Source organism: Ignavibacteria bacterium (genome assembly GCA_013177855.1).
Lineage (GTDB): Bacteria > Bacteroidota > Ignavibacteria > Ch128b > Ch128b > Ch128b.
In genome coordinates this window covers 1-57,671 of sequence record JABLYA010000006.1, presented here as the reverse complement: position 1 = coordinate 57,671, position 57,671 = coordinate 1, and the positions used below count along the sequence as shown (strand labels likewise).

Below are 57,671 nucleotides of genomic sequence, written 5' to 3'. Positions count from 1 at the left end.
GAAATAAATAATAAAAATTTTGGTGTTGCAATAGAGATAAACGCATACAAGAGAGCCATTGGAACAATGGTTAATATAGGATATATAGATTGTATATGTGTTACAGTATATTACACGATAAATAGTATACCAACAGGGTTAACATATGTTTCGAGTACAGAAGTAAATACAATTTTCGATACAGGTTTATATAATTTTGGTGAAGTTAGTGAATTGATGTATTCAAAAGTTAATGAAGTTCAAAATATATTGAAAATTAAAAATACAGAAGAAGACAGATCCATTTATCCTATGGTTGATGAATTTGGTTATTCATACGATAAAAGATTTATTTTCAAATCTTCTTGGGATTCTGATTATTATATAAGAACAAAAAATGAAATAGAATAATGAAAGAAACACTAATACTTAAAAAGTTTAAAAAAGAACCAGTTTATGGAACTTTCAATTTATTGGAGGAAGAAACTTTCTTTGGTTCTAAAATAATGGAATTAGAGGATCAAATTATTATTAATGACAAAAGTGTTCAATATTTTCAATATTTTTTTAATGCTTTACCTGGTGACATTACAGGTCAGACGTTGGCTAAGAATAATGGATATCAGTATTCACAATTAAATAAATTGGTTGAAACATTTTATTTGTTAGATATGGTTGATTTGAAATTACAAAATCATGCAATATATAAAGCAACACAAACATCGAAAGATGAAAAATATAACACAAAATGGGTTATAGATGTTAATATCAAAAATATATTAAGAGAATATCTTTTTGCGAAAATTAAAGAAAGAAGAACTTTTAAATCAATTACTCATGATAGATTTTTGAATAAAGATATAAATAAATCGATATATGAATATATTGATGTTAATTTGTTAGATAGATATTCATTTCAATATATTGATTTTTATATAAGATATGTTGATATAAAAAATAATACAGTATGGTTAGATACAACTTTTAAACAATTTGACCCACAATTTAGAAGTGATATTGAATTGGATGAATATAAAAACCAAAGTGTAAACGTAGAAATTGCAAACTTTATAGACCCTTTGGCAAATTTAAAGATAAATTATTTTCAAACTAAACCTTCAACAGATTATAAGTTTGATTATTACTTTAATATTTATTACAAGAAAATTTAAACGATTTTTATTTGTTTCTCAATTTCTGAGATTATTCTATCTGATATAGAACCATGTGTCCATTCACCATTTATACCATATTCATCAACCCAAAAAATCATACATTCTTCGTTTTCTATCTTTTCTAATTGACCTTTTGAAAAATAAAAACTATGATAAAAATCATTAGATTTAGATCTTTCATAAGTATGAACTTCTTCTATATCACCATCATATACATTTACTGATCCAATCCAAAACTTTTCACCAGTTTTTAATAAAATTGCATGATTTTTATTTTCTAATTTTTAATTAAATTTTTGCCAATTAAGTAATCTCATATATAGTTTGTTTATGATTTTTAAATATATATTAAATATGAAACAATTTTTATGTTTTAGAATATAAACAAAAAAACTATTTTATTTAAAATGAGTGATGAAAAAGAAAAAGTCAATTATGACGAAATCTTAGAAAAGTTAGAAAAAGATTTCATCGAAAGGCAAAAAAGATGGAATGATATTGTTGAAAAACTTTCTAATAAAATTACTTGTGAATTGAAGAAGAGTATAGAACTTTCTGCTGAAGCAACTTCACAAAGACAATTAATTCTTGATGAAAGAACAAATTGGTATTATAAGATGTATAGAGATTTACCAAAATTAAAACAATTAAGAAAAAAACATTTTGAGTGGTATTCGACTAAATATCCTATCAAAGTTAATGGTACTGAAAAAACAAAATTAATTGAAGCAGATTTGGCATACCAAGAAGCAAAAATGGAATGTATGCAAAATTACATAAATTTTTTGACAGAATCAATTAAAACAGTTGATCATGTTATTTATAGTGTTAAAACAAAGGTTGATTTATATAATGCCACAGGTTTAGATTAAAAATAAAAAATGTATGCAAATAGAAGTTAAATTTAAACATTTTATTGAATTTCAGAAGAAATATGTAAACTCTTTTGAAAAAAGAAATACTAAAGAATATGAATTGGGTTGGGCATTATATTTTACAATTTAAAAGATTGTAAAGAAAATAGTTTCTTAGGCTACAAGTTAGATACGGAAACTCAAAAATTATTTTTAGGCTTTTGAAATTTGAGATTAGTAAAGATTACAGTAAAATTGTTCTTAAAGAATCTACTAGAGAAGAATTTAACAATTTAAAAAAATGGCTTAATCCTTATGTAAAAGGATATCGTTTCATGCCTCGTTTCAAACTTACAAATTGGGACGGTAAGTTTGATTATTTTAATAATGGTATTATAGATTTTGGTTTATGGCAAGAATGTTATAATTGCTGTAAAGAATATGGCTATCCTTTTAATGTTATCAATAAAGAAATTTTTCCAAGAGACAATAATATAACCTTGGAAGATGTAACAAATTTTACAAAAGAATTTTTTAAAGATCACAAACTAAAAGGTAAACCGTTTGTACCTTATGAACATCAAATTGATGCAGTATTTAAAATGTTGAAACACAGATATGGTACAATCGAGGTTGCAACTTCTGGTGGTAAATCACTCATATTTTCTATAATGGTTTTTTACATACTTAAAAAGAAACCTGATGCAAAAATTTTATTAATAGTTCCATCTATATCACTTGTAACACAATTTTACGATGATATGATAGATTATAATTTAGGATTTAATAAAGAAAATAAAAATCCTGTTGATTTGAATATTCAAGAAATCATGTCTGATAAACCAAGAAAAGTTAGAGATGGAAAAGAACCAAACGTATATATAGGAACTTATCAATCATTAATTAACTGGGGAACAGCACAGTTAGAACCAAATTTCTTTAAACAATTTAATGTTGTTATGGTTGATGAATGTCACACTGCGAAAGCAGCAACATTAACAACTATATTAAGAAGAACATTTGGACATGCTCATTATAGATTAGGTATGTCTGGTACATATCCTATGAATGGTACATCTGAATGGATGGCTATTGAATCTGTTACAGGTCCAAAATTGATTACAGTCAAAGCCAAAGAATTAATGAATAAAGGTTTGATTTCAAATGTCAAAATTAAATGTTTGATATTGCAGTATGATGATAAATCATTTGCGGAAAGTGTTTATACTATTAAAAAGTATGGTGATGGAAAAAGAGCATATGAGTTAGAGAAAGAATATGCACAAAATTCAGATAAACGAAAGATTTTCTTATCAAAGTTAGTTGGTAAATTCAAAAACAATTCTCTTGTTCTATTTCATAATATTGATTATGGTACGGAATTATATAATTTTTTCAGGTCAAATGTACTAGATAAAGACTTTTATTATATCGATGGTCAAACTTCTTCTGAAAAAAGAGAATATATTAAGAAACAGATGGAAATAACAGATGGTAAACCAAAAGTGTTAGTGGCATCTTTTGGAACTTTATCAACTGGTGTAAGTATCAAAGCATTAAAAAATATAATATTTGCTGATTCATTTAAATCTGCAAGAATTGTATTACAATCCATTGGTCGTGCTTTAAGATTACACAAAGACAAAGAAGGTGACAAAGCAATTATTTTTGATATTGTTGATCAATTTCACAGTTCTTATAAAACGATATTGTATAAACACTATATCTCACGAAGAGATGAATTATATAAGAAACAAGAATATCCATTTGATGAATTAAAAATAGTAATATGATAGAAGATTGGTTAAATAGTTTAAGCGATAAAGAATTTGATAATTTAAAATGATGTAAAAGTAGTTTAGAAGATTCAACAAATCATTCAAAAGAAAATTTAATAAAATTTTGTTATAATTGTAGTTACTAAAAATCGTAAAAGAGGTTTATTGTTAGAACATAACACAAAAATTTTGGATAAAGCTATCGAATATACAATTGAACCTGAAAGATATAAATAACTTGAAAGAAAAGATAAAAACCATAAAATTTTGAAATGGGATTGAATATAAACTATATATAAATTTATGAAAAAATTTATTATTTATATAAAAGAGTTGTTTGAAACTAAGAATTATAAATGGATTAAAAAATCAGAATATGGTTGGATTGCTAAATTTGACATTCTTGATGATCAATATTTTATACATTTTGATTCTATTGGTTTAAATGCTTATAATATATATTTTTATTATATTGATTTAGAAAAAAATAAAGTATATAAATTATTAAGAAATATAGACAATCGTGGATATAAAGTAATATCAAATATTAAAAATAGTATAGAAGAATTTATTGATAAAAATGAAGTTGATTTTTTAGGTTATTCATCTTTTGATGATGAAAGAGATAGTTTATATATGTTAATGTTACAAAATATTTGTAGAAAAGATGATATTTATATGACTAAAGAAATAAGAGGTAAAAAATATTATTTTTTATATAAAAACGATATTAGTATTGAATCTAATTTATATATTAAGAAATTTATAGAAAATGATAACAAGATAAAGAAATGAAAAAAATGGTTACTATATCATATGATGAATATGAAAAATATTTAACAACTATCGACCAATTAAGAACGCAAATTCAAAATTATCAAACAGAAATAATAAAACTAAAACAAGAAATTGCATTCTTAAAAGATAGTGGTGAAAATATTCTTGTTATCATTAAAGATAAAGATAAACCAGATGTTCATGAATACAAAACTACAGAAAAAAATATATTAACTGATTTAGTAGCAGAGAATTATAGAGTAAGAGAAAGATATGATGAATTGTCAAGAAAAATAGATAATGTTGAAAATCAAAAACAATTGATAATTCTAAAATATAAAGAAATGGAAAGTATTTATAAAGCTCAAATTTCAAAATTGGAGGAATATATTAAATACTTAGAAGAAAGAGGATTTTTAGATAGAATTAAGAATAAGAAAAAAAATATTCAAGAAATAAATATCGTAAGTTTTGATGAACCTATCATGTTAGAATCTGGTCCTCAAAAAACTATTTATTCAGAAAATGAAATAAAACGTCTCGAAGAAGAAGCAAAGAAAGTTAAAAAACCAAGAGGTTGGCATTTTTATGAAGAGTTTGTAGATTCTGAAGGTAATGTATATCACAAAGGAAAACTACAACCACATTTAAAGGGTACAAAATAATTTTTAATTCAAACAACTTAAATTAAGTTCTCAAACATAGAAATCGTATTGTTTGATATTTGTAAATAATGAGAATGTTAAAATTTAGACAAATAATTATAAATATATATGATAAAAAATAATTTATATAATTGACTAATGGTTATATTTATTTGTTTAAATGTGTTTCTGATTATGAAACAACTTATAAAATAGGATATACACGCAATAAGGACTTTAAAAAAAGAATAAAAGGACTTCAAACAGGCAATAAAGACAAAATTACTTGCATTGATTTTTTTAAAACTAAATATGGTAGAATGGTTGAAACAACACTACATAATTTATATTCACATAAAAGAAAGGGTGGTGAGTGGTTTGAACTTGATTTACAAGATGTTGTAAATTTCAAATTATCATGTCAAAAGATAGAAGATAATTTTAAAGCGTTAGAATTATATAATATAATTTTAAATAAATAAATTAAATAAATAGAATTATTTTACATAAAGCATTTTTATACAATTGTAGATAGTAGTATTTTCATAACTTTAGATTTTTTGTTTAATTAAATATAAACAATTATTGTGTCAAACTAATTTAGAGGACTTATTTATTTTTTAATCTGTTATATTAACAACATTTAACGTATCGGTATTATCATAATATTTCAATCTCGGTGTTCCATCTGATCGTCTATATAATTCACAATCATAATCTCCATATACATGTGTTGCTAATGTAAAGTCTGTATTGCTAGGAATAGCACCTGATCTAACATAATTACACTGAAAATCATTTCCTATTATAATACGACCTCGAATATCACCAACATAATCTTCAAAAACATTTCTGTTAAAATTATTACCTATAGAATTTCTATAGATACCTCCTTTATCAGCACCATTATTATTACCTATTTTATTATTATTATTCATATAATCTCCAATATCAGTATTAATAAAATTATCACCTATATAATTATACTCAAAATAATCACCGATTGTGTTATATTGGTAATAGTTTCCGATTGTGTTAGAAATGTAATCGTTTCCGATTGTGTTAGAAATATAATAGTTTCCGATTGTGTTAGAAATATAATAGTTTCCGATTGTGTTAGAAATGTAATCGTTTCCGATTGTGTTAGAAATATAATAGTTTCCGATTGTGTTAGAAACGAAACTGTTTCCTAAAATATTTTTACTAAAAAAATGCCAATTTCATTATTATTAAAATCGTCACTGATTGTGCAATTATTACTTTTTTCTCTTATTTTGCTTGACATACAAGCTTCTCTAAAAACAATATTATTCAACATTGTTATGTATGAATTTGATATATATCTATGTCCAATTTCTATATTTGATACCATAGAATTATTAATAAAAGTATAATAATCTTCATATGAGAGAGGATTTATAATTAAATTAGTTGTAGTAGCATTCCCCATATTAAATTGAGAAATATCACTTGTCCAACTCCAATTTACAAATCTTTCTAAATCTAACCATTTTTGCCAATTCTGAAAGCGAAATTAAATCATCGTATAATATATCTAATATACCACTACCTCCATCTGCCCACACAAGAACACCACCTTCTACTTTTAGATATTTACCTTCTTCTAATTCTGGCAAATTATTTGAAGAAGGAATGAAATTACCATCTGGCGTTTTTAGCCAAAATCTTCCATCATCTTCATTTAAAAATAAAAGACTACTACCTGATGGAACATCTGGTAATAAATTTTTATTTTGACTCATCATTTGTATTGTACTTGGCATATTTATATTATATTATTTTTTTTAACTTTTATTTTCCCATATATATATATTGAAATAAAATTAATATAATTTATATATATAATGTGTATTAAAAAATCAATTTGCTTAAACTTTTATTATTTTCCAATATATATTGAAATGAAATTATAATTTTTTATAAAAAAATAAATTGTTAATAATTATGCAAATAATTGTTTTACCAGAAGACATAATTAAAAGGTGTCTATTCAACAAATATAAAAGATTTGTTTTAAAAGGCAAATCACAAGAATATATAAATAAGTGGATTCAAGAAAACAAACCAGAAGTTATTTCTGAAAATGATGCCTATGTTATAGGTTTATTAAAAGTTGTTGAAACGGATAATTTGATACATCAATTTAATCTTTATATTGAAGATTTTTTAAAAATTAAATCAACAATCAATAATGACAAAGTTATTATCAATAAGTCTTCTTTATTAAAAGAAATCATAGAATTTAAAGATATGTTTCCAGAATCATATAAACCTTCTGATTCATTTCAAAAGAGCATTGATGATTTGAAAAATTATATATCAAATATTTATAGTGAAATTGAAAAATTAGAAACATTGCAAATTCCTATGAGGGATGGTAAAACATACACATTTGTCTTATCTTCAGAAATAAATAAATTAGTTACAAGAAAACCATAAAAAGAAGCCTCTCAAGTTGAGAGGTTTCTTTTTATTTTATCTAAAATTAGGATTGAAATAATGTACTGTTATCAACTGTTTAGTAGCATTGTCTGCTAATATCAAATGCTGTTCATCCCTTAATATATCTTGTTTTAATATATTAATTATACTTGTTTCAGGTATAACATCATTTAATACTCTTATATTTGTTAATTTAATATTTGAACCTAAAAGTTTAAGTGTATCTTCCATTTCAAATTCAGTAGGATTTATAGAATAATTTGTAGATGCAACTAGTTCCATATCAGTACAAATTTGATTTTCTATATTATCAATAGGTTTATATCCTTGACTAATTAAATCGTTGTATTCTTCTGAATTATAAATAGCACTTGTTTTTACAAACGAATTTTCTTGAATTAGTGTTACACTTATATCACTATTTCTTCTGTAAATATATAAATCAATAGTTCTTAATCTTTGGTTTAGATTAATTACACCTGCATACCAAATATTGGTCATTAAATCTTTTGTTAATTTATATGTATCATTATTTAGCTTGAAGAATAATGAACCACCTTTGTAATATATTTTATATCCAATACCTGATTCTGTATAATTATTTAAAAAGTTAAATTCTGTATTAGTTTTAATTTTATAATTTTGAAACATTGTGTTATTTGGTCTTGCATCTGAATTATAACCATTATTGAAATTAAACCAGAATATAAAACTTCTATTATCTGATTTTAATAATTTTTGGTCTATTTTTGTATAATCAACGGCTGTTTTATTTTTTATTGAAACATGACTTAAATCATAATATTGTTTAGAAACAATAAAATTATCAATATAAATATTATTTTTTATAATAGTAACTTTAGGTGATATTGTATGCCTGATTTTTTCAAACGATGTTGGATAAGTTTGTTCTTTATTTGCAATTTGATCTTCTGTTTCTTGAATATCTTTACCAAATAATTCATCTATTGTAGTATTATTTGTAAGTGAATCAATTTGATTTTGTGATACTTCAACAAGATTACGAATATTGGTTTTGTGTTCATATTTTTCTAATATAAGTTTGTAATACATTGAAGCGTTCATAATATCTCTTTTCGCCTGTGCATGTTTTACATAATATAACATATTTGCTTCACAAATGTAAATAATATCATCTTCACTAGGTCTTTTGGTTATACCAAATGCTCTTTTGAATTCATCTTTCATTATGTGAACTTCAAATGTATCAAATAAATTAAGATTGAATTGATTTATTAAAACATGTTCAACAGGGAATTTATTTTCAGGTACAACTATTTTAATTTTCTTTACATCCACTACATTTTTTAATGTGTATTCATGCATGAATTTATCAACACCTCTTCCATCTGGATCTGTTAAATGATAATCAACCGCCCATCCAAGAATTGATGAAATTTGATTTCCTAACATATTTGCAAAATCTGTAATTTTCTGATATTGATAAGGATTCCAATAATTACCAGTTGCTGTTGAACTATCATTTTCAGTATTTATATCATTAGCAATATTTAAATTTGTTTGATATGAACTAATACAAGATGTATAAAAATCTCTATCTATTGTACTTGATCCAGGCATAGGGTACATACTTTGTATTCCACCTATTCCTGTTGTACTTCCTGGTATCGTTCCAGCTCCACCAGCAACACTTCCACCTAACATAGCGGTTAAACAATCTTGTTTTAAACCATATCTATTTGTTTTTAAATAATTTGCAGACACATTTTGAAAATCACCTTCTAATATAATATCATAAATCATTAATCCATTGTCACTTGTATTTGTTATAAGATATTCAACTTGTGCAAATCTAAGAGGATTTAATTTTACGGTTGATATATTTTCTTGTGTTAAAGGTTCCCATTGTGTGTATGTCTTACCACCGTCTTGTGTGAAACGATATTTTATATCATAATTTCCACTTGTAGCATATACATTAAATCCAGTTAATGAAAATATTTTATAAATATCATTAGGTTTTAAAATAACAGAATCTCCATGACTTGATAACACAGCTTCGGATTCATATTTACTCAATTTATAGTTACCCATTATGAGAATATTATCCACATATAATTTGGTTGGTGGATTGGTGTCTTTACCATTTATGGTTCTATAATAATATAATTCTAATTCAAATTCTTCACAAGGTGTTAGTGTTAAACCACTAAGTTGATTTATTGGTAATAAATCAGACCAAGTTTCACCATTTCTATACTTGAAATATTTAGTAAAATATACAATATTTGTTTCACCATCTGGTTCATCACTAAAATAATTTATAGATGATATGTAATTTATAACTCCTGTTTTAAACACATATCCGTTTCCTGTTATTTCTTGTGGACCTCCTGTGAAGCTGATTGTATATGTTTCATCGAATTTTTTGCTTAAATAATAATTAAGTTGAGGCATTATTTTTTCAAAATAGATTTTAATATATATATATTAAAAAAAGTAATTCATTAAATGAGAATCAAAACAAACAATTTCTTCGGAGGAACAAAATCAATAGAAGTAGTTAATACTTGTATTATAGCAAAAGACGGTCCCAATATGGTTTCTAAGTTCAGTTTAGCAGGTTTAAATATTAAATATGATTCTGTATTTACATCAAAACAAACTTTGAAAAGTGGCGGTGTAGATACACCGATAATGTATGGATTTTTGGGAACAAATATAACATTTTTAGCAATAGTACCAACTTATGGCGGCAACAATCCAATGTCTTGCTCAGGTGCAAGCAATTATGTAGAATATTATTTTGAAGATAATCCTCTTGTTAGAAGAACTTTTACTGATATTTTAGTGTTATCTGGTGATGCAAATCACAGAATTCCACAAGTTTTTGTTTATAATCCAACAGCATATTCTGTAACTCTTGATATAATGGTGGCTAATCTTGATGAAAATGAAATTTCTACATCATTAGTTCCTACATATTCAACGATTAAAGGATTGTCTTACAGTTCAATTAGAACAGATCAAGTTTATATGGTATCTTGTTCAACTGGTTGCACAGGTTCAACACAATTTGAAATATATGATATTAACAATAATCTTGAAATGGTTATTCCTTTTAATAAAATAGACATTATTCAAATTAATAATGAATTACTTACTGTTAAAACACATTCTCATGATGATATTCAATTATACTTCCTAAGTGCTTTTAATGCACTTCAAACATTAAGTAGAATGAATTGGGTAATGGAATCTTCCATTAATAGATATTTGAGTGCAACATATCCTGGTTTAGATACTACTCCACCAGTTATAACTTTCAAAGCACACTCAATACCACAACCAATGTCTTACATAAGTGGTGTTATAACAAAAGCAGACCTTCTATGGAGATTTATTGATAATGTTAAAGATTACGATGATGATGGTATATTAAGAGATGGACAAATAAATAATGCAGATTTAGGTGTTCTTATAGTAAAATTAAGTACAGGTGAACAATTTGAAAAGATTACAACAGATGGAACTTATGCTATAACATTTACAGCAAAAGATTTAGCAGGTAATTCAACAAGTTCAACAAAAACTATTGTAGTTGATGGAACTGCACCTACAATTGTATGGAATTCAGGCATAACAAATACTATGGATTTAACTGGTGATACACAAACACCTGGTACAATATTAAAAGATGACATTCGTAGATATTATATCAATTATGTTTGGGATGATGTTGATGGTATTATTCCTAATAGTGCCGTAACAGTTATGATAAATTCTGGAAACACAACATACACTGGAATAACACAAATTGGTTATTATGATGTTGATTTTAGTGTATTTGATACTGCAGGCAATGAAGCAAGTGCTTATACATTACTTCACGTTATCGAAAGTGTTCCACCAGTAATTTATTACAATAACGTATTTACAGGTAATACATTTAGTATGACAACTGGTGTAACAGGTTTGACGGCTAATGAAGTTAGGGATTATGCTATTAATACTGTTATTGACAACTATGATGGTGCAATCGCTGTTAGTAATGTTATTGTATCAGGTACAACATTCCCAATAATCACGACAGGTTCATATGATATAACATTTAGTGTTAGTGATTCTTCAGGCAATGAAACAACTGATACAAAACAATTAACAACCACAAATTAAGAATTTTAATTAATGGCTACATATTGCATAGGTAATTTTATAAACGATCCATCACCAAATGATAGATTGATGTTTATTTATAATTGTTCTGGCAAACTTACCGTTTCGATTGATCCCTATGCATCTACATTTTTCCAAAAATCAAGATATGTTTATGTTGTAACAGATGGAAAAATGAATTATGATAATGTACTCGATTTTACAACAGAAAGTGAAGCAGAACAAGCTGTTGCTAGATTAAATGATGTCAAGAAGATATTTATAGATAGAACAAATAATACTTTATCTGGTTGTGTTAATTTAGTTAGCAAATGCGAATTTTATAATCATACTGGAGATACAAATTTACATACAGTTCAACATATACATGATGCACTCTATTTAGCTAATAATCCTTCATCAGCAAATACATTTGCTACATTAGAAGATATTATCGAATCTAGTGGTGATACCAAACAAGTAAAAGTGTCTATAGTAGATGATCACGCTGGTTTTTTAATTGAAAAACTAAGTGGTTCTACATATGTTAATTTTGAAATATTAAATCCATCATTAAATGAAATTTTAAAAATAAATATAGAAGGTTTAACACCATTAGTAACATTTTACCAACATACTGGTAATACAAATCTACACTTATCACTTATTCAAAAAGATGCTTTAGATAATTCAAATAATCCATCTGCTTCAAACCCTTTTGCAACATTTAATGATATTACGGTTGCTGCTAGTGGTCTAACGATTCCAGTCGCTGATGCAAGATATGTCAAGCAAACAGGTGATACAATGACTGGTTCATTGGTAATTGATGCTAATTTAACAGTTACAGGTTTAACGAAAACAAATAACTTAGAATTAGAAAGTGGTATAACAGTCAATACTATTAGTAATGATACAGGTTTAACTAATTCATCATCTACATCATTAGTAACAGAAAACGCTGTAAAACAATATGTAGATAGTAGAGGTTGGTTTTCGGTTGAAGCTACAAGATATGGAATCATTTATGCACCTGTTGATTTACTAAGAGGTGGTGTAACTACTAGTGATTCTCCTTTTATTGCTCCATATAAATGTAGAGTTACTGAGATTTCAATATCAACTCAAAATTATGCAACTTGGACTGGCTTTACTGAAGTTTTTAATCCTAATAACTTAGTTACACCAGTTTGGAGTTATCCAATTTATGTTAATAATGAAATAACAAAAACAATAGAATTTGATAATTCATTTACAATACAAAAAGGATATATTATTAGAATGAGAATTGGTCAACTGATCAATTCTATTAAATATCCAACAATGACTATTTTCCTTGGAAAAAAATAAATATATACAATAATATTAAAAAAAACAATAATAAATTATGGAAATTAAATTATTTAAACAAGTAGGTGGTAATATTATTATAGAAGATTTAGGTTATCTTCTATTGACTGATGAAAATGCACCAGCAACTGGTGGTACATCAAGTGGTTTAACATTAACAGGAGTTGATGGTCAATTTTCAATAATGGAAGTCATGAGGTCAGCCGAATTACAACAATTAGTAAATGACGGTGATATTATCATAACAGATGAAAATGGAAATCATATTACTGATTTATCAACAATAGAACCATATTCAAAATTTGAAGCTGATATGACTTTTATATCAGTTAATGAAATAACTGGTTACACAACACACACAGAATTTTATAATCACACAGGTGCAACTAATCCACATGGTACAGGGTTTAATGATCTTACATCAACAGCACATACACATAATTGGTCAGAAATAAATAATACACCTACTACTATTTCTGGTTATGGTATTACCGATGCCTATACTAAAACTGAAGTAAATAATAATTTCCTATCAGCTAATACATTTGACACTACTATACCTAATATAACAGCCACAAATATAACCGCCACAACATTTTATGGTAATTTAGATTGGAATTATATAACAGGCGAGCCTGATTTTGCATTACAATCTAATTTTGGCTCACACACATCTGACACATCAATTCATTTCACAAAGGATTCTATTTATTTAGATGATTTAGCTGATATTAATACTGGTGGAACTATTGATGGTTATTTCTTAATGTATTCAGCTGGAACTTGGATTAGCAACTCTGCTGTAACTGATCTATCAAATTATTATACAAAAACAGAAGTTAATAATAATTTCTTATCAGCAAATACATTTGACTTAACAATAAATACTAACGGAATCAATAATACAGGTGGTATTACTGCAACTACATTCTATGGTAATTTAGATTGGAGTTATATTCAAAATGAACCTAATTTTGCATTATATACTGATTTGACAGCACATACTAGTTTAACTGGTGCTTCTAATCCTCACTTAACATCATTTAATGATTTGACATCAACATCACATACTCACTTATGGAGTGATTTAACAACAACCGCTCACACACATACAAAATCACAAATAACAGATTTTGTAGAAGGTGATTATGTTCATACTACAGGAAATGAAAATATTGCTGGAAATAAAACTTTTGATAATAGTGTTATTATTTCAGGTAATTTATTTGTTGCTGGTACTGCTACAACAGTTTATTCAGAAGATTTATCAATTAAAGATAATTTAATAACAATCAATAGTGGTGAAACTGGTTCTGGTGTTACTCGTGGAGAAGCAGGTATAATTGTCGATAGAGGTGCGTTAGTAGATTATGTCTTCTTCTTTGATGAACCTACTGACACTTTTAGAGTTGGTGAAAGTGGTAACACACAAGCTGTTGCAACAAGAGAAGACATTCCAATAAATAGTGGTATTGCTTATTGGAATGCAAGTCTATATAGATTTGATACTTCAAATGATTTGGTTTGGGACGGTTCAGAATTGTTTGTTAATGGTACAATAAGTGCTTCAACAATATATGCTGATATTGTAGGAAATATTGATTGGACAAATATTACAAACACACCAACTACATTAGGTGGTTACGGTATAGTAGATGCTTATACAACTGCCCAAACTTATACTAAAACAGAATCCAATAATAACTTCTTATCAGCAAATACTTTCGATTCAACTATAAATACAAATGGTATAAATAATACAGGTGGTATAACCGCTACAACTTTTTATGGTAATTTAGATTGGACTTATATACAAAATACACCTGATTTCGCTTTAGAAACAGAATTAACCGCACATACAAGTTTAACAGGAACATCAAATCCTCACCAAATAGGTTTTAATGATTTAACAACCACTGCTCATACACATTTGTGGACTGATATTACAAATACCTCACACACTCATGATGAAAGATATTACACAGAAAGCGAATCTGATGGAAGATTTTACTCAATATCAGGTGGTACTATTTATGGTAGTATTAATGCTACAGGTTACAATATAACTGCAAGCACATTATTTGGTAATTTAGATTGGACTTATATACAAAATACACCTGATTTCGCTTTAGAAACAGAATTAACCGCACACACAAGTTTAACTGGTGCTTCAAATCCTCACCAAATAGGTTTTAATGATTTAACAACTACTGCTCATACACATGATGATAGGTATTATACAGAAAGTGAATCTGATGGAAGATTTTATTCAATATCAGGTGGTACTGTTTATGGTAATGTTTCAATTGATGGTACATTAGATTTATTGAGTGGTGTTACTGTTTATGGTATCTCAAATGCTACAGGTTTGACAGAAAATTCAAATGATTATTTAGCAACACAAGCTGCAATTAAATCATATATAGCAAGTCAAACTATGATAACATATGATGCTGCTAGATCAGGTATTGTTAATGCGCCAGTAGATTTATTGAGACACGGTGTTGCTACAAGTACTACACCTTTCATAGTACCAAAAAATATGAAAATATTAGCGATGTCTATATCAACAAGCGCACCAAATACTTGGACAGGTGCTACTTTAGTAGGTGGTTCTAATGTAGCCACTGTTGCTGCTGATGGACAATCTAAAGTATATTCTTTATTTAATATAAATATTAATGCTGGTGATGAAATAAGATTAAGAGTTATTAATAATACTGGACAAGTAAATAATCCAGCAATTACAGTTTACATGACCGAAAGGTAATAAATATATAAAATAAAACATTACATGAATGTAATAAGATTATACACAACAGGTAACATAACAGGTTTGACTATACATGATATGGGTGAATTAGAATTAATTCACCCTGTATCAGGTCTAACTATAAATGAATTTTTTACAGAAAATGAAATTTTAAATTCGCAAGATTTAAAAGATGCGATTTCAAACGAATATATTTATCTATTAGATGAGTATTATAAACCTATAGACGATATTACAAAATTTGTACAAACAACTGAATTATATAAAGATGTTATATATTTAACATATGATGGTGTTTCTGGTACAACTTCTGGTACAATGGGTTGTACTTTGAATAGTCCTGGTAACTGGACAATTACTAAGTTTAACACTGTTTATTATTTAGATGATTCTGGTGGTGATATGATTGTAATAATACCAGATGCTGATGAAAATAATGAAGGCAAAAGTATTTATATTTCTAAACCAAGGTTGGTTTCATCATCTAATAAAATTACAATAAACACAATTTCAGGTCAAAATATTGCACAGAATAGTGGTTTTACTTTATATGTATCTGATGATAGATATGAACTAATTTCTTGTAATTTTGGTGCAAATGGTAATCCAGAAAGAAAATATCGTGTTGTCTTAGGTAATAATAATGAACCTTATCTATTAAGAGTTTCACAATATAGTTCTTCATATAAAACATTGAAACAAGCCATTGATTTTGCAAATATTTTAAATAAACCATGTTCAATATTATTAGAACAAGGTGAGCATTTTATTGATAATTCAATATTATTAAATAATGAAAATATACTATCTATTTTTGGTAGAGAAACACAATCAACATTTTTATTACCATCTGAAAATTTTCCATCTGGTAATACATTAATACAAATAAGTGCTTCAACAACATCATTATCAAACTTTACAATTAAAAATGATAATAATATTTCTGATATAACTAGTATTTCACTAATTGATATACAAAATGAAGTTTACATTAAATTTATTGATATTAAAAATTTTAAAACAGGTATAGATATAAACAATTCAATAGTTTATCTTATTAATTGTAATATATCTTATTGTACTAATGGTTTAGAAGTATATAATTTGTCACAATTAGATGTTGATCTCTTATTTACACAATATAATAATATAGATTTACATGTATTAGACGGATCAACAGCTTATATAGAATCAAGTGAATTTTCAAATTCAAACAATGCTGTAATTTTAGAAAATACTGCATATGTCGAATTATTTGGTGCCACAAATATTTGGAACGTTGATACACAAATTACATTAAATAATCAATCAGAAATAAAATTGACTGGTTGTATTTTAGAAATACCTGGTACAAATTCGATAATATTAAATGATGAGTCAGTTATTAATATAAATAATGGTCAGACATATACAAATTCAAAATATGTTCAATATTCAACTGGTGCATCTTATTATATTAATACATTAGATCCTGAATTGAATTCATTAGTTATTGATGGTTCTAGTGATTTATTCCAACAATCAATTTCTTTTAGTGATAATGGTACAAAATTAATAGACTTCGGATTAAGAAAAGGTAAAATAAATTCATTTGAATTTAGAAATATTTATGATAAATCTTTATTTAATATTGATGAAAATGGTGTTATAAAAATATCTGATATTAAAACAGGTTCAACATTTACAACATCACTTTCTATAAATCCATTATTATTTAAGAAAATATATTCAACAACAGATAATATTAATTTTACAGAATATACAGAAAATTCTAAATATAGTAAACAAAACGAATTTACAATTTTTTCAAGTGAATCAGATATTTTATATTGTGGATCTTATTCACCATTTAATTCAATATATTTTAATTTGTTTGAAAAATGCACAAGTTCAAATCCAAAGTTTGAATATTGGAATGGCAATTCTTGGATAGAAATAACTACAGGTTTAAGTTTAGTAGATAATTCTAATGGTTTTTCAGAAAATGGTTATGTAATGTGGAATTTAGATAATATTAATGATTGGGAAAAAATAGTTATCAATTCTGATGGTTTTTATCTTTATTATATTAGAATTACTGTTTCAAATTTAGTTGGACAAGTTATTGCAAATACAACAATTCCTTTACAATCTAGATTGCAAATTTTTTCTGCACCATTAGATCAATATCCTAGATTAAATATCACAGATGAAGTTCAATTAATAATTGGTGACTCTATAAATTACGAAACATTTTCAGCATATAATAAAAATAGTTTTTCAATTATAGATTCTCAATATACTGGTGTAAAATTATGGAATTATTCTTTATCTGGTGATACTAAAATAAGTTTTGTAGATGGTACAAGTTTAGATATGTCCCAAAATAGATTTTGGGATATTGGAACCACAACAGGTAATACATTTAATATTAGAGAGTATACAAATGTTTGGAAAGATAGATTAGAATTAAGTGACACAGATATAAGAACATATGTTAATGATACCTGGTATTCTTTAATAAATTTATCCTCTAGCACAATTTCATATAATAATAATAATACATTTTTAAATGCTATTGATGTTCAAAATGCAATAACTGAATTAGATACTTTAAGAAAATGGTATACGCCTGGTAATATTACAAAAATAAATATAATTGATAATAAAGATGGTACAGTTACATTATCTAGCGCATATACAATGATACACTCCGATGATAATTTTAGCTCATCATTAAAATTATATTATGTTAGTGGACAAACTTTAACTTTAACACCAAACTATGTAAATTATATTTATATTGATTATTCTGGTGGAACACCTATTTATAAAAATACATTAAATCCTTTATCCATTAATGCTAGTAATATGGTTCCAGCTTATAGAGCTTATTTATTCCCTGATGGACATTCTCATGAAATAGACTATGGTGTTATTGGCTTAAGTCTTCCTATTAAAACAGCTAGAAGAATTTTAGAAACAGATAATATTAAATGGATGAGTGGATTATTATTAAGTGAAAATAATAGGGTTATATCTATTAGTTCTGGTTTAGCTTACTATGGTATAGATAGAAAAAATTTGTCAGAAGTTACTCAAAATAGTGCAAATACTTTTGAATGGTTTCACTCTGGTGGTAATTGGGTACATCAATCCGTAGAATATTATAATAATACAGAATATGATGATGGTATTGATAAACAACTTTTGAGTCCAGATAAATATACTGTTGTCTGGGTATTTAGAGATATGACAGAACATAATATTGAACATTCAATACATTATATTTTAGGAAATAACGAATATAATTTAAGTGATGCAATAAACTCTTCATTACCAACAATACCAAATTTCATAAAAATGATGACTATATTGGTTGGTAAAATTGTTATTGGTTCGGGTGAAACATCAGCATATGCCGTTTATAGTGCTTTTGATCAAACTCTTGGTTCTGGTGGTGGTGTATCAAATCATAATGCTTTAACAGGTATTCAAGGTGGTGCGGTAAATGATTATTACCATTTAACATTATCAGATTATAATACATTAAGAAATGGTTCATCAGATGCTAGTTCATTACACCATCACAATTCATTATATTATACAAAACAAGAAGTTTATAACACAGGTCAAACATACACTATTACACAAATTAATAATATACTAACAGGTTTTACTGAAATAACTAATTTTTATAATCATACAGGTAACACTAATAATCCACATGAAACAACTTTTAATAATTTAACATCAACAGCACATACTCATATTATAGAAGATATTACTAATTTACAAACAGAATTAAATTTAAAAACAAATTTAACTTATTTTAATTCTCATACAGGTGATACAACAATACATTTTACAAAAGAATCAATACTTTTTAATGATTTAAATGATGTTGATACTGGTGGTGCTTTAGACAATTATTTTGTTTATTATACAGGTGGAACATGGAAATCAAGATCAATAACACACAATGAATTGATAGGTAGAAATGATTGGAATCAACATAGTTTGTCATCAATAACTTGGAAAAACGATGCAAATGATTTATATCCACAATATAATAATGTTCAAACAATTTTAAGTAATTATTTATCATCAACATCAATTAATGGTTTTGATTTGACTGATAATGGTGATGGTACAATAAATATAGGATATGGTTCGGCTGTGATGAGAATGCAAGACTTAGAAACAAGTGAATTGATTGGAACATATTTTTCAGGACAAACAAATATTAGTTTAACAAACAATACCACAAATTATATTTATATTTCTTATAGTGGTGGAACATTACATTTAGTTGTTGATACAGACATAGTTGATGAAATAGGTTTAAGTAAGTTACCAATTTATTTTATTAATAGAGTAGATAACAATTTAGATATTGTTGATATGCGTTTTTATGGTAGAAATTATATTACAAAAAATGCTAAAAAAGACTTCTTTTTATATGGTTATGAACATCAACCTGGAGGTTCTGTAATATCTGATAACACTACTGTTCAAGGTCAAGTTAAATTTAATGTTAGTAATGGTACATTCTTTGTTGCATCAAACCAGATAAATCATGATAATTTTGATTCTGATACAGACACTTTTACATATATTTATGGTTCTGGTGGAACATATACAAAAATTACTGGTTCTACTATTTTAGATTATTCACACTGGGATAATTCAGGTGTATTATCATCTGCAACATTAAATTATTATACTGTTCATTACTTATATGTTATATTGGATTATAGAACAGGTTTTACTAATTATGCAATTGTTTATGGTAGAGGCGAATATGATTCGTTAGAAAGTGCAAAATCAGCACCTGTTTTAACAACAGATTTATCACCTGAGGTGGGTTTATATTCAACTGGTAGATTTATTGGTAAATTGATAACTAAAAATGAGAGTGGTGGACCAACATCAATTGCTGATATACAATCTCCATTTACAACTATTTTAACTTCTTCTGTTGCAACAACCCATAATACTTTAAGTGGTTTGCAGGGAGGTATGTCAAATCAATATTATCATTTAACACAAACAGATTATAATACTTTAACAAAAGGTTTTGATGCTAGCACTTTACACAATCATAATACACAGTATTATACAAAAACACAAAGCGATTCTAATTATTTAAGTGCTAATACTTTTAATAATATTATAAATACCAATGGTATTAATAACAATGGTAATATAACAGCTACAACTTATTATGGTGATGGTTCACATTTGACTGGAATATCAACAACAACTACATTAAGTGCATTAACAGACACAACAATAAATAATCCACAAACAGGTCATACATTAATATATTCTGGAAACACTTGGTTAAATTCAATGTATGATTGGAATTATTTAATTAATACTCCGATATCTGTAACTTTTGAAGAAGCCACTGGTGGAACATTAACAACAGATAGATTGTGGAGTCCAGAAAGGGTTAAACAAGCTATAGAATCTCTTTCGGGTGGTGAAGAACAAGATTTACCATCATTGAGTGTATTGATAGATGGTTCTCATTCGTTAAGCACTAATGGTGTTTATGCCGTTATTCCTTTTGTTATTAAGCAATTAGAAAATGAACCTACAATTATTAAATATACATCATCAACTGGTTTTACAATCTATGAAAGTGGTGTTTATATGATTTCATTTAATTCCAATGCTATAACACCCGTATCTCAATCTTTAGGTATACAAATTAGGAAAAATAATGTTTTAATATCTGGTGGAACTAGTGTTATTAGTGTTTACAAAAATGAACAACATGAATTTATTGCAAAAGTTGTTACTTATGTAGAAAGTGGTTCAACAATATCAGTGTATGGTGCAAGTTCGACTTCAACTAGTGGTGTTATTGGTAATGGTGGTTTAAATATTGTTAAAATGTCAGCATTAAAAGGCGCAGTTGGACCTAAAGGTGATAAAGGTGATAAAGGTGCTGATGGAGATATAACTTGGGAAGGAAATTGGTCAATTTCAAGTGGATATACAAAAAATCAGGCTGTATATTATCAGGGTACTTCATATGTTTGTATATTAGATAATACAGGACAAATACCAACAACAGCTTCAACATATTGGGATGTTTTAGCTTTGAAGGGAGAAGCTGGTGGTATCGATTTATCTATTGCAACTGGAATTTTATCGGTTGAAAAAGGTGGAACAAATATAACAGGTTATACACAGGGAGATATTTTATATGCTTCTAATTCAACAACATTAGTAAAATTACCAAAAGGCACCAGTGGACAAACTTTAATGATGAATTCTGGTGCAACTGCACCTGAATGGCAAAGTGCTATTTTGGGAACATATTTTCAGGAAGTTTCAAACGATACTCAAATTAATTTTACAAATAAAACATATTTACAAAGATTAAATATTACAACTCCAAATTTACCAAATGGTAAATATAGGGTTGGTTGGAATGCTGAAGTAACAACTAATAATACAAATAATTCAATATATATTAGAATTCAACACAATGATACAACTACATATAATAAAGCTTCAATTGAACCAAAAGATACAATTAATTGGCATTCTGTTAGTGGTTTCTTTTATGTGACAATTTCTGGTGTAAATACATTTGATATGGATTACAGGGTAAATGGTAATACTGGTAGATTGCGATATGCTAGAATGGAATTTTGGAGAATTTCATAAAAATAATATAATAAAATGAAAAATAAAATAAAAGTATATTTATTTAAGTGATTTTCCAAATAATAAAGTAAATTTGGAAAAATTAAATAAAGAAATAGAAAATTCTGAAATAACTAATACCATAGATAATATACAATCTGATAATTTAAATTGTACTCTTACTTTCATCAATGATTTAATTGAAGAAGATATTGTAATATTAAACAATATTGTTGCAAATCATGATGGTGAACCAATTTTTAACAAAAAATATAAAATATATGAATTAATCTTTGATAAATCTTATGATCCTTATTTACCACCCCATGAAATAGATTTTTCTATATTGGGTTTATTTAGAGTACCATTTGTTGAAAATGGTGAGTTAAAAAAAGTCGTTTATTATAAAACCATGACACTAGTAAATGGTACTAAAGTTTTTAGTGAACCAGTTGTTGAAAAAAATTTAGAATATATAAAAGTAAATGGTTATTATTTTTCAAGAAAAACAGATATTTATTGGTATTTTGAAGATGGTGAAATTGATAATGTTTGGAAAAAGCAAACAATATTATACTATACAAATGATGAATCAATAAAAGCTGGTAATAAAAGAAGAGAATATGCTGTTAAGAATGTACAAATAGATGTAGTTGGTTTAATACAAATGACTCATGTTGCAGATTCAGGTATAACATCAACAGGTTCATCCGAAAATATATTAATAGATAATACAAAAATATTTACAGAAGATTACATAGGTAGAACTATAGAAATAAATAATAATAAATATATCATAGAGAACATAAGTGGAAATACTTTAATTTTAGAACCATCTGCTATTATACAAGAAGGTCACTATTATATAGTAAGATTAACGATAAGACAATCTGATAGATGGGGAACTCAATATTTATCTGTATTGGCCGATAATATAACAAAATATATTAGAGGTGATTTAGAACCATTGAAACAAATTATTTTAATGGAAAGTAATTATAATAGTTCTATCACTTATTTTTATGGACAATCATGTATGAAAGATGATATATGTTGGATATGTAATGTTGATAGTGTTACAGGTGAATGGGATTCTACTAAATGGAAAATGAGTGTTGATCACACATGGATGCGAAATATAATTCCCAATACAGGTGGTTTGACCATACGACAATATATATATTCTAAATTAATAGATTAAACTTGCTTATAATTAGCAATATAACCACTACCATCCTTACTGTTTCTTATCAGAGTTATTCCTTTAGGTAATGAATTTCTATATTCAGAAGTAATTTCAGAACAAATTATAGTTTCAAAAATGTCTCCTTTGTTATCTTTCAAAATTAAAGGTAACAAAGATTTTTCTTTTAATTCAAAATTAAGATAATCCTTGATTAAATTATTTACAAGTTCATTAATTTTTAATTTATTGTCTTTACAATATTTTTTTAATTTTTTATGAATATCTTCATCAATGATAATCGTTTTTACACCACTCATACATCAAGTTTTTTAATTTATATATTAAATTTAATTACATTAAAAATGTAGAAAAAATGTAGAAAAAATGTAATTTCCAAAAAATTAGTTTTTGGTATTAATATATACATAAAAACAGAATAGTCTTTTTGATGGTAACATATAACTATACTTTAAATACTTTTATATCAACACCTACCGCAGAGGACAAGTATATAAAAATATACGATAAATATGGTACATTAAAATACACCGTAGATCCAAAATTAGCATATTTTTATTATAAGTCAAATTTTGTTTATATAAAGGTTGAAAATTCCAATGATATTGTTTTAGATTTTGAAAGTAATATTGTTGCTATATCTGCATTGGAAAAATTAAATTCTGTTCAAAAGACTATTGTTCAACAACAAGCTGCAGAAATAGATTATTATACTAAAGAAGAACTTAATTTAGGTGCTTTAGATAATAGATACTACACTCAAACCGCAATAACAAATATTTTACAAGATTATTCATTAACTTCACATACTCATAATTTAGTTGAACTTATAGATGTATCTTTAAGTGCAATAACAAATAATGAAGTTTTGGTTTACAAAGATGGTTTGTGGGTTAATAGTTCATTCACTTTTGATACAAGTGCTTTCACAAGCAATTATTATACTATTTATGATTTAAGTTCATCAACAAACGATGTTTGGATTAATTGGGTTCATATTTATAACACACCAACAGGTGTAAGTGGATATGGTATTACTGATGTATATTCAAAAGATGATGTATATACAAAAGCAGAACTAAATCCTCAACCTGGAACACCTGGTGGAACTGGTGAATTAGATGATAGATATTACACCAAACTACAAACTTATACGAAAGATGAAATTGATGATAATTTCCTATCAGCAAATACATCATTTTATTCACAATCTGAAGCAAATGCAAATTTCCTATCAGCAAATACATCATTTTATACAAGAGAATATATTGATGCTAATTTTAGCATAACAGGTCATACACATCCTGACTATTCTTTGAGTTCACACACTCACACCGATTATGCTTTGAGTTCACATACACATACTGATTATTCTTTAACTTCTCATACTCACAATCAATATTCTCTCACATCTCACACTCATAGTTTTTATGGTTTGAGTAACACATCACACACTCATGTTTGGGGTGATATTGTAACAGCACATACACACTTATGGTCTGATATAGTAAATACTTCACACACTCATAGTGATATTTATTATACAAAATTAGAATTGGATGGTGGACAATTAGATGATTTGTATTACACTAAGTTACAAACTTATACTAAACAAGAAATTGATGATAATTTCCTAAGTGCAAGTACTTTAGTTTACACAAAATCAGAAGTTGAAAATAATTTCCTTTCTGCAAGTACAATTAATTTATTTAATAATTATAGTTTAAGTTCACATACACATTATTTCGGTGGATTAAGTGGAATTTCTATAACATCACCTCAAAATAATGATTTCTTGATTTATTATAATGGTTTATGGATTAATTCAGCAGTATCTTTTGATTTAAGTAATTATTATACAAAATCAGAATTAGATAACGGTCAATTAGATAATTTGTATATTCCTTTAGCAGGAACAACTGGTATTACTGGTAGTTTAATACCTGCTACAAACGGAACATTTTCTCTTGGTTCACCGACAAGACAATGGAAAGAATTATGGGTATCTGGTTCAACTATTTATATTGATAGTGTTCCTATCTCTATTACAAGTGATGGTAAATTAACAGTTGGTGGTGAAGTTATTGAAACTAGTGGTGAAACTGCTAAAAATTATTCAGTAACAGGACACTCACATGATGATAGATATTTCACAAAAACAGAATTGTTACCTGTAAACAGTCCACTTGGTGTTGGTGCTTTAGATGATAGATATTATACTAAGTTACAGACCTATACAATAAGTCAAATAGATGCCAATTTTATTAGTGCTTCAACAAGTCTTTATACTAAAGATGAAATAGATGCTAATTTCTTATCAGCAAATACTTCATTCTATACACAAGGACAAATAGATAGTTTATTTTCTAATTTAGCTTCTATTTATTCTATAACTTCACACACTCATAATTTAAGTGATTTACAAAATACTGCGCATACTCATAGTTTAGCAAGTTTAAGTAATACTTCACACACTCATGATGAAAGATATTATACACAATCACAAATAAACACATTATTAACAGGATTTGCTTCAAGTACTGCATTGACATCACATATTTTAATGACTGGTGCTACAAATCCTCATCAAATAGGTTTCTATGATTTAAAAACAACTGGTCATAGTCATAATAATTTATATTATACAAAAACAGAATTAAATCCACAACCTGGAACACCTTATGGTACTGGTACATTAGATGATAGATATTATACTAAATTACAAGTATATGATAAAGCTGAAATTGAATTGTTAATAAGTGCTGCAACATTTTCAGGTTCAACAGCAATTTATTATACCAAAACACAAGTTGATAATATATTAACAAACTATAGTTTAACTTCACATACTCATGATTTAAATAATTTAACTGATGTTGATATTACATTACCATTTGATGGAGATGTTTTAATATATTCTGGTGGTACTTGGGTTAATGCCGATTTTGATGTTGATTTAAGTGATTATTATACAAGTTCTCAAACTAACGCATTATTACAGGGTTATTCAACAACTGGTCATACTCATTTAGCTCAACAAGTTATATTTAATGAAGCAGGAACAACTGCTATTGCTGTTGGTGGTATTGCAAGTGGTACAAATTTAGAAAATAAATCAATTTATGAAATATTTGATATGATGTTATATCCAGAATTATTCCCAACATTAACAGCACCAAGTAACGGATTTAGCTTAACACAAGCAGGACTTCATGAAATCGGTGAAAGTTTGACATTGAATTTTACTGCAACATTTAACAGAGGTTCAATAAATCCACAATATACTGCAACAAGTCCTTATAGAAGTGGTAATCCTACAAATTATAACTATAATGGTCCTAACGGTATGACTTATTCTATACCTTCAACATCATTATCAGATTCACAAATATCATATAATTTCTACGTTTCAGCAGGAACACATACTTGGACAAATACTGTTTCTTACTCTATGGGTGTTCAACCTAAATCAAGCAAAGGAAATAATTATAATTCTCCACTTCCTGCAGGGACAACATCAACACAATCTGTTTCGATAATTGGTGTTTATCCTTATTTTGGAACAACATCAAATATAACAACATTAACAAAACAACCATTGACATTAATGAATTCAGCATATGTTGAAATTGATATGGTTGGTGAAGATGGTGTAAATAAACAAAAAGCAAAATTTCCAGTTGCTTGGTCAACAATTACAGGCATTCAATTCTTTAATACAGTAAGTAATACTTGGGAATGGATAGGTGGAACAAAAACAAATAGTTTATTAACATTTACAACATCTGCTAGTTCAGAAATAATACAAGGTATTACAGTACCTTATATTTTATGGACAAATAATACTGCAACAATTGGTGCAAGAAAATTAAGATTTTATACAACATAAAAAATATATAGTAAGTAATGTCAAGAATAAAAGGTATAGCATCATTTTCAGCAAACTTCGAACCTCAAATAGCGGCTCCGTTAGATGCAAGGTCTGTGGTTGGAACTAAAGCCGACCTTACTAACGCATCTATTTGGTTAGCGAATGATGGTACTAATTATACATATCCTGGTATGGTCGTTACAGTTTATAACGATTATACACCATCTAATAATGGTGTTTATTATCTTGCTGCATTACCTTATTCAAATCCTGCGAACTGGGTTCAACTAGTACAAAATGTTACGGATTTGAGTGCATATTGGACTTCAGCTCAAACAGTTGCAGTTTTAACAAGTTATTCACCCACAGGTCATACTCATGTTTGGAGCGATATTACAAATACGGCTCATACTCATAGTCAGTATTCATTAACTTCACATACTCATAATTTTTATGATTTGTCTAACACTGCTCATACACATTTATTGAGTGATATACAAGGTGCCGCTATAAGTGGCTTATCTGATGTAAATCTAATTTCATTGGTTTCTGGTCAAACTATAATATGGGATGGTTCATATTGGATTAATTCATCAACTGTAGGAGAAAGTGTGTTAACAGAAAATGTAACTTCAATGTTATCCGTTGGTGGTATTTCTTCACAAACATTATTACCAAGTGGAACAACTTTCACAGATTTTGTTAAAGAATTATTAACAACAACATTTTATCCTACATTAAACGCACCTACTTTCTCATTAACTACAAATCAATCTGCAAATTTAGAATCTGGTTCAGAACCATTAATAGCATTTACATACAATTTCTCAAGAGGTAGTATTCTTGGAAATTTAGTTGGTGGTATATGGGACCCAAATGCTTGGCAAAATTATAGAATAGGTGATGCTACAAATTGCATAATAAACGGAATCACTACTACTGTTAATACACCAACATTACAAACATATACCATTATTGATGGTCCAAATACATATAGTGGTAGTTGTACTTTCTCAACAGGTGTTCAACCAATAGATAGTAATTCTCAACCTTATAATAGCCCATATCCTGGTGCTACAGAAGTTAGAACAGTAACAATTACTGGTAAAAGAAAAGCTTTTTATGGTAATTCAAATTCAGGTACAACAAGCACTTTAATAAGAGCTTTATCTGGTTCGATTCTTGGTCCAGTGAATGGTTCAACGTTTACAATAAATATTCCATCAGGTGCTTGGAATGTTGTATTTGCTTATCCATCAACATTACAAAATGTTACATCCGTTAAGTATGTTGAAGGTTTGAACGCTGAAATTAAAGATATATTTACACAAACTACTGTCTCAGTACAAGGCGCAAATGGTTATAGTGCTATAAACTATAAAGTTTATATCTATACACCAGTTGAACCTTTTAGTACAACAGCAACATATAATGTAACAATATAAATAAAAGAATATGGCAGAACTATTATTTCCATTACAATTCAAAAGACAATACGCTAATTCATTAGACATAGATTCAGTATTTGCGACTGAATCAGACATGAACGCATATTTGACTAATGCAAGAAGATATGCTGGTCAGGTTGTTACTTGTAATGAACTTGAAGGTAGAGTCTTTATATTGAATAATACAAAAGACACTTGGCTTGATGTTACTGCTAATGTTGATTTAAGTGGTTATTATACAACTGCACAAACATACTCAAAAGTAGAAGTTGATAATTTATTATTTAATCTTTCTGGTGGAACTGGTGTTACATACTTGAAAAATTTATTAGATGTTTCTTCAGGAATTACATTAGCAACACACGGACAAGCATTGGTATTTAATAGTTCACTTAATTTATGGGTTAATAGTTCAGTTACTATTGATTTATCACCATACTATACAAGTGCTCAAACAAATGCTATATTTTATACAAGTGCTCAAACAACAGCATTATTTTCACCTATTAGTCATAATCATACTTTAAGTAGTTTAACAGACGTTGTAACTGGTGCTACAGATGGACAATTCTTACAGTATAATAGTGCTTTAGGTAAATGGATACCTATTACCGCAACTGGTATAACAGGTAATTTTGTTGCCAAAAGTGGTGATGTAATGTCAGGTGAATTATCATTTGACTTTATGGTTGGTTCTTCTGATAGAATTCTATTTGTTGATACAGGTGGTACAATAAAAGAAGGTGAAGAAATTGTTTCATTATACTTTACAGATCCTACATTAATAAGTGAATTAAGTAGTGAAACAAATTGGAGCGGTAGAACATTTATAAATACTGGTTTAACAGCAGTAACTTTATATGAAGGTCAAAGATATATAGATGCAAATTATTCTTATGAATATTTTGGTGGTAATCTATACAGATCATTTTATGCTGATAAAGACCACAATCATAATGATTTATATTATACACAAACACAATTATCACCTTCTGCTGGAACAGCAGTATTAGATTATAGATACATAACTTATGCTGCACTTTCAGGTTTGACATTGGCATCATTGGCTGATGTATTATTGAATATTTCAACATTAACTAATAATAGTTTCTTAAAATATGATACAACATCAGGCTGGACAAATTACAACTTAGATTTAACCGCATTAACTTGGAAACCAGAAGCAGTATTGACTGGAAGAACTGTAATGGGTGTTTCAGGTTTGACAGGTGGTGGAACATTAAATAATGATATTTATATTTCGCATGCTACAAAAACAGTAAGTCAAAATACTACAACACCTTCACTTTCAAATATAGTTGTTGGTTTAACTTTTGATGTTTATGGTCATGTAAATACTTGGACAACTGCTGACTTTAGTGGAACTATACCTCAATTCTTACCAGATTTGGAAGATGTAACAATAACAAACGTAACACAAAACACATATCAATATTTATGGCATAATGGTTCACAATGGATTAATGCTACATTAAACATGTCAAAAGTTAGTGGTTTGACAGATAGTTTAGCAAATTGTGTCAAATATAATCCTACATCAACACCACAAACAATAAATGGTAATGTAGTATTAAACAATAATTTAACAGTTCAAGGTAATTTATCAGTAAATGGAACAGTTTCTACATTAAATACAGAACAATTATACATAAAAGATAATGTTATTACTTTAAATTATGGTGAAACTGGTGCTGGAGTTAGTGGTGGTACTGGAATTGCAGGTTTTGTAATTGATAGAGGTATAAGACCTGATTATTATATTATATATCAAGATAATCCTTCAACATCTGGTGGTACAGTTAAGATTGGTATTGACGGCAATCTTAAGAATGTTGTAACAATGGTTGAAACATCAATTGATAGTGCTGTTACATTCTGGACACCAAATGATGCTACAGGATTTATTGATATGTCTGCAAGCTTTATATTTAATAAAGCAACATCAACAATGTTTGTTACGAATATTGTAACAAGTGGTTTAACAATTAATAATACCATAACAAATATTTCAACAAACACAGGTTTAACTGAAAGTAATGATACCCTTTCAACTACACATGCTATTAAGACTTATATAGATTCTCAAATTGGTGCAGAAAATTACTGGTTTGATTCTGGTGACACATTAATACCTGAATCAGCATATACAAACTTATATATTCCTTCAGGAATTACTGCTCAAACTTTCTATACTAATTATTTAACTTTACTTAGTGGATCAACAATTTATAATATTTCAACAAATTCTGGATTAACCGAAGGCAATGAAAGTATTTCAACTACTAAAGCAGTCAAAGATTATATTGATACTTCAAGTTGGAAAAACTGGTATTATATACCTACTGCAACCACAATCAGAATCGCTGAAAATACACAAAATATAATTTTTGGAAACTATTATGTAGTAGGTGATTTACAATTAGATGGTGATTTAGTAATTTTAAATGGTACTTTAAATCAAACAGGTTCAACATTTGGTAGTGGTAATATAACATTTTTTGATTTTTACTCAAAAAATGAAGTTAATCAATTATTAACAGGATTAACAGGTTTTTATTATTCAATATCAGGTGGTACAATTTATGGTAATATTCTACCATCAAATAGTTCTTTAACGCTTGGTCATATTGCACAAGAATGGTATAATATTTATACTCAAAGTATTACAATAAGTGGTATAACAATTGTAAATATTTCAACAAACACAGGATTAACGGAAGGTAATGATACATTATCAACAACACAAGCCATAAAAACTTATATTGATAATAGAACTTTTGTTCTAGATACATCAGATACTCAAATTTTATTTATGAGTGGTGTTACCATTACTGGTTCAACTAATCTAACTTTTTCTGGTGAAACTTTGAAACTTGGAAAAAACGGTGTTATTTTGGAAAGCCCGAGTGGTTTTAAATTTAGAGTACAAATTGATGATAATGGTGATCTTACAAGTGAATTAATACCATAAAATATAAAAAATTAAAATTAAATTTAATATATAAAAACATAAAAAATAAAGTGAGAAAATATGAGTCAAAAAACATTTATTGGTTTAAGTCCTAATTTTAATGGAATACAATCAGGTCAAACCATTGTATATAGCAGTGGTAAATGGACAGGTGCAACTATATATACTGCTACAGAAATTGATAATAATTTCTTAAGTGCTAATACCTTTGATACAACTATAAATACAAATGGTATTAACAATGTAGGCAATATTACTGCAACTACATTTTATGGTGATTTAGATTGGAGTTACATAACAAATACACCTACAACATCATCTGGTTATGGTATAACAGATGTTTATACAATAGAACAATCAAATAATAATTTTTTATCAGCAAATACATCTTTCTATACACAATCAGAAGCAGACACTAAGTTTGTTTACAAAACTGGTGATACGATGACTGGTGAATTAATAATTAACAAAACAGGTCAACAAGCATTAACAGTTTCTGGTAATGTTAATATGACAGGTAATTTGTATGTATCAGGTACAACAACATATGTAAATACTGAGCAATTGAATGTTAAAGATAACATGATCACAATAAACTCAGGAGAAACTGGTTCTGGTGTTACAATGTTATTTTCAGGTATTGAAGTTGATAGAGGCGCATTAGATAATTACATTTTTGTATTTGATGAAATGCAAGATAATTTTAGAATAGGAGAATCTGCAAACCCAACTGGTGGTACACAAGCCGTTGCTACAAGAGAAGATATTCCTATTTCTTATGGTATTGCTTTCTGGAATGCAAGTCTATATAGACTTGATACAACAACTAATCTTGTATATAGTGGTTCAACGTTATGGTTAAGTGATAATGCTAATATTACAGGTAATGTAACAGGTAACACATTCTATGGTACATTCGTTGGTACAGTATCTACAACAAATCTTAGCTTATCAAATTTAACCGCAACAACTTCTTGGTTAACAACATCTAATATTACAAATGCCACAGCAACTACATTTAACTCAACAAATGGTACAATTACTAATTTAAGTGCAACAACTATTAACTATAATGGTCAAACAATAGATGATGTATTTGTTAATACAAATGGTGACACAATGACTGGTACTTTAACAGTTCCAAAATTGACAGCCACAACTGTTTCAGCAATCACATTTCATGGTAACTTAGATTGGGTTTACATACAGAATAAACCTACAACATTGGCTGGTTATGGTATATATGATGCCTATACAACAGGACAATCAAATGCCAACTTCTTGTCAGCAAATACATCATTCTATACACAAGCAGCAGCAGATGCAAAATTTGTTTTCAAAACGGGTGACACAATGACTGGTACTTTAACAGTTCCAACATTAACTGCAACAACTGTTTCAGCAACTACATTAGAAGGTAATTTAGATTGGTCATATATTCAAAATGAACCTAATTTTGATGGATTATACTATTCAATTTCTGGTGGTACAATCTATGGTAATGTTGTTCCAAACGATGCAGACTATAGTTTAGGAAATGCTTCAAATACTTGGAAAAGAATTTATGTATCTACAATATTCTATCAAGATAAATCATTCTTATCATTTAACCCAACAACATCAGCAACAACAAGTTACGCTGACTTCTTACCAAACATTACAAATACTTGGGATTTAGGTGCTTCTGATAAGCAATGGGTGAATTTATGGGTGTCAGCTAACACATATATTGGTGGTATACCATTTGTAAATAATGGCAACGAAATAATGGTAAAAAAGTTGTTGTTGTCCACTAATTATAGATGTATTTCAAAGTTTTTTTTTTCATTGGTTTTCTTGAATCCTATCGCTGCCATGAGAGTCTCGTAAGAGCCAACCGGCGACATGATTTCAATATCGTTTTTTTTTTTGTTTTATTCATAGAATAATTTTAATTTTTTAAAAGAATTTGGCATTATAATTGTTTTTAAAATAAAAAATATTTTAAATTATGAAAACAATATTATTTATATCAATGCTAATTTTAGCAAGTATCTTCTCATATTCACAAATATATGAAGATGATATTTATTATTACCCAAAAAATGTAAAAAAAGAAATTACTGTAATTGATTCTGTTAAAATTGATACAATTCAAAAAGATTCTTTAACTTATATTAAAAAAAGTATATACACAATAGATTATGAAATAGATTATGATGACTACAATTATTATTATACACAAAGAATTAAAAGATTTCATAGTCCATATTATTATGGTGGTTATTATTCAACATATTATACATATAGATACCTTGGCTCAATTGGTGTAGTTCATTTTTATTGGTCAATGCCTTATTATTACTATTATATACCTTATCATTATTACTATTATATACCTTATCATTATTATATACCTTATTATTTACCATATTGGAATTATGATTGGTATGAATATTATGGTTATAATTATTGGTATTATAGTTATTATTTGAATTATCAAAATTATTGGAGTTATCATAATGATTGGTATACTTATAGAACAAACGATAATTATTATGGTCATAGAAATGATGGAAGCACATCTGGTACAAGAGATAATACAAATAATGGTACACTTATTAACGAAAACAAACCTACTATTAATATATATAAACCTGTAAGTGTTGAAACGGTTAAACCAATTGAACCAGTTAAACCAGTAGTTAAACCAATTGAACCAGTTAAACCAGTAGTTAAACCAATTGAACCAGTTAAACCAGTAGTTAAACCAATTGAACCAGTTAAACCACTTATTAATGAAAGACCAACTTACATTAAACCAGAAAATAAACCTATTGAATATTTAGAACATACTAAACCTGTATATAATGATTCTAAATATTATACAAAACCTAACAATAGTTATACAAAACCAACAAATTCTAATATAAAACATTTAAGACCAATATTAAATTATACAAAACCTGAAAATAAACATTTAAATCATACCAAACGCACATAATTTTAAAACTAATAATAATTCATTCAAAACAAAGCAATTCATCATATTCAAGACCTTTATTTCAAATAATAGTTCAAAAAATAGTAAGAAATAATGTTAAGTGCTAAATATTATTAATAAAAATTACTATTAATGTTATTTTTATTATAAATATTTAATATATAATTTATATGAAAAATTTTGAATCATTTGTAAATAGTCAACCAGTAAAAGGTAAATTATTTATAGAAATAGATGATGGTCAATATGATGAAAATTGGAAAATGACTATTGATATTTCTAAACAATGGCAGGATTATGTGAATAATATAATATCAATAATAGATTTTAATAATCAATATGCTTCATTATTAATGGAACAACAACAAAATATATCAGCAATAATTGGTGATTCATGTTGGAATGAAATAGAACCTATTGTAGCAGATGAATTAAGAAGTGCTACAAATGTAGAAGAATCTGAAACAATTTTTAATAAATTATATGATATTTTTGATCAATATGAAATTAAAATCGATTGTGGAAAAACAGAATCAGAAATGGTTCAAAATCAAACTCAAAAATGAAATATTTAAAATCTATAAATGAAAGATTATATTTTTTGTAATTCAAATAAAAATATAGATTACATAGACATTAATTGAAAATTTATAGATGATTATTATGAAGAAAATATGGTTAATATGAATTATTTACAAACATACGAAGAATTTAAAAGACAAAAATATACAATTGGCGATATTGTTAAATTAAAAAATGGTAATATTGCTAAAATTGTTAAAATTAATTCAAAATATTCATATATTGTTAATTTAATGACTAATACAATATTTTCAAAAAAACCAATAGAAGTCAAAGAAGATGAAATTTTAAATTTGGTTAGGTCCAATAGTGAGCCTGCGGTTGGTACAGATATAACAATAAATCCTTCAACCAATGTTACAAATGATTTAGTAATTAATGGTGGGTATCCTGATGTACCGATTGTCAATACACTTGGAATATAATGAAAGATGGTAATTTTTGCAAATTACATCAATATAAATTATAATATATTAAATATTCTGCTAGATTAATGTTTTTTTTTTTGTATCAATAGGTGAACCAAATGGTAATGAATCCAAATGATTTTTTGTAATAATCAATTTGTTTAGTTAAAGTCAATACTGTTTTGTGATGTTGCCATTTTAATTCATTTAATTCTGTTTTTATTCTTGTATATTTATTTATTATAAATGCGAAAAATAAAAAACCTATAATTAATGCTATTATGTAAATTCTTATTCTTTTCAAAAAAATAAACCCTACTTATATATTAAAGTAGGGTTTTAAATTGTAACAAAATATGAGTCAATTATTTATATAGTAATTTTATTAAATCCTCAGTTAATATTGAAATTAATTTCTTACCATTAATTTCAATATTTGGTATGTTTCTAATGATTGAAAATTTATCATTACCATCGATTTTTAAATCTTGGATATGTTTAGAAATTTCTACATCATATGAATAATATTCTTTTAATGCTTCGACAAATTTTTGACAATTTACACCTTCTTTATTGTTGTACTTAATAACTTGAAGTTCTTCATAAACATTTTCATCTTTTACAACAATTTCTTTTTCTATAATAAAATACCACAATTTATTCTTAGGTATTCTTATATTTTCTAAGAAGTTATATGCTTTTTGTGCTTTTGTATTTTTAGGAAATTTCGCAACCTTGCCGTAAAAATCAACTTTATTTTCTTTTTCTACCATTAAAACCTTTATTTTTTTATTATATATTTATGAAATAAAGTCTAAAATTTTTGAAATATATATTTAAGTGATCCTGAATCATAAATTCTATTTATTTCTCTTTCTAACATAATTTCATGTTCAGATTTATTTTTATCATAACCTTTATCAACTAAAACATTTTTCCTAAACCCAAATCTATGTTTTCTTATACCGTCTATTACATAATAATAGTTTGGATTTGTTTTACTTATAAATTTTAAGCCAATTGTTTCATACAATTTACCATTAGAATGACTTCTATCTGCATATGTAGTTATTTCTGTAAATGTAAAATTTTTAGTAAAATATTTAAATAATTTACTTGCAGCACCTATAACATTAGTATTTAATTTATTACAAAATCTTAAAAGTTCCCACTCATCTTCTTTTGAAACTGAATTCATAAAAACTCGTTTTTTACCAAAAGTCATTAAAGACACTAATTCATCATTATAAAACAAACCTATTTTTACACTAGATCCAATATGTCCTTGTATATGATTTTCGTCCAAAAATTTTCTAACTAATTTATTATCATTTATTTCTTTGATTTTACACTTTCTAGCATAAATTTTATTTGGTGTTTTACCTAATTTATTTAGAATCATTGATTTAACTATATCTTGTTTAAAATTCCAATCATCTTCCCAAATGTGAATTAATTGAATTCCTTTTTCTTGACATAAATCTGTTTTATTTATATGATAATTTTTATCTTTATATAATTCACTATGCCAATATAAACCATTAAATTCAAAAGCTAAATTTAAATTAGATAAATAAATATCTAATTCATATGGAGATATAATATTTCTACAATTTAATATAATTTCACCATTATAATTTTCTTTTATAAAATTTAGTAATAAATTTTCTTTACCAGAAAATTTATTACCTATTGGATTGCATATTGTACATTGTACTGTGTTTTGTATTCGTCTTTGACAGTACATATGAGAACTAATTTCGTATGTTTTATTACATAAATCACATTTAATAGTATATATATTATTTGATATTTTTAGTATGTGTTTATTTTTTTCTTGAATTTTTTTTATTATTGTTTCTAATCTTTTTGTTAAAATCTTTTTTTTAATTTCAGTATTTTGCATCGAATAATCAACACCATATTTATCATTCATTGTTTTTAATGTTTTAATTTTAACATTTTCATTTTGCAATGAACATTTTACACCAAATTTATCAAATGTTGTTTTTAATTGTTTACTTTTAATTGTTTCGTCTTTCATAGGTGATTCAACACCATATTTTTCTAAATTAGTATTTTTTCGTTTTTCTTTAAAAATATCTAATTTATTATAATGTTTTACACCATATTTTTCTAAAAACAATCGAGTTCTTTTTTCTTTTATTTCTTCTGATTGAATTGAATTTTTAACACCATATTTTTCTAAACAGGTTTTTTCTCTCAATGCTATGTTACATTTATTACAACGATATTTATTATCTGGTGATTTTTCTAAATATTTGGTATATGCGAAATAAAAAGTTTCTTTTTCTATTCCACAAACATCACATTTTATTTTAATTTTCTGATGTGATTTTTTACTTAAATGTTCTATAGGAATTGTTAAAATTTCACCAACTTTCACATCATATCCTAATTGTCTATAATGTTTTATATTTGGTCCTTGAATTTTTACATGAACAACTGTGGTTATTATCATATAAAATAAAAAGTTTGTTCATTTTATAATTATATATAAAATAATAGTTGGTAATTTTTCTAATTATTGTGTTTATTGTAATATTTATCAACTGTATAATTCCAAAAATTTCTAACGACTAATGTTGCTTCTATTTGCCAAACCAATAAACCTTGTAAATATGATAAAAATTGAGCTGTATTAGGATTTCCAAACATTTGAGAACTAAGAAGTTTCTTCAATAAATTATTTTCATAATCAAAACCAGTATGTTTTAATTGATCATTTCTATGTTTTATATACCAAAGTTGGTTTATATGTTTATTTCTTTCTATCATATTAATTATATTATTTTTGAGTAACACCATTAAATATTACGTTTATACTATTTAGTGAATCACTATCTGTACCTTCATTATACCATATACCTTTTCTATCTCTCCAACCGCCTCTAATAATAGCGTATTCATTCTTATCGCAAATAATATCACCGTGTACATTATCAATTCCAAGTGAGATATCTTGATTATAAGCACTATTTGATTTTGCAATACCATTAACAACTTTAAAACTCTGTTGTAAAATAGGTTGAACTTTATCTTTTATTTTTGCTCTTTCAAATGTTTGTGATATTTGGCCTATTTGATATTTTGATTGAGGCGCTGGTTTTACATAACCTAAATCTGAAGCTTTTCGATGATAATCTTCATTCTTTTTACAAACAAAATAAATTGAAACTGAATCCACACCGTCAATTTCTTTAAACAATTTTATAAAATCAGATTTAGGTATCCTATCAAATCTTTCATTTGATAAGAAATAATCAGATGTTTTAGCAATAATTTCTTGTCTTATATTATCTTCATTTGCGTAGTCAAATCTTCTTATATAAACGTGCATTACATATCTTGATATAACTGGTTGAATTATTTTAATATCGGTTGTAATAGACATAGTACCAAGTTGTCTTAGATATTGTAATATTTTGTTTTGTTCATCAGAATCTAAATAAAATGCATCAAAAGGAATATTGAAATAATTAATTTCATTATTAAAATATTTTTTAATATCAGGAATTAAATATAAATAAATTTCATTATCATTCATATTATTCTTGTATTGTGCATATAAATTATTAAAATTTGCTAAATCTGCCAATATTTGTGATCTACTCTTATTTTGATTAATGTCTTGATTTATTTTTTTTATACTACTTTCAATCATAGCTTCATTAACACTAAAATTATTATCTTCTAATTTATTAAAAGCATTAACTTTTGAAAACATATTCAATCTCTTTAAATGAAAAATAAATTGATTAGGAGTAGCCAATACGAAGTTTCTTGAAACATAAGGTATAGCTGTTTTTATAAATGCTAATGATTCACCATTTGATGCAAAATTTATATCTGTTTCAACAAATATATCAAATAAATTACTTATATTTAATATATTACCTTGACCATCTGTTATATCACCTTCTATTTTCCAATCATTTGAAATAGGATTCAATATTTCACCATCAACACCATCTGATAATAAGTATTTAACTTCTATTGAAGCGCCGTTGGCTGGAACTATTCCATATTGACCTGTACCAAAATATATGTCTATACCGCCATTGAAACCACTCTTAACAACACAAGCATATTCATTTGGCAACATGTCCCAGATACTATCTTTAATATTTAATGGAGTGCCATTTATGCTTATTTTATAATTAAAATTTTCTACTTGTCTGTTGCTAGGTACATTTACACTAAATGATTGATTTTTCCTTCCAGTCCCAGTAAATCTTTGTGTTTCATAAACACCTTGTATAATTGGAATAAAGAAATAATTCATAGCATTTGTAATAGGAAATATATTCTTTTCAACATTAAGATTGACAACATATTTTAACGAATTGGTTTTATTTTTTATAACTAAACCATTTTGAATAATAACAACAGAATCTTTTATACTTGTTGCAATATCAATACCTGGTTTAAGTTTAAATTTCAATGTACCTGAAGCAGATATTGACCTACAAATATTATAACCAGATATACGAGCTGTTTGTTGTGCAATTTTTTTATTTTGAGTTGTTTCTATATCTAAAATTTTTACCGAATTTTTAAGATAAAGTATATTATGTTGAAACAATTCTTTAACAACATTTATAATTTGTCCATATGGTGATGCAGAATTTAAATTTATAGCAGAACGTCCATAAAGATTTTTCAACCAATTATTAATCTGTGAAGTTAAATCATCATATTTCAATTCAATAAATTCAAAAAATCTGTTTTTTGTTGCCATTATTTAAGTTTATTTTTTATTGTTATTCCTATGTTTTGAATCAAATTTTTTAAATTATTTAATTCAACGTTTATAGTTTCGCTATTTATCTGAAAACTTAACATATATTCAGAATGTTCTTTTTTTATACTAAATGGTATATCAATATTATTAGCACTTATTATAAACGGAAAAAATAATGATTTACAAGGTATTATATATGCTTTTGGTTCATATTTTACATTAGAAACATTTATTTCATTTATATGATTTTTTTTAAACCAATCGTTTATTAAAAATGCAGGTTTTTCAATAAAATCTGATAGTATTTTTAAATCTGGACCAAATTTATTATTGTGAAATATACTTTTAAGTTTCTTTTCAAAGTCATTAATATCTGAAAAATCAACATTAACATATTGACAATTTATATCATAAAGATATAAAAATGAATTATTTATTAGTTTTGTTTTACCATTATTGACTTTAAAAATAAGTTTTGTATATAAAATCGTATTTTCGCCAAACATTTTATTTATAAAAATAACTAATTTTAAATTATCAGAACCATCAATATGTTCATATACTGAATCAGAATTCAAAATATCAGAATCACCTAATATTTTCTTTATTGATTTTTCAATATTTTTAATTGTAATTTCCATTATAATAATTCTTTTGTGATTTTATACCTATCTTCAATAGATGATGTTGTAGAAGATGAAACTCTTAAAATATTAATTTTTAAACCTTTATAATAAGAAATTTTTGGTTTTGATTTTAAAGACCAGTTTGTACTTGGTAAATTTATTGTTATATCTGCACCATTACCCCAATTATCACCTGATGTGTGACCTGTGATGAAATAAATACCACTAAAATCTGTTATAGTATTACCGCTTTGTAGATAAAAATTATTAATGTAAACATAATCACCAACTGTAAATAAATCTTCCATTAAATATATTTTTAAATTTGTTAAACCTGTTAATATAGATTGGCCGTATGTAAAAACATTTTCATTCGTGTAATATGAATTCATATATGTTGATGCGGTTGGATTCAATGAATCATAATCAGATAAATCAATAGGTAATGTTATGCCACTTAATAAAGTTTGTTCTGTTGTTGAACCTAAACCATCATTATACATTATATTAATTTTCAGATGTTCTGGTAATTCAGACATATTTGGCATAATATAAATGTCCATGGCTTGTTTATAAGCCATATCTCTATTTAATACTATTGTTGCTGTATCTTCGACAATGTTATTATCATTATAAATATTCAATAATAATTGATTTGATAAAGGTACAGGTACAACATAACTTAAACCACTATTAGTAATATTGTAATTTAAAACATTACTAATATTTATATCTTGAATATCAGAATATTTTGTGTTAGTAACATTAACTTTAAGCGTAGGATACGTACCAGAGAAGTCCGTTTCTATTGTAGTTGTATCTGAATCTTGGAATTGGAAAGTAGAATATAATTCCAATAAATTGTTAAGATTTTCAATTTGTGATTTGATTGTATCTATATCTGTTTGAGAATAAATTAAACTTCTAAGTTCAAATAATTCTTCATTCATCCATGTGAAAGATGAAATCATATAAGTAAAGTTATCTTGAAGTTTGGCATTCGTATTTAATATATTTTGGTATAAATCAAAACCAAACATATTATAAATTGTTGTAGGATCGTATGTTAAAGGTAATACATCATTATCAATATTAAAATTAATATTTAATGAAAATGTATAACTTACACCATCTTGATTTCCATTACTAACAAGTTTTCTATATGGTGTAATTCTTCTATTATTTACATCACAGTTATCTTCATCGTCATTAGGATTGTTTAAAAATTCAATACCGTAAAGATTATTTACTACGTTGCCTGAACCATCATCAATTTCATAGTACCAAAGAATAGCATTAAAATTAAAATCTTCTGGTGGTCCATCAAAGTTTGCAGCATTAAATTCATCAAAATTGGAAATTTGATAGTCTGGTAGGTTCATTTTAAGATAATGTTCTCTATTAAAATCAATTTTTAAACCATCAATATTATTTGAATTAAAATCACGAAGTTTTTCAAAATAATTTTCAGCGTCTGTACCAATGTTATTTGATAATAGAATACCATAATAATCACCTTTATATCTTAATTTGTCACCAGATTCACATTTGTAAGTTTTATCTTCTGTATCAAAATATCCAAAGTAAGTGCCTGGATAATCTTGTGGTCTTAAACGAATTGGTGAGTTAGTATTTTCTGCACCAACAATTTCTTCTTGTTGTTCAATAGGTAATATAGGCATTTCAAGACCTGGATAATAATTTGTGTTTGTTTCAATACTAAATAAAACAGTAGGAGTTTTACCGACATGGTGAGGTATTTGAGCCGTAACTTCAGTAAAATTTCTTTTACTTGTTTGTATTTTACTAACAGCTTGTATTTCACCGATATATTCTATTAATCTATTATATTTTAAATAAACAATACAATTATATGTTGAACTATCTGTATAATTATTAACATTTAATACTAATGATGTATCAGCTGTTGTATAAATAACATTTGTAATTTCATAAGCAACTGTTTCTGCTGTTAATGAACCTGTTGTTCCTGATAAATAAACATAATCACCTTCTTTAAATTTAGCATTACCAGTTATAGTAAGAATTGGATGATTGCCTGTATATTGTGTTAAAGTACAACCATAATAATTGACATCTCTTTCTTTCCATAAATATTTTTGAAAATAATCATAATTTGTACCATTTTCATTATCAAAATCAGATAAGTTCTTATCCCAATCTATTTTATGTAATGCTGGTTCTAAATCTATAAGATTCAATTTTCTACACCATTTCCAAAATATCATTTCTGAAGGTGTCACTCTTTCATTAATGTTATAAAAGTCTGTATTTGAATTAATTCTACTTTCTCTTAATGTTGAATCATAGTTGGCAACATAGTTTCTTAATGATTCAATAAGTTGATCAGCAAAGGTTGTTGGTAAATCATTATTTGCACCTGGTTGAAAATTAAAAAATCTTGGACCATTTTCATCTTTATCGAAATTCATCACCCCTTTTGTTTGATCTCTATCTACACCAGTAGATATTACAATTTCTTGTGTTGGTATATTTAATAATACAAATTTTGTAAAATTTAATTTATAATTGTCATTTGAGAAAGCCAAGTTCATATCCTCTGCGGCAGAAGGGAACGCATAAAAACTTGTTCCCCTTGACTTCATAGACTTGTATAACGGAGTTGCCATATTATATTTATTTATATTTTATCATTATATATTAAAATATAAGTTTCATAAATGAAAGAAATTTTTTAATAAAAATTTTTTTACATCGTTATTTTGCTGTATCTTTGTATAAATTAAAAATGAAGGTTTAATTTTTAAAAACAGTACTATGACTAATAATTTCAATAAGATTAAGGAATTACTTGACTTTGATAACAAGAATACTTTCTATTTCATTCAGATTTTGAAGAGGCGTAAGGAAAATCCTGAAATGGAAAATGGTGTTAGAGTTATTGATAATTTTTACATCTACTCTATTGAGGATCTTGAAAAGTATGAAAACAGAATTATCGAAATCTGTGAAAAGAACAATGCTCGTGCTTATATTAATGTTAATAAGCTTGATGTTGAACGTGTTGCTATGTTTGTTATGAAGAAGGTTGCTGATCTTATTATTCAGAAGCAATTCAAGGCAGTCAAGAATGTTTATGTAACTGTTTGCGGACAACATAGTTCTGAAGAAAATAAGAGATGGATTGTTGATATTGATACTAACGAACTTCCTTACAAGAATGAAATTATTAGAATTATCAATGAACTTCATTCTAAGATAAAGAAGGAAGATTATAAGATTTTGGCTGAAATTCCAACTAGGAGTGGTTTACATCTTATCAGTAATCCTTTCAATTTGAAGGAATTTAACAACGAACTTAGTAAGCTGGGAATCAAGATAGATGTTCACAAGAACACACCCACTTTACTATACACAATCTAAAGAGAGACCAGATTTTCTGGTCTTTTTTTTTTATTTTAAAAATTTTTGTATATTTGCACTATAAAAAATATCATCACATATAAAGGTATAATTCGTTTTGATCCAGACAATAAGACTAAGAAACATCTTAATCAAGCTGACTGGAAAAGAATGGCTTTGGTTATGATTGATGGTGAGATAAGTGAGTTATATGCTTGGTTTATAGAGAAAAGATATAATCTTAAACTCAATAAACCGTTGCGTGGTGCTCATGTGTCATTCATTAATGATAGTGTAAATGATATTAGGAGAGGTCTTAATTGTTCTGAAAGTGAAGCAGAAGTTATTTGGAATAGTGTAAAGAACAAGTGGGATGGTAAAGAAATAGAAATATCATTAAGTGTTGATGCTCGTTCTAATGCAGAACACTGGTGGTTGGTTGTACCAGAAGAAGAAAGAAAACTTTTACATTCTATCAGACAAGAACTTGGTCTTGGTAGACCTTATTGGGGTTTGCACATGTCCATTGGTTATGCAAATGAAAAGAATATAGAACATTCTAAATACATATTGAATCTTATCAATAAGTATGGTAATGAATATAATTAACATTAAAAAATAGAAAATTATGAGTTTACTTACATTAGGAATTTTGGCAGTTGTTGCAATTATAATTACAATTTTTGGTTTCATTTTTAAAGATGAAGGTTGGAAAATATTATTTTTAATTCTTGGTTTTGTTGGTTTAGTTATTGTTGGTGCATTCGGATTTGGCTATCATGCATCATCTAATTGTGATACTATGGTTGTGGAACAATTAAAACCAGATACAGTTTTAAAATCACGAACAACAGTATATGTTGAAATTGATGGTCAAAGATTATATTTTACAGAAAAAGTTGATTTTGATGAAATAGACAATGATGCTATATTTTATAAAGTTATTTATTACAACTATTATGGTTTTGAAACATATACAATATATTCAAGAAATAAAATATTTAAAAATATTGAATGTGGAAAACTTGTTGAACCAATTAAGGAAAAATAGTTATGAAAAATAGAAGAAGAGTTTATGATATTAAGAATGATTTAGATAATCTGTCCAATTCAATTAATAACAATAAAAAGTATATATTGTTTTCAATTATTGCTGATATTATACTTTCAATACTATATTATATTTTTGTTGTTGGTAAAGGTACAAAATTTGATCACTCAGTATCAATACTTGTACTATCTTTTTTTGTAATTATATGTATGTATATTAAATACTTTTAAACTGTTTAGTAATATAAATAAATTCAAAAAAGTAAAAAGAGAATACATGATTGCCACAGAAACACCAGAACAAAGGGTGAAAAGGGAAAGAAGTGAAAAACTAAGCAGAATTCTATATTTTATCATATTATTTAATAATTTGGCTATTGACTTGGTTTGGTGTCAAATTAAGCAATTATAATAAAAAGCAAAATCCTTATGATAATGATAACACAATATCTAAAGATTACGTAATGGAAACATTTGGTGGTTGATTTTTCCACCAGTAAAATATAATCGATGCAATGGTCTATTTTTAAGAGGTTTGTTTACGGTTATGTCCAACATACATTTGGATAATGTATATAAAAGTATTGTTGATTTTTTATTTGGAAAAGAATGATGACAACTGCTATTATTGGATAAACACCTGATGACTATTATATTGATAAAAGAATATTTTTTTATTTTGAATAAAAATAGTACTTTTATATATGTTTCTCAGTTCAGTAAAAAAACTGAGTGGTGGTGACAAGATTCAAAAAATTATTGTTAAACTTAAAAATGTCACAAATGATGGAAAATAAAGAATTTAGAAAACTCGCTACAATTGCTAAGGTTGAAAACGTTGCACCGATTGAAGGTGCTGACGCTATTGAAGTTGTAACTATCCGTGGTTGGAAAGTTGTAACCAAGAAGAATGAATTCAAAATTGGTGATTTTTGCGTTTACTGTGAAATTGACTCTGTTCTTCCTGAAAAAGAAGAATTTGAATTTCTTAGAAAAGTCAATTTCCGTATCAAAACTCTTAGACTAAGAGGACAGGTCTCGCAGGGTATTGTATTCCCTCTTTCTGTGCTTCCTACTGGAGTCACAATCGAAGAAGGTCTTGATGTTACTGATATTCTTGGAGTGACTAAATACGAACCGCAAAAGGTTACTTTCCTTCTCACTCTATTAAGACTGATGAAGAAAGAATTCAGAATCTCGTAGATAAATACGATGAACTTAAAACTCACAAATACTTTGCTACTGAAAAACTTGATGGTTCTTCCACAACTTACTTCCTTAAAGATAATGTATTTGGTGTTTGTTCTCGTAATCTTGAACTTATTGAAACAGAAGACAATACATTCTGGAAAGTTGCTCGTGATCTTAAAATTGAAGAAAAAATGAGAGAATACGCTAAAAGGAATGGTATTACCAACTTCAACATTCAGGGAGAACTTATTGGAGAAGGTATTCAAGGTAATAAATACGGTCTAAAAGGACACACAGTTAGGTTCTTCCGTGCTTTCAATATTGATGCATTTGAATTCTTTGATTACGAAGTTTTCATTAATATGATTGGAGAAATGGGTCTTTTAACAGTTCCAGTTCTTGGAGTTGTTGAACTTCCAGATACAGTTGATGGTCTACTTGCTTTCGTAGAAGGTAAGTCTGCTCTTAACCCAAAGACTGAAAGAGAAGGTATTGTATTCGTTTCTACTGATTTCGTATCAAAATACAATGGTAGACTTTCCTTCAAAGGAATTTCTAACAAATTCTTACTTAAAAATGGCATGTAAATATACTTCATCTAAATTCATCCTATCTTTGTAAAACAAAAGCAAACTTTTTTGACTCTTAAAGTATAAGAGAAAAATGACATAGGTTAATGTAAATATAATTTTTTGGTTAAACAACGTGAAGTCGTTGCATCTAGCTCATACCGTTAGGTTGAGTGCAAGTGCAACGACTTTTTTATTTATTAAAACTTTTTTTTTAAATATTAAAAAATTATTGAAACAATTTTATATATATGGTATGAAATTGTTAGTAACTATATTGTTTTTAATGTTATTTAATTGTTGTTTTTCTCAAATAATGATTGAAATGACTTCTCCAGAAGATGCAAATCTAATTCTAATTGAAGTTAAAGATTCATCTCAAGCGGATGCTTACATCTATATAACAAACAAAAGAAGTGAAGCAAAAAAATGGGATTGTATGTGGAAATTTAATAAATTTGGATTTTCAAATTTCGCTATTTATATTGCAAAAGATGAAAAAGAATTACATATGTCTGAGGATGAAACAATTGATGGTATAGAAAAAACTTTTGTTTCACAAGGTAAAGTTTATTTTGTTAAAAATAAAGAAAACAGAGGTTATAGAAAAGGATTTGCTATTGAAGGTGTTATGAAAGTTACTACAACAAAAAAACTAAAAATAAGAAAAAATGAATTAGAATAACTATGGCAATAGAGAAGAACTTCAAAGTATTTACAATTAATGAATCTATTTTGGATTTAGTTAAAAATATGTTTAAAGATCCTAAGAAATTAGAAGAAAAAATAAAAAAAATCATTTTAAATGTTAAAGAAGATGTTTTAGTTAATAAGAAATTAAAAAAGAATGATATTAAAAGGATATTAGACAATTTCGAAAAAGTTCTTGATAGAGATGCAATATATGAATTAAACTTAGACTCATTCATCAGAGGTTTGCACAATCTTACTATAAATCCTAAAATAACTGACGCAAGAATAGAGAAATATATTGATTCATACATTAAAACATTACCTAAAAGAATAAAATTATATTTTAAAGATAAATCTAATAAATTTGAAAATGATGAAGAGTTTGATGAATTGAAAAAATTAAAATCTGAAAGATTATTAAAGGTTGGTAAAAAAGACTTTATTAATGAATTAAGACCTTTACAGATTGAATTATTAAGACTTCAAGAATGGTTAAAAACATCAAAAAATAAATTAGTTATTATTTTTGAAGGACGTGATGCTGCAGGTAAAGGTTCAGTAATTAAAACTATTACGGAATTCTTAGATCCTAAATATTGTCATATTGCAACATTTGGTATTCCAACAGAAGAAGAAAAAAAAGATTGGTTTTCAAGATATAAATTAAAATTACCAGCACCAGGACATATGACATTATATGACCGTTCTTGGTATAATAGAGCTGTTAATGATCCTGTCATGGGTTATTGTTCAGAAGAAGAATATAAAAATTTTATGAAAGAGGTAGTTCCATTTGAAAATAGTTTATTAGAAGAAGGTTATTATATTATAAAATTTTGGTTTTCTATTGATCAAGACACTCAAAAATTAAGATTCAAAATGAGACAGAATAATCCTCTGAAATATTGGAAATTTAGTCCAAATGATGAAAAGACTATGACTAAATGGGATTTATTCACAAAATATAAAGAGCAAATGTTTCAGAAAACATCAACTAAAAATTGTCCTTGGGTAGTAGTTGATTCTAATGAAAAGAGAATTGCTAAATTAAATGTAATAAAATATATTTTAAATAAAATCCCTTATGAACCAAAAGAAAAAACATTTTATATTTATCCAGAAGTAATTGTAGAAATATTATAAATTTACACAATTAAAAATGCAATTTTTTATTTTATGAAATATAAAAAATATGCTTTTGTTTAAATTAAATTTTCTTTATATTTTAAATTTTCAATATAATTTATAACATCGTTTTTAATATCATCAAGTGTATCATCGCCCGTATAATATAACTCAGTTTTTGAATGATAACGATTTTTTGTTTCATTTTTATTAGCAATTACAATACTTAGATAATAATCTGATAATGTATATCTACCTTTATTTAATGGATTTTCTGAATGATCAGCAACCCTTATTTGAAGCTTTATTGTTTTATCTTCATCTAGATATATACTTGCATATTTAGATTTTCTTCTTCCATATTCTTTATATAACCACTCTAATACATCATTCATTAATTTTTCGGCTGATTTTTCAGAACCATCTATTGTATAATATTCACATGATTTGTTATCTTCATTATCTTCAATTAATTTATAATATTTTGGATCGTCATAATAATTATTGATAGGATAATTATCTACATCTTCATAATTATTAACATATATATATTTGTTTGTATAACTACATATTTCAACAATTGTATTATAATATTTTGTTAATGGTTTTGCTTTTTTAGCATAATAATATGCATCTTCTTTATTAATACCTTCGTATATTCTTTCAATATATGAATCTGTATGCAAATTGACTATATAAAATGTTAGATAATAAAAATTATTTGTTAATTTCTCTTTTTCTTTATGTTGTTCATTCAATATATTTTCTTTTAGTTTTTTATTTTCGCCACAAATTTCTTTTTTGTTTATGAATTCATCCCAATTTTTAATCATTGTTTTACAATTATTTTTATATGTTAAAATCTGTTTTTAATTTATTAATAAGGTATTTACTTATTAAATCATTAATTTTTATATGATCTAAATCAGCAATATTTATTTTTATAGTTTTAGATAATTGTTCAGTTTTTGAACCATCACCAGGAGCTGTAACAATTTTATAATCATTATAATTAAGAACTAATAGACAAAGATAATATTGTACTGAGCTACTTTTTGTTTGAAAAAATGGTCCTTCAATTTCAAATTGATAAAATTCATTTAAAACAATACCCGCCTCTTCATATAATTCTCGTCTTAATGTTTGATGAGGTGTTTCGCCTTCCTCAATAGTACCAGAAACAAGAGTTAAAAACTTACCAGAAAGTTTTTGAATATTATTTCTATATTTGTATTGCCAAGGTGGTATAGGTTCACTACGCATTAGAACATAACCTTCATCTTGAATATATACAAGACAAACAACACAATCTTTTTCATCAATAAATTCCCAATCATCTTGTTTTATGACTTTTATATAACCGTCATAAATGATGGAATTTTTTTCTTTTTGTAATTGTATTTCTTGTAATTTTTTAATTTTTGTAAATTTTTCCATTGTATTTAATTTTCTTTTTTAAAGAATTTTACTTTTTATTAAATTATTTTGTAAATGTATTAGTTTTTTCAAGACCATCGAATATATATAAATTACATTTTTTAGATTCCTTAAGTATTTTATTTATATCAATTAATTTATCTATTTCTTTACTTAATTCTTTATTATCGATATTTGCTTCAATAAAATCTGATATTTCTTTTGTAACAATCTTTCTATCTTTTTCGTATGTTGAAAGTTTTTTACCAATAATTTTTGATGCTTTCAAAATTAATTCCTTTTGTTTCAAAATATCAGGTTTTCCAATTTCATCTGGTTGATGTTTTATACTGATGGCATCTGGATCAGATGTTTCAATTGTAGTTGGATTAAAATATTTGCTAGTTTCATAATAAATTAGCTCTTTATCTCCACCTAAAAATAATTCGTTTATTTTTTTAATATATTTCATTATATATCCTCCTCCAATAAATTATTTTCTATTGCTTGATCTAACAAATCATTTATTTCTTCAAGTGTTTCAATGGTTAATTCATCATATTTAACATCATAAGATCCTAATTCACTTTCATATTTATATCCACCATAGATAACAACCTCAACATCAGATGATGTAATTCTCTCAATCAAATGAATTTCTTGATCTCCATATTTATATACAGGTGAAGAATCAGCTTCCATATCTCTTATAGTAATGTAACTACCATATCTTTCTACTTTAGATATAATATCTTCAATTAATGTATCTTTATAATCTAAAGTCTTTTTAAAATCCTCCTTTTTGCCATCAGGATTTCTAAGTATAAATTCTTCTTCTCTTGTTAAAGATTTACCCTTATTCATTTTGTCAAGAATATTATCTATTTCTTTTTCTGAAAATTTTTTCTTTTCGTTAAAACTTTGAAAATTTAAAATATTTTTCATAATTATGCCTCCTCTTCAATATCTGGAAAATGTTTATCTAATAAATCATAAATCTCTTCTAAGGCATCCTGCATATCATCAGCAGAACCAACATGATCTATATTTGATAAATATTTTATTTTAGCTATTATATTGTTTCTTCCTTCTAAACCACCATAAGTCTTTTCTTTTTGTGCAGATGGTAATTCATTTAATTCTTCAACTTCTTTAATCCAATGTGAACCAACACCAGTTGCTAATATACTTTCGATTTCTTTTTGCAATTCTTTCACATTTTTAAACTTTTTAGCAGAAGACGGTAAAGACTTTTTTAACTGTAAATTAGATATTGCGAAACCAATACCAGAACCTTGCCAACCACCATAATATGAATATCCTAATGTATTATCAGGTCTTAAATAAACAGATAGTGTTGCTTTATTTGCTTCAGGTCCGTAAGTTCTATCATATAATCTAAATTTAAGTAATGATATAGTACCAATTGCTTCATTTAATTCTTCAAATTTTTTAATTTTCATAATACAACTTTATTTTTAAGTATATATTAAAAAACAAAAATAAAAATAAAATCTATAAGCAAATATGAAATACATCAATACACCCTATAATTATACTGGTTCAAAATTCAAATTACTTGAACAGATATTACCAGAAATGGATTATACCAAGAAGTATTTCGTAGATTTATTCACTGGTTCCTTCGTTGTTGGCGCAAATGTTTTAGAAAAATATGATAAAATTTTAGCCAATGATATTATATTAGAATTAATAGAAATTCATAAATCTCTGTTAGAATCAGATAATATAATAGAAAAGACAAAACAAATATGTCCTGGTAAAGAAGACAAAGAAAAATTTTTAGAATTACGTGAATCTTTCAATAAAGAAAAAACACCAGAAAAATTATGGGCATTAATGTTAAGTTCAACTAACAATATGATGCGTTTTTCACAAAAATTATTATATAATCAAACATTTGGTAAAAGAACATTTAATGATAGTACACAGAAAAAAATAGACGAATTTACAAAATATGTTAGACCGTATAAAGACAAAATAATATTTGTATCAAAACATTTTAATGAAATAAAAATTACAAAACCTTCAATGGTTTACATTGATCCACCTTACACAGAAACGGAAGCAGGTTATAATTCATATTGGAAAAGAAGTGATGATGTTTTACTTTACAACTACATAAAAGAATTGGATAAGAATGGTTCTTCATTTATGTTATCTGGTGTGTTAGGTGAACATAAAAACGGAAAAAGAAGTAAATTAATAGACGATTTAATTAATGATGGTTATAGATATAAGATATTAGATTATAACTATGAGATTGTTGCAAGAAAGAAGAATATAAAAAAATCACAAGAAGTAATAATAATGAATTATGATAGGTAGAAACTTTGGAAGATGATTTAGTGTTAATGAAGTATTATGACCACGGTTGGTGCTGGATTTATGCTGAAACATATGAAGAATATAAAGAAAAACCAAGACAATTCAAACCATATTATGTTTGGGACTTAGAATCATTAGAAAAATATCATAAACTTCGGACGAATCCGAGTGATGATATTACAGAATTTATGTGGGCAAATGGTAATAAAAAATATATTACCAAAAATGATTATTGGAAAATTACAACAAAAGAATATCTAAATACTATAAGACAAAACAAATTAAAAAGAATATTAAAATGACATATACAAATCATACTGGAGGTGCAATAGGTTCTGATACTAAATGGGATGAAATAGGCAGAGAATTTGGTGTTTTAAACCACATTCATTATTGGTATAAAAAACCGAACCCAAAATCACTACCAGAACACGAAATATCTGAAGAAGATTATAATGAAGGTGTTCAAAAAATATTATTAGCAAACAAGACTTTAAAAAGGCATAATATTGAAAAATATATGCACTTATTGGCAAGAAACTGGTGTCAAGTTAAAAATGCAGATGCTGTCTATGCTATTGGTATTATTAAAGGCAATAAAGTGGATGGTGGAACAGGCTGGGCTGTACAAATGTCGATAGATTGTGGTAAACCTGTCTATGTATTTGACCAAGAAAAAGAAAAATGGTATTTCTGGAATGATACAAAATTTGAAGTTTGTGTCACTCCCAAATTGACAGAAAATTTTGCAGGTATAGGAACTAGAGAAATAAACGAAAGTGGTATAAACGCAATAAGGAATGTTTATAAAAAGACATTTAATATATAAAATATGATTAATTATAAAAATTTTTTAATAAGAATAGATGAGGGTTTAATAAAGACTCACGACTTGAAAAAAAGTATTAAAATTATAGAACATGAGATGGTTAATTCACCATCATATAAAATTGATGTAGATTATATTAATAATACATTTTCTATATTTTTTGATAGTATACCTAGTATAAAATTTTTAGATTATTGGTTCGATATAATAAATAATTTGGGATATTATCCAATTATAATTAAAGTATGGAATCAAAAAAATATGTCGAATATATTTAATATGCCAAGCGATTCTAATACAGAAGATATTGAAACAAAATTAAATAATCTGATAAAAAATAAAAAACATATGTAGAATTTTTCTTTGATGCAAAATATGATAAAGTTTTAAAAATACCAAAAGTTTTATACCATACAACACCATTAAGAAAAAAATCAAAAATATTAAAAAATGGATTATCACCAAAATCAAACAATAGAGAAAATAATTACCCTGATAGAATATATTTTGATTTTAGCTTAAATAATTCTATTAATACTGCAAAAAGTTTAAGAAAAAATGATCTGTTAAACGATAAAGAAAAATTAGATTATTGTATATTTCAAATAAATACAAAAGATATAGAAAAATTATATAAAGATCCTCATTCAAAAGGTTGTTATACTTATGATAATATAAAACCAAATAATATAATAGATTTGAAAATTATAATTTAATATGTAGAAATAGGATATGAAACTTTTGGAATAACTTCAGTTGTATCGTGAATTTTTTTTACTTTCTTTAACATTATTACCTTTTTGCAACAACATACATTAAGTTAGACTCATTAATAAATTGTTTATAACCTACTTTTTTTTAAAATTGTTGACACTTTAACATTCAATGAAATTGTTTGAAGTTGTTATTAAGTCATTTAGAGAAGTTGTTTCAATTCAGATATAAGTTTATCTAAATCTTCACTCCTAACATATTGACCATCTTCTTCTATACGCTCATCTTTTTCAATAAATTCACCATTATATAATGTATCTATATCAACTCTTTGTAGTAATAATAAACGATTTATAATATCTGATATATTTATTTTTTTATCTTTAACATCAAAGTTATTTGATTCGTTAAATTCTTGTTGTGTCTTTATGTGTTTCATATTATAAAGTTTTTTCTTTTATTTAATTTATTGCATTTTTATTATATAATCATTTATTTTATTCAAACATAAATTAACTATATTAGTTAAATCTACATTTTGTTTCATTGTATTTTTTGTTATGTCGTCATAATTAAAAAGTACTAAATTAACATCAACCATTATAGTAATTTGTTTATATGATTGGTCAGAAACTAAAAATTTAATATTATTAACTACGTCTAATTCATCTTGACTAAAATCAGATAAATTTTCAACTATTCTATAAGTATCACCATAATATGGTTTTATCTTTTCATAGGTTTCTGTAGATTTCCAACCTATAATAAAGTTATTTTCTATTATACTTACGTTACATACTGTTATCATATTACATAGGATTAAAAATTGTAGCATCAATATTAATGCCTTTGAAGTATAACATTAATATTTGAGATGTTAATTGAGAAGTAGTAATCCAAGTGACTACAGCTCTATAATTAATGTCAGTTGATTCAACATAAAAATATTCGTCTATACCAGGATTATCTTGATAAGCATAGTAAGTTTCATTTAAATTATTTATTTGAGTCACGAAATCAAGAGCTCTATCTGCTAAGCTCGTAGTTACAGTACTGTTAATTTGATTACTTGTTGACCCATTTTGAATTATTATGCCAGCAGTTTCAGTGATATTTATTACAGTTACTTTAAATTTCTCTAATCTAGGACTTGTAGCTTCACCAGTATTAACGTCACTTAAGCAATTGCCTATAGAAGTTACATGAATAACGTCATTAAAAACACCACTAAAAATAGGATTTCCATGATTTCTAACTAACAGATTGTCAAATATTACATCACTCGGTGAACTAGGTAAATTGAAAAACCTCATGAATATATATTTATTTGTGTCAACATCAGCTGATAATCTTATTTTACCTCCATAATAATTTATTAATCCATACCAATTACCAGCTATAATATCAGGAGAAAGCGGATTATTATCTATACATTTAATTTTAAGATTATAATTAACTTCACCACCATATATATCTAAAGAATTTCCATAAGTAATTGAGGTTTTAATATCATGTACACCGTCATATACTTTTATATTGCCTTGTACATACATGATATCAATCTTTGACTTTGAGTATACACCTTTTAATACTAATGCTCCACTATCATAAACACCTTTAAAGAATAAATATGAATAATCATTTACTTCAGAAGGTGGGAAATGATAATCAACCCCTCCATTAAGATGTAAAATAGAACCCTGATTTAAAACAAATTGGTCACATCTAGATATTTTAACATCACCACTATAGCTGTAAAGCGTATTAACGTAACCACTACAGTTAATTTCGCTATGATAAACTGATAAACCGTATGTAAAACCTACTACCCTAGGACATAATAAAGTAATACGGTCGTAGCATGAATTTACTGCTATTCCTGTTTCTGAAACGATTTCTGAAGATATTATAGTACAATTCGTTGAACCATATGTAGCAAAAGCTATAGCAGCAGTTTTACTATAAATCTTATTTATATTGATGAAGGTGAATACTCCTCTTTGGTCATAAATTGAGTAACTAAGTACGGTATAAATACTTTTCCCTATCAATGAAAAAGACGCAGCATAATTAACAAAAATTCCAAGATAATAACTATATATATGATTGAACTCAATAGTCATTTCATTATATATTCGTGTATCACCTCCACTAGGATGATTAATATAATAGAAACTAGCATAATGATTTACAAAAAAGTTACCTTTACCATAAATATTAGCTGGATAAACTGCTGCATAACTAACATCTTCATAATAATAAAACATACCAGATTGATCACTATTCAAAATGATTTCACATCCATCTTCAAAATAATAGTTTATTCCTTCTTTAGTTAGTATGTTTACATTATATTTTCCAGGAAATACATATATTAAACTATACCTGCAGTATTTTATTTTAAAACTAGCAGTATCAGTGGCAGGTTTTGTAAAATAAATTTTATTATTTTGAACATCTATATCTCTTACTCTGCAAAAAGGAGGTAAATAAGGACTTCCTACTAAATCACCTACTTTGACATTATTAATATTTACTGAATCAATTACCCAATCTTGACCTTGTACAAAGTCAACAGTATTGGAGTAAACATGTGTAGTAATTGATTCCTCAGCTTTATTAATTGTAGCAAAAGGTGATGAAAGAGAACCATCACCATTTATATCATCACCATTACCGGTTACCCAGTACGACAGTTTAGCAAACTGTTGGTTTCAGCCACTCACCCACCTCTCCAAACGCGGGCACAAATATAGGAATTTTTTAAATTAAAAAAAAAATTATTTTGAATCAATATTATTTCCTTTTGATAAAGAATCGCGCATATTGGTGTCGGCTTGTATATTTTTTATTCGATAGTAATCCATAATGCCCAGATTACCATTGCGAAAAGCTTCA

At 26.4% G+C, this 57,671-nt stretch carries 48 protein-coding genes and 1 pseudogene (1 of these 49 running past the window's edge); 30 read left to right on the top strand and 19 right to left on the bottom strand.

Features of this window, described 5'->3' with window-relative positions; translation table 11 throughout:
- The 7 genes from HPY57_14020 to HPY57_13990 all read left to right on the top strand — a co-directional run.
- A protein-coding gene (locus HPY57_14020; protein NPV12884.1) for a hypothetical protein crosses the window boundary here: on the top strand, positions 1–390 show its 3' end. 3,837 nt of this gene lie to the left of the window's left edge; only the last 390 of its 4,227 coding nucleotides appear in the window; its start codon lies beyond the left edge, outside the window; its stop codon occupies positions 388–390.
- Entirely contained in the window at positions 390–1,151 is a 762-nt protein-coding gene (locus HPY57_14015; GenBank protein NPV12883.1) for a hypothetical protein, read from the top strand. The genes HPY57_14020 and HPY57_14015 overlap by 1 nt, the downstream gene beginning before the upstream one ends.
- Before the next feature lie 410 nt (positions 1,152–1,561).
- Positions 1,562–2,026 carry a hypothetical protein gene (locus HPY57_14010; protein NPV12882.1) on the top strand — a complete coding sequence of 155 codons (465 nt, stop codon included), beginning with the start codon at positions 1,562–1,564 and terminating at the stop codon, positions 2,024–2,026.
- A 203-nt stretch (positions 2,027–2,229) separates the two neighbouring features.
- Positions 2,230–3,801, top strand: coding sequence for a DEAD/DEAH box helicase family protein (locus HPY57_14005; protein ID NPV12881.1), 1,572 nt, complete (start codon positions 2,230–2,232; stop codon positions 3,799–3,801).
- A gap of 288 nt (positions 3,802–4,089) precedes the next feature.
- Positions 4,090–4,581: a hypothetical protein gene (locus tag HPY57_14000; protein NPV12880.1), complete on the top strand. Its 492-nt coding sequence runs from the start codon at positions 4,090–4,092 to the stop codon at positions 4,579–4,581.
- Positions 4,582–4,586: 5 nt separating this feature from the next.
- Positions 4,587–5,228: a hypothetical protein gene (locus tag HPY57_13995; GenBank protein ID NPV12879.1), complete on the top strand. Its 642-nt coding sequence runs from the start codon at positions 4,587–4,589 to the stop codon at positions 5,226–5,228.
- A 131-nt stretch (positions 5,229–5,359) separates the two neighbouring features.
- Positions 5,360–5,689 (top strand): hypothetical protein, encoded by a 330-nt coding sequence (locus tag HPY57_13990; GenBank protein ID NPV12878.1) that lies wholly within the window; start codon positions 5,360–5,362, stop codon positions 5,687–5,689.
- 138 nt (positions 5,690–5,827) lie between these two features.
- Here the strand turns inward: HPY57_13990 and HPY57_13985 are convergent, their stop codons facing one another.
- Both HPY57_13985 and HPY57_13980 read right to left on the bottom strand, forming a co-directional pair.
- The gene (locus tag HPY57_13985; protein ID NPV12877.1) at positions 5,828–6,145 is read right to left on the bottom strand and encodes a hypothetical protein; all 318 of its coding nucleotides are present in this window, start codon (positions 6,143–6,145) and stop codon (positions 5,828–5,830) included.
- Positions 6,146–6,673: 528 nt separating this feature from the next.
- Positions 6,674–6,991 (bottom strand): hypothetical protein, encoded by a 318-nt coding sequence (locus tag HPY57_13980; GenBank protein ID NPV12876.1) that lies wholly within the window; start codon positions 6,989–6,991, stop codon positions 6,674–6,676.
- A 181-nt stretch (positions 6,992–7,172) separates the two neighbouring features.
- Between HPY57_13980 and HPY57_13975 the strand changes: the two genes are divergently transcribed.
- Positions 7,173–7,667, top strand: a complete 495-nt coding sequence (locus HPY57_13975; GenBank protein NPV12875.1) for a hypothetical protein — start codon at positions 7,173–7,175, stop codon at positions 7,665–7,667.
- A 36-nt stretch (positions 7,668–7,703) separates the two neighbouring features.
- Here the strand turns inward: HPY57_13975 and HPY57_13970 are convergent, their stop codons facing one another.
- A complete protein-coding gene (locus HPY57_13970) occupies positions 7,704–10,109 on the bottom strand; it encodes a hypothetical protein (GenBank protein ID NPV12874.1) in 2,406 nt (801 codons plus the stop codon).
- A gap of 54 nt (positions 10,110–10,163) precedes the next feature.
- On the opposite strand from HPY57_13970, the gene HPY57_13965 reads away from it, so the two are divergent.
- The 5 genes from HPY57_13965 to HPY57_13945 all read left to right on the top strand — a co-directional run bounded on the left by HPY57_13965 (position 10,164) and on the right by HPY57_13945 (position 23,776).
- A complete protein-coding gene (locus HPY57_13965) occupies positions 10,164–11,828 on the top strand; it encodes a hypothetical protein (GenBank protein NPV12873.1) in 1,665 nt (554 codons plus the stop codon).
- Between the two features lie 12 nt (positions 11,829–11,840).
- Complete coding sequence (locus tag HPY57_13960; GenBank protein ID NPV12872.1) at positions 11,841–13,157, top strand: hypothetical protein; 1,317 nt, start codon at positions 11,841–11,843, stop codon at positions 13,155–13,157.
- A 37-nt stretch (positions 13,158–13,194) separates the two neighbouring features.
- Positions 13,195–15,927 (top strand): hypothetical protein, encoded by a 2,733-nt coding sequence (locus tag HPY57_13955; protein ID NPV12871.1) that lies wholly within the window; start codon positions 13,195–13,197, stop codon positions 15,925–15,927.
- Between the two features lie 24 nt (positions 15,928–15,951).
- On the top strand, positions 15,952–22,596 hold the full coding sequence (locus HPY57_13950) for a hypothetical protein (GenBank protein ID NPV12870.1): 6,645 nt from the start codon (positions 15,952–15,954) through the stop codon (positions 22,594–22,596).
- 73 nt (positions 22,597–22,669) lie between these two features.
- Positions 22,670–23,776: a hypothetical protein gene (locus tag HPY57_13945; protein NPV12869.1), complete on the top strand. Its 1,107-nt coding sequence runs from the start codon at positions 22,670–22,672 to the stop codon at positions 23,774–23,776.
- On the opposite strand, the gene HPY57_13940 is transcribed toward HPY57_13945, so the two are convergent.
- Positions 23,773–24,078, bottom strand: coding sequence for a hypothetical protein (locus HPY57_13940; protein NPV12868.1), 306 nt, complete (start codon positions 24,076–24,078; stop codon positions 23,773–23,775). The two genes, HPY57_13945 and HPY57_13940, sit on opposite strands and share 4 nt — an antisense overlap.
- A gap of 131 nt (positions 24,079–24,209) precedes the next feature.
- Here HPY57_13940 and HPY57_13935 point away from each other — a divergent pair, with 131 nt between their 5' ends.
- The 7 genes from HPY57_13935 (at position 24,210) to HPY57_13905 (ending at position 36,080) form a co-directional block, all read left to right on the top strand.
- Positions 24,210–27,668, top strand: coding sequence for a hypothetical protein (locus HPY57_13935; GenBank protein NPV12867.1), 3,459 nt, complete (start codon positions 24,210–24,212; stop codon positions 27,666–27,668).
- A 17-nt stretch (positions 27,669–27,685) separates the two neighbouring features.
- Entirely contained in the window at positions 27,686–29,095 is a 1,410-nt protein-coding gene (locus HPY57_13930) for a hypothetical protein (protein NPV12866.1), read from the top strand.
- A 10-nt stretch (positions 29,096–29,105) separates the two neighbouring features.
- On the top strand, positions 29,106–32,090 hold the full coding sequence (locus tag HPY57_13925; GenBank protein ID NPV12865.1) for a hypothetical protein: 2,985 nt from the start codon (positions 29,106–29,108) through the stop codon (positions 32,088–32,090).
- A gap of 60 nt (positions 32,091–32,150) precedes the next feature.
- Positions 32,151–33,959: a hypothetical protein gene (locus tag HPY57_13920; protein NPV12864.1), complete on the top strand. Its 1,809-nt coding sequence runs from the start codon at positions 32,151–32,153 to the stop codon at positions 33,957–33,959.
- Between the two features lie 121 nt (positions 33,960–34,080).
- Positions 34,081–35,073: a hypothetical protein gene (locus HPY57_13915; GenBank protein ID NPV12863.1), complete on the top strand. Its 993-nt coding sequence runs from the start codon at positions 34,081–34,083 to the stop codon at positions 35,071–35,073.
- Positions 35,074–35,243: 170 nt separating this feature from the next.
- Entirely contained in the window at positions 35,244–35,639 is a 396-nt protein-coding gene (locus HPY57_13910; GenBank protein NPV12862.1) for a hypothetical protein, read from the top strand.
- A 108-nt stretch (positions 35,640–35,747) separates the two neighbouring features.
- On the top strand, positions 35,748–36,080 hold the full coding sequence (locus HPY57_13905; protein ID NPV12861.1) for a hypothetical protein: 333 nt from the start codon (positions 35,748–35,750) through the stop codon (positions 36,078–36,080).
- Between the two features lie 347 nt (positions 36,081–36,427).
- Here HPY57_13905 and HPY57_13900 read toward each other — a convergent pair whose 3' ends face one another.
- Genes HPY57_13900 through HPY57_13875 form a run of 6 tightly spaced genes read right to left on the bottom strand, consistent with a single transcriptional unit; the run spans position 36,428 to position 44,104 of the window.
- Positions 36,428–36,835, bottom strand: a complete 408-nt coding sequence (locus tag HPY57_13900; protein ID NPV12860.1) for a hypothetical protein — start codon at positions 36,833–36,835, stop codon at positions 36,428–36,430.
- A gap of 41 nt (positions 36,836–36,876) precedes the next feature.
- Positions 36,877–38,544 (bottom strand): hypothetical protein, encoded by a 1,668-nt coding sequence (locus HPY57_13895; GenBank protein NPV12859.1) that lies wholly within the window; start codon positions 38,542–38,544, stop codon positions 36,877–36,879.
- Between the two features lie 59 nt (positions 38,545–38,603).
- A complete protein-coding gene (locus HPY57_13890) occupies positions 38,604–38,861 on the bottom strand; it encodes a hypothetical protein (protein NPV12858.1) in 258 nt (85 codons plus the stop codon).
- A gap of 10 nt (positions 38,862–38,871) precedes the next feature.
- Positions 38,872–40,824: a hypothetical protein gene (locus HPY57_13885; protein ID NPV12857.1), complete on the bottom strand. Its 1,953-nt coding sequence runs from the start codon at positions 40,822–40,824 to the stop codon at positions 38,872–38,874.
- Positions 40,824–41,468, bottom strand: coding sequence for a hypothetical protein (locus tag HPY57_13880; GenBank protein ID NPV12856.1), 645 nt, complete (start codon positions 41,466–41,468; stop codon positions 40,824–40,826). Before HPY57_13880 ends, HPY57_13885 begins: the two co-directional genes overlap by 1 nt.
- Entirely contained in the window at positions 41,468–44,104 is a 2,637-nt protein-coding gene (locus HPY57_13875; GenBank protein ID NPV12855.1) for a hypothetical protein, read from the bottom strand. The genes HPY57_13880 and HPY57_13875 overlap by 1 nt, the downstream gene beginning before the upstream one ends.
- Before the next feature lie 148 nt (positions 44,105–44,252).
- Here HPY57_13875 and HPY57_13870 point away from each other — a divergent pair, with 148 nt between their 5' ends.
- From HPY57_13870 to HPY57_13845, 6 genes and pseudogenes are all read left to right on the top strand, one after another.
- The gene (locus tag HPY57_13870; GenBank protein NPV12854.1) at positions 44,253–44,858 is read left to right on the top strand and encodes a hypothetical protein; all 606 of its coding nucleotides are present in this window, start codon (positions 44,253–44,255) and stop codon (positions 44,856–44,858) included.
- A 45-nt stretch (positions 44,859–44,903) separates the two neighbouring features.
- Positions 44,904–45,446, top strand: coding sequence for a hypothetical protein (locus HPY57_13865; protein NPV12853.1), 543 nt, complete (start codon positions 44,904–44,906; stop codon positions 45,444–45,446).
- A gap of 19 nt (positions 45,447–45,465) precedes the next feature.
- Positions 45,466–45,888 (top strand): hypothetical protein, encoded by a 423-nt coding sequence (locus HPY57_13860; GenBank protein ID NPV12852.1) that lies wholly within the window; start codon positions 45,466–45,468, stop codon positions 45,886–45,888.
- 785 nt (positions 45,889–46,673) lie between these two features.
- Positions 46,674–47,665 (top strand): annotated as a pseudogene (locus HPY57_13855) (RNA ligase (ATP)).
- 238 nt (positions 47,666–47,903) lie between these two features.
- Complete coding sequence (locus HPY57_13850; GenBank protein NPV12851.1) at positions 47,904–48,332, top strand: hypothetical protein; 429 nt, start codon at positions 47,904–47,906, stop codon at positions 48,330–48,332.
- Between the two features lie 2 nt (positions 48,333–48,334).
- Positions 48,335–49,483 (top strand): hypothetical protein, encoded by a 1,149-nt coding sequence (locus HPY57_13845; GenBank protein ID NPV12850.1) that lies wholly within the window; start codon positions 48,335–48,337, stop codon positions 49,481–49,483.
- A gap of 59 nt (positions 49,484–49,542) precedes the next feature.
- Here HPY57_13845 and HPY57_13840 read toward each other — a convergent pair whose 3' ends face one another.
- The 5 genes from HPY57_13840 to HPY57_13820 form a co-directional block, all read right to left on the bottom strand.
- Positions 49,543–50,298 carry a hypothetical protein gene (locus tag HPY57_13840; protein NPV12849.1) on the bottom strand — a complete coding sequence of 252 codons (756 nt, stop codon included), beginning with the start codon at positions 50,296–50,298 and terminating at the stop codon, positions 49,543–49,545.
- Positions 50,299–50,314: 16 nt separating this feature from the next.
- Positions 50,315–50,728, bottom strand: a complete 414-nt coding sequence (locus tag HPY57_13835) for an NUDIX hydrolase (protein ID NPV12848.1) — start codon at positions 50,726–50,728, stop codon at positions 50,315–50,317.
- A 217-nt stretch (positions 50,729–50,945) separates the two neighbouring features.
- Positions 50,946–51,353 carry a hypothetical protein gene (locus HPY57_13830; GenBank protein ID NPV12847.1) on the bottom strand — a complete coding sequence of 136 codons (408 nt, stop codon included), beginning with the start codon at positions 51,351–51,353 and terminating at the stop codon, positions 50,946–50,948.
- Positions 51,353–51,826 carry a hypothetical protein gene (locus HPY57_13825; GenBank protein ID NPV12846.1) on the bottom strand — a complete coding sequence of 158 codons (474 nt, stop codon included), beginning with the start codon at positions 51,824–51,826 and terminating at the stop codon, positions 51,353–51,355. Before HPY57_13825 ends, HPY57_13830 begins: the two co-directional genes overlap by 1 nt.
- 2 nt (positions 51,827–51,828) lie before the next feature.
- Complete coding sequence (locus HPY57_13820; GenBank protein NPV12845.1) at positions 51,829–52,344, bottom strand: hypothetical protein; 516 nt, start codon at positions 52,342–52,344, stop codon at positions 51,829–51,831.
- A 64-nt stretch (positions 52,345–52,408) separates the two neighbouring features.
- Between HPY57_13820 and HPY57_13815 the strand changes: the two genes are divergently transcribed.
- Genes HPY57_13815 through HPY57_13800 form a run of 4 tightly spaced genes read left to right on the top strand, consistent with a single transcriptional unit; the run spans position 52,409 to position 54,413 of the window.
- On the top strand, positions 52,409–53,230 hold the full coding sequence (locus HPY57_13815; protein ID NPV12844.1) for a hypothetical protein: 822 nt from the start codon (positions 52,409–52,411) through the stop codon (positions 53,228–53,230).
- Positions 53,231–53,256: 26 nt separating this feature from the next.
- Complete coding sequence (locus tag HPY57_13810; protein ID NPV12843.1) at positions 53,257–53,532, top strand: hypothetical protein; 276 nt, start codon at positions 53,257–53,259, stop codon at positions 53,530–53,532.
- A complete protein-coding gene (locus HPY57_13805) occupies positions 53,529–54,059 on the top strand; it encodes a hypothetical protein (protein NPV12842.1) in 531 nt (176 codons plus the stop codon). Before HPY57_13810 ends, HPY57_13805 begins: the two co-directional genes overlap by 4 nt.
- A 3-nt stretch (positions 54,060–54,062) precedes the next feature.
- Positions 54,063–54,413 carry a hypothetical protein gene (locus HPY57_13800; GenBank protein NPV12841.1) on the top strand — a complete coding sequence of 117 codons (351 nt, stop codon included), beginning with the start codon at positions 54,063–54,065 and terminating at the stop codon, positions 54,411–54,413.
- Positions 54,414–54,975: 562 nt separating this feature from the next.
- On the opposite strand, the gene HPY57_13795 is transcribed toward HPY57_13800, so the two are convergent.
- The 4 genes from HPY57_13795 to HPY57_13780 form a co-directional block, all read right to left on the bottom strand.
- Positions 54,976–55,212: a hypothetical protein gene (locus tag HPY57_13795; GenBank protein ID NPV12840.1), complete on the bottom strand. Its 237-nt coding sequence runs from the start codon at positions 55,210–55,212 to the stop codon at positions 54,976–54,978.
- A gap of 27 nt (positions 55,213–55,239) precedes the next feature.
- Positions 55,240–55,581 (bottom strand): hypothetical protein, encoded by a 342-nt coding sequence (locus tag HPY57_13790; protein NPV12839.1) that lies wholly within the window; start codon positions 55,579–55,581, stop codon positions 55,240–55,242.
- 1 nt (position 55,582) lies between these two features.
- Positions 55,583–57,061: a hypothetical protein gene (locus tag HPY57_13785; protein NPV12838.1), complete on the bottom strand. Its 1,479-nt coding sequence runs from the start codon at positions 57,059–57,061 to the stop codon at positions 55,583–55,585.
- A gap of 492 nt (positions 57,062–57,553) precedes the next feature.
- On the bottom strand, positions 57,554–57,671 hold a 118-nt coding region (locus HPY57_13780; protein NPV12837.1), incomplete at its 5' end, for a UPF0365 family protein.

Coding starts and splice junctions, on each gene's coding strand:
- HPY57_14015 (NPV12883.1), top strand. CDS start 390: ATGAAAGAAACACTAATACTTAAAAAGTTTAAAAAAGAACCAGTTTAT.
- HPY57_14010 (NPV12882.1), top strand. CDS start 1,562: ATGAGTGATGAAAAAGAAAAAGTCAATTATGACGAAATCTTAGAAAAG.
- HPY57_14000 (NPV12880.1), top strand. CDS start 4,090: ATGAAAAAATTTATTATTTATATAAAAGAGTTGTTTGAAACTAAGAAT.
- HPY57_13995 (NPV12879.1), top strand. CDS start 4,587: ATGGTTACTATATCATATGATGAATATGAAAAATATTTAACAACTATC.
- HPY57_13985 (NPV12877.1), bottom strand. CDS start 6,145: ATGAATAATAATAATAAAATAGGTAATAATAATGGTGCTGATAAAGGA.
- HPY57_13980 (NPV12876.1), bottom strand. CDS start 6,991: ATGCCAAGTACAATACAAATGATGAGTCAAAATAAAAATTTATTACCA.
- HPY57_13975 (NPV12875.1), top strand. CDS start 7,173: ATGCAAATAATTGTTTTACCAGAAGACATAATTAAAAGGTGTCTATTC.
- HPY57_13970 (NPV12874.1), bottom strand. CDS start 10,109: ATGCCTCAACTTAATTATTATTTAAGCAAAAAATTCGATGAAACATAT.
- HPY57_13965 (NPV12873.1), top strand. CDS start 10,164: ATGAGAATCAAAACAAACAATTTCTTCGGAGGAACAAAATCAATAGAA.
- HPY57_13960 (NPV12872.1), top strand. CDS start 11,841: ATGGCTACATATTGCATAGGTAATTTTATAAACGATCCATCACCAAAT.
- HPY57_13955 (NPV12871.1), top strand. CDS start 13,195: ATGGAAATTAAATTATTTAAACAAGTAGGTGGTAATATTATTATAGAA.
- HPY57_13950 (NPV12870.1), top strand. CDS start 15,952: ATGAATGTAATAAGATTATACACAACAGGTAACATAACAGGTTTGACT.
- HPY57_13940 (NPV12868.1), bottom strand. CDS start 24,078: ATGAGTGGTGTAAAAACGATTATCATTGATGAAGATATTCATAAAAAA.
- HPY57_13935 (NPV12867.1), top strand. CDS start 24,210: ATGGTAACATATAACTATACTTTAAATACTTTTATATCAACACCTACC.
- HPY57_13930 (NPV12866.1), top strand. CDS start 27,686: ATGTCAAGAATAAAAGGTATAGCATCATTTTCAGCAAACTTCGAACCT.
- HPY57_13925 (NPV12865.1), top strand. CDS start 29,106: ATGGCAGAACTATTATTTCCATTACAATTCAAAAGACAATACGCTAAT.
- HPY57_13920 (NPV12864.1), top strand. CDS start 32,151: ATGAGTCAAAAAACATTTATTGGTTTAAGTCCTAATTTTAATGGAATA.
- HPY57_13915 (NPV12863.1), top strand. CDS start 34,081: ATGAAAACAATATTATTTATATCAATGCTAATTTTAGCAAGTATCTTC.
- HPY57_13910 (NPV12862.1), top strand. CDS start 35,244: ATGAAAAATTTTGAATCATTTGTAAATAGTCAACCAGTAAAAGGTAAA.
- HPY57_13905 (NPV12861.1), top strand. CDS start 35,748: ATGGTTAATATGAATTATTTACAAACATACGAAGAATTTAAAAGACAA.
- HPY57_13900 (NPV12860.1), bottom strand. CDS start 36,835: ATGGTAGAAAAAGAAAATAAAGTTGATTTTTACGGCAAGGTTGCGAAA.
- HPY57_13895 (NPV12859.1), bottom strand. CDS start 38,544: ATGATAATAACCACAGTTGTTCATGTAAAAATTCAAGGACCAAATATA.
- HPY57_13890 (NPV12858.1), bottom strand. CDS start 38,861: ATGATAGAAAGAAATAAACATATAAACCAACTTTGGTATATAAAACAT.
- HPY57_13885 (NPV12857.1), bottom strand. CDS start 40,824: ATGGCAACAAAAAACAGATTTTTTGAATTTATTGAATTGAAATATGAT.
- HPY57_13880 (NPV12856.1), bottom strand. CDS start 41,468: ATGGAAATTACAATTAAAAATATTGAAAAATCAATAAAGAAAATATTA.
- HPY57_13875 (NPV12855.1), bottom strand. CDS start 44,104: ATGGCAACTCCGTTATACAAGTCTATGAAGTCAAGGGGAACAAGTTTT.
- HPY57_13870 (NPV12854.1), top strand. CDS start 44,253: ATGACTAATAATTTCAATAAGATTAAGGAATTACTTGACTTTGATAAC.
- HPY57_13860 (NPV12852.1), top strand. CDS start 45,466: ATGAGTTTACTTACATTAGGAATTTTGGCAGTTGTTGCAATTATAATT.
- HPY57_13850 (NPV12851.1), top strand. CDS start 47,904: ATGAAATTGTTAGTAACTATATTGTTTTTAATGTTATTTAATTGTTGT.
- HPY57_13845 (NPV12850.1), top strand. CDS start 48,335: ATGGCAATAGAGAAGAACTTCAAAGTATTTACAATTAATGAATCTATT.
- HPY57_13840 (NPV12849.1), bottom strand. CDS start 50,298: ATGATTAAAAATTGGGATGAATTCATAAACAAAAAAGAAATTTGTGGC.
- HPY57_13835 (NPV12848.1), bottom strand. CDS start 50,728: ATGCGTAGTGAACCTATACCACCTTGGCAATACAAATATAGAAATAAT.
- HPY57_13830 (NPV12847.1), bottom strand. CDS start 51,353: ATGAAATATATTAAAAAAATAAACGAATTATTTTTAGGTGGAGATAAA.
- HPY57_13825 (NPV12846.1), bottom strand. CDS start 51,826: ATGAAAAATATTTTAAATTTTCAAAGTTTTAACGAAAAGAAAAAATTT.
- HPY57_13820 (NPV12845.1), bottom strand. CDS start 52,344: ATGAAAATTAAAAAATTTGAAGAATTAAATGAAGCAATTGGTACTATA.
- HPY57_13815 (NPV12844.1), top strand. CDS start 52,409: ATGAAATACATCAATACACCCTATAATTATACTGGTTCAAAATTCAAA.
- HPY57_13810 (NPV12843.1), top strand. CDS start 53,257: ATGAAGTATTATGACCACGGTTGGTGCTGGATTTATGCTGAAACATAT.
- HPY57_13805 (NPV12842.1), top strand. CDS start 53,529: ATGACATATACAAATCATACTGGAGGTGCAATAGGTTCTGATACTAAA.
- HPY57_13800 (NPV12841.1), top strand. CDS start 54,063: ATGATTAATTATAAAAATTTTTTAATAAGAATAGATGAGGGTTTAATA.
- HPY57_13795 (NPV12840.1), bottom strand. CDS start 55,212: ATGAAACACATAAAGACACAACAAGAATTTAACGAATCAAATAACTTT.
- HPY57_13790 (NPV12839.1), bottom strand. CDS start 55,581: ATGATAACAGTATGTAACGTAAGTATAATAGAAAATAACTTTATTATA.